At 59.9% G+C, this 46079-nt stretch carries 38 protein-coding genes, 1 tRNA gene and 1 other RNA gene; 7 read left to right on the top strand and 33 right to left on the bottom strand.

Annotated features, from left to right (window positions below; translation table 11 throughout):
* On the top strand, nt 1-427 hold a 427-nt coding region (locus B9A12_RS15405), incomplete at its 5' end, for an REP-associated tyrosine transposase (protein WP_170920660.1).
* A 435-nt stretch (nt 428-862) separates the two neighbouring features.
* Here B9A12_RS15405 and B9A12_RS15400 read toward each other — a convergent pair.
* The 5 genes from B9A12_RS15400 to B9A12_RS15380 form a co-directional block, all read right to left on the bottom strand.
* Complete coding sequence (locus B9A12_RS15400; RefSeq protein ID WP_084058989.1) at nt 863-2197, bottom strand: acetamidase/formamidase family protein; 1335 nt, start codon at nt 2195-2197, stop codon at nt 863-865.
* 481 nt (nt 2198-2678) lie between these two features.
* Nucleotides 2679-3035: a transfer-messenger RNA gene (ssrA, locus tag B9A12_RS15395) on the bottom strand.
* A 122-nt stretch (nt 3036-3157) separates the two neighbouring features.
* Entirely contained in the window at nt 3158-3643 is a 486-nt protein-coding gene (gene smpB / locus B9A12_RS15390; RefSeq protein ID WP_084058988.1) for an SsrA-binding protein SmpB, read from the bottom strand.
* A gap of 9 nt (nt 3644-3652) precedes the next feature.
* Complete coding sequence (gene ptsP / locus B9A12_RS15385) at nt 3653-5479, bottom strand: phosphoenolpyruvate--protein phosphotransferase (protein WP_170920659.1); 1827 nt, start codon at nt 5477-5479, stop codon at nt 3653-3655.
* A 140-nt stretch (nt 5480-5619) separates the two neighbouring features.
* Nucleotides 5620-5919, bottom strand: coding sequence for an HPr family phosphocarrier protein (locus B9A12_RS15380; protein WP_245802471.1), 300 nt, complete (start codon nt 5917-5919; stop codon nt 5620-5622).
* Between the two features lie 187 nt (nt 5920-6106).
* Here B9A12_RS15380 and B9A12_RS15375 point away from each other — a divergent pair, with 187 nt between their 5' ends.
* Nucleotides 6107-6730: a zinc metalloprotease gene (locus tag B9A12_RS15375; RefSeq protein WP_139796679.1), complete on the top strand. Its 624-nt coding sequence runs from the start codon at nt 6107-6109 to the stop codon at nt 6728-6730.
* On the opposite strand, the gene B9A12_RS15370 is transcribed toward B9A12_RS15375, so the two are convergent.
* From B9A12_RS15370 to B9A12_RS17100, 13 genes are all read right to left on the bottom strand, one after another.
* The gene (locus B9A12_RS15370) at nt 6714-8018 is read right to left on the bottom strand and encodes a 3-deoxy-D-manno-octulosonic acid transferase (RefSeq protein WP_170920658.1); all 1305 of its coding nucleotides are present in this window, start codon (nt 8016-8018) and stop codon (nt 6714-6716) included. The genes B9A12_RS15375 and B9A12_RS15370 overlap by 17 nt on opposite strands.
* Nucleotides 8019-8144: 126 nt before the next feature.
* Complete coding sequence (msbA, locus tag B9A12_RS15365; protein ID WP_084058984.1) at nt 8145-9890, bottom strand: lipid A export permease/ATP-binding protein MsbA; 1746 nt, start codon at nt 9888-9890, stop codon at nt 8145-8147.
* Complete coding sequence (lpxB, locus tag B9A12_RS15360) at nt 9878-11029, bottom strand: lipid-A-disaccharide synthase (protein ID WP_084058983.1); 1152 nt, start codon at nt 11027-11029, stop codon at nt 9878-9880. The genes msbA and lpxB overlap by 13 nt, the downstream gene beginning before the upstream one ends.
* A 60-nt stretch (nt 11030-11089) precedes the next feature.
* On the bottom strand, nt 11090-13015 hold the full coding sequence (lpxI, locus tag B9A12_RS17410) for a UDP-2,3-diacylglucosamine diphosphatase LpxI domain-containing protein (RefSeq protein WP_212636972.1): 1926 nt from the start codon (nt 13013-13015) through the stop codon (nt 11090-11092).
* A 17-nt stretch (nt 13016-13032) separates the two neighbouring features.
* Complete coding sequence (gene lpxA / locus B9A12_RS15345) at nt 13033-13806, bottom strand: acyl-ACP--UDP-N-acetylglucosamine O-acyltransferase (protein ID WP_084058982.1); 774 nt, start codon at nt 13804-13806, stop codon at nt 13033-13035.
* 21 nt (nt 13807-13827) lie between these two features.
* Nucleotides 13828-14256 (bottom strand): 3-hydroxyacyl-ACP dehydratase FabZ, encoded by a 429-nt coding sequence (gene fabZ / locus B9A12_RS15340; RefSeq protein ID WP_084058981.1) that lies wholly within the window; start codon nt 14254-14256, stop codon nt 13828-13830.
* Nucleotides 14240-15298, bottom strand: a complete 1059-nt coding sequence (lpxD, locus tag B9A12_RS15335; protein WP_084058980.1) for a UDP-3-O-(3-hydroxymyristoyl)glucosamine N-acyltransferase — start codon at nt 15296-15298, stop codon at nt 14240-14242. Before lpxD ends, fabZ begins: the two co-directional genes overlap by 17 nt.
* A gap of 44 nt (nt 15299-15342) precedes the next feature.
* Nucleotides 15343-15876 (bottom strand): OmpH/Skp family outer membrane protein, encoded by a 534-nt coding sequence (locus tag B9A12_RS15330; RefSeq protein WP_170920657.1) that lies wholly within the window; start codon nt 15874-15876, stop codon nt 15343-15345.
* Nucleotides 15877-16251: 375 nt separating this feature from the next.
* Complete coding sequence (bamA, locus tag B9A12_RS15325) at nt 16252-18909, bottom strand: outer membrane protein assembly factor BamA (protein WP_084058978.1); 2658 nt, start codon at nt 18907-18909, stop codon at nt 16252-16254.
* A gap of 37 nt (nt 18910-18946) precedes the next feature.
* Nucleotides 18947-19642: an ABC transporter ATP-binding protein gene (locus B9A12_RS15320; RefSeq protein WP_084058977.1), complete on the bottom strand. Its 696-nt coding sequence runs from the start codon at nt 19640-19642 to the stop codon at nt 18947-18949.
* Nucleotides 19635-20867 carry a lipoprotein-releasing ABC transporter permease subunit gene (locus B9A12_RS15315; protein ID WP_084058976.1) on the bottom strand — a complete coding sequence of 411 codons (1233 nt, stop codon included), beginning with the start codon at nt 20865-20867 and terminating at the stop codon, nt 19635-19637. The genes B9A12_RS15320 and B9A12_RS15315 overlap by 8 nt, the downstream gene beginning before the upstream one ends.
* 10 nt (nt 20868-20877) lie before the next feature.
* On the bottom strand, nt 20878-22368 hold the full coding sequence (gene lysS, locus B9A12_RS15310) for a lysine--tRNA ligase (protein ID WP_139796678.1): 1491 nt from the start codon (nt 22366-22368) through the stop codon (nt 20878-20880).
* A 124-nt stretch (nt 22369-22492) separates the two neighbouring features.
* The gene (locus tag B9A12_RS17100) at nt 22493-22657 is read right to left on the bottom strand and encodes a hypothetical protein (protein WP_170920656.1); all 165 of its coding nucleotides are present in this window, start codon (nt 22655-22657) and stop codon (nt 22493-22495) included.
* Nucleotides 22658-23277: 620 nt separating this feature from the next.
* Between B9A12_RS17100 and B9A12_RS15305 the strand changes: the two genes are divergently transcribed.
* Nucleotides 23278-25071 (top strand): APC family permease, encoded by a 1794-nt coding sequence (locus B9A12_RS15305; protein ID WP_170920655.1) that lies wholly within the window; start codon nt 23278-23280, stop codon nt 25069-25071.
* 378 nt (nt 25072-25449) lie between these two features.
* Nucleotides 25450-25526, top strand: a tRNA-Arg gene (locus B9A12_RS15300).
* 301 nt (nt 25527-25827) lie between these two features.
* On the opposite strand, the gene B9A12_RS15295 is transcribed toward B9A12_RS15300, so the two are convergent.
* The 4 genes from B9A12_RS15295 to grpE are packed head-to-tail and all read right to left on the bottom strand — an operon-like array spanning nt 25828 to nt 30719.
* Complete coding sequence (locus B9A12_RS15295; RefSeq protein WP_084058973.1) at nt 25828-26145, bottom strand: DnaJ domain-containing protein; 318 nt, start codon at nt 26143-26145, stop codon at nt 25828-25830.
* Nucleotides 26142-28208, bottom strand: coding sequence for a hypothetical protein (locus B9A12_RS15290; protein ID WP_084058972.1), 2067 nt, complete (start codon nt 28206-28208; stop codon nt 26142-26144). Before B9A12_RS15290 ends, B9A12_RS15295 begins: the two co-directional genes overlap by 4 nt.
* On the bottom strand, nt 28201-29928 hold the full coding sequence (locus B9A12_RS15285; RefSeq protein WP_170920654.1) for an Hsp70 family protein: 1728 nt from the start codon (nt 29926-29928) through the stop codon (nt 28201-28203). The genes B9A12_RS15290 and B9A12_RS15285 overlap by 8 nt, the downstream gene beginning before the upstream one ends.
* A complete protein-coding gene (gene grpE, locus B9A12_RS15280; protein WP_139796676.1) occupies nt 29925-30719 on the bottom strand; it encodes a nucleotide exchange factor GrpE in 795 nt (264 codons plus the stop codon). The genes B9A12_RS15285 and grpE overlap by 4 nt, the downstream gene beginning before the upstream one ends.
* A gap of 350 nt (nt 30720-31069) precedes the next feature.
* Here grpE and B9A12_RS17830 point away from each other — a divergent pair, with 350 nt between their 5' ends.
* Nucleotides 31070-31201 carry a hypothetical protein gene (locus tag B9A12_RS17830; RefSeq protein WP_281247920.1) on the top strand — a complete coding sequence of 44 codons (132 nt, stop codon included), beginning with the start codon at nt 31070-31072 and terminating at the stop codon, nt 31199-31201.
* A gap of 61 nt (nt 31202-31262) precedes the next feature.
* Here the strand turns inward: B9A12_RS17830 and pyk are convergent, their stop codons facing one another.
* Nucleotides 31263-32681: a pyruvate kinase gene (pyk, locus tag B9A12_RS15275; protein WP_084058969.1), complete on the bottom strand. Its 1419-nt coding sequence runs from the start codon at nt 32679-32681 to the stop codon at nt 31263-31265.
* Nucleotides 32678-34003, bottom strand: coding sequence for a glycerate kinase type-2 family protein (locus B9A12_RS15270; RefSeq protein WP_084058968.1), 1326 nt, complete (start codon nt 34001-34003; stop codon nt 32678-32680). The genes pyk and B9A12_RS15270 overlap by 4 nt, the downstream gene beginning before the upstream one ends.
* Nucleotides 34004-34233: 230 nt before the next feature.
* Here B9A12_RS15270 and B9A12_RS15265 point away from each other — a divergent pair, with 230 nt between their 5' ends.
* The gene (locus tag B9A12_RS15265) at nt 34234-35127 is read left to right on the top strand and encodes an HDOD domain-containing protein (protein ID WP_170920653.1); all 894 of its coding nucleotides are present in this window, start codon (nt 34234-34236) and stop codon (nt 35125-35127) included.
* A 160-nt stretch (nt 35128-35287) separates the two neighbouring features.
* Here B9A12_RS15265 and B9A12_RS15260 read toward each other — a convergent pair whose 3' ends face one another.
* Entirely contained in the window at nt 35288-36658 is a 1371-nt protein-coding gene (locus tag B9A12_RS15260) for an HDOD domain-containing protein (RefSeq protein ID WP_084058966.1), read from the bottom strand.
* Nucleotides 36659-36854: 196 nt separating this feature from the next.
* On the opposite strand from B9A12_RS15260, the gene leuB reads away from it, so the two are divergent.
* Nucleotides 36855-37949, top strand: coding sequence for a 3-isopropylmalate dehydrogenase (gene leuB / locus B9A12_RS15255; RefSeq protein ID WP_084058965.1), 1095 nt, complete (start codon nt 36855-36857; stop codon nt 37947-37949).
* Nucleotides 37950-37980: 31 nt separating this feature from the next.
* On the opposite strand, the gene B9A12_RS15250 is transcribed toward leuB, so the two are convergent.
* From B9A12_RS15250 to B9A12_RS15215, 8 genes are all read right to left on the bottom strand, one after another.
* Nucleotides 37981-38934 (bottom strand): YbgA family protein, encoded by a 954-nt coding sequence (locus B9A12_RS15250; RefSeq protein ID WP_084058964.1) that lies wholly within the window; start codon nt 38932-38934, stop codon nt 37981-37983.
* Entirely contained in the window at nt 38935-41223 is a 2289-nt protein-coding gene (locus B9A12_RS15245; protein ID WP_084058963.1) for an LPS-assembly protein LptD, read from the bottom strand.
* Nucleotides 41183-42484: a bifunctional folylpolyglutamate synthase/dihydrofolate synthase gene (locus B9A12_RS15240; RefSeq protein ID WP_170920652.1), complete on the bottom strand. Its 1302-nt coding sequence runs from the start codon at nt 42482-42484 to the stop codon at nt 41183-41185. Before B9A12_RS15240 ends, B9A12_RS15245 begins: the two co-directional genes overlap by 41 nt.
* Before the next feature lie 306 nt (nt 42485-42790).
* A complete protein-coding gene (locus tag B9A12_RS15235) occupies nt 42791-43396 on the bottom strand; it encodes a helix-turn-helix domain-containing protein (protein ID WP_084058990.1) in 606 nt (201 codons plus the stop codon).
* Nucleotides 43397-43592: 196 nt separating this feature from the next.
* The gene (locus B9A12_RS15230; RefSeq protein ID WP_084058961.1) at nt 43593-43910 is read right to left on the bottom strand and encodes a cupin domain-containing protein; all 318 of its coding nucleotides are present in this window, start codon (nt 43908-43910) and stop codon (nt 43593-43595) included.
* Nucleotides 43911-44117: 207 nt separating this feature from the next.
* A complete protein-coding gene (locus tag B9A12_RS15225) occupies nt 44118-44879 on the bottom strand; it encodes an ATP-binding protein (RefSeq protein ID WP_245802470.1) in 762 nt (253 codons plus the stop codon).
* A 35-nt stretch (nt 44880-44914) separates the two neighbouring features.
* On the bottom strand, nt 44915-45631 hold the full coding sequence (locus tag B9A12_RS15220) for an HD domain-containing protein (RefSeq protein ID WP_084058959.1): 717 nt from the start codon (nt 45629-45631) through the stop codon (nt 44915-44917).
* Nucleotides 45632-45878: 247 nt separating this feature from the next.
* Nucleotides 45879-46043: a transposase gene (locus B9A12_RS15215; RefSeq protein WP_425430184.1), complete on the bottom strand. Its 165-nt coding sequence runs from the start codon at nt 46041-46043 to the stop codon at nt 45879-45881.
* Nucleotides 46044-46079 lie beyond the last annotated feature (36 nt).

Raw genomic sequence — 46079 nt, 5'->3', positions numbered from 1 at the left:
TCAGCGAATCGAAGCGTGGCTGGATGCGGGCATGGGCTGCTGCGCCTTGCGCCATCCACGTCTTGCCGCCTTGATGCAGAATACCCTTTGGTATTTCGACGGCTCACGCTACCGGCTTCTGGCCTGGTGCGTGATGCCCAACCATGTGCATGTGCTGATCGAACAGCAGGCTCTCTTGTCCAAGATTGTGCAGTCGTGGAAATCCTACACCGGCCGGTGGGCGCTGGCGCATGCCGCCGAGCTGGGGATCAGCGTGCCCGGCAAGCGTTTTTGGATGCGAGACTATTGGGATCGATACATTCGCGACCAGCACCATCTGAATGCGGTGATCGCCTACATACACAAGAACCCCGTGAAGGCAGGGTTGTGTAAAAATCAGCACGAGTGGATGTGGTCCAGTGCGCGGTATAGACAGGAGATGGCGTGAAGGCATGGATCACTATAAATTGCGGCAACCTCCACCTTTTGCCTGCGTAGGTTCGGAGGGTGCGAACGTTTCCTCAAGCATTCCGCTCAGTGCTTCCACCGAGGGCAACTACCTTTCCAAAAGCCCCTGTTTTTCCGACTACCTCCGATAGTGGCCACCGTCTTTCGGTTCACCCTCGATTGCCGTGCGGTCCCACGGTCGTTTTCCTGCGCTTGCGCATAGGCTGCTCCTCTCACGTGTAGGCGAGAGGAGACCATGCGCTATTCGGAGGAACCGCACTGGCACCTCACTGGACCACTTGGGCCGACAACGACTGGACCATCTCGGGTGAAACTCAGTGGACCACCTCGGCCGAAAATCCTTGGACCAGTTTGGCTGACAACTACTGGACCATTATCGGCCGGAAGATGACACTTGCTGTCCTGCTACGCAGATTCAGAGAGGGCTGCCGTACTGTTCCATGGCCAACGGCAGTAGCCCCAATTTTTCGAGGCGATCCACAGGAGAGCGCAGGATGACCTGCACGATCCCGGGATGTCGACCGATCTGAATAGCTCCGGCTATGGTGGCCCGATTCTTGACCTCGGGCACGCTCATCTCCAGGAGTCTTGCAGCGCGCTCCAACCCGTTCTCAGTTGCTTCATTGAGATTGGGGCCGGATCCGATCACCGAGATGGGCAGAGACTCTTCCAACGTGGCCAAGCCGTAGTGACGAGCGAGCTTTTCCGCTCGCGCTTTTTCTTCCAAAGAAAGCGGGCGGGCCAGGAACGGAAGATCTTCCAACACAGGAAAAAGAATGGGGCCGTCCAGCTCCAGACCTTTGAGCAGGTTAACTTGCAACGTAACGGTTCCGGAAACGTCGCAGGTATGCCCGGCAATCTCGCCATCACCCTGGAGGGCGTGCATGTCACCCAAGTACACCCCGCCCCCCGGTACCTTTACCGGACAGACGAGGATGGCTCCGGTGCGCACGGCGCTGATATCCAGATGTCCGTCGGTGCGCTTTTCAAGCTGTTCGGCGGTCAGGGCATATTCATGGGGAGCTCCGATCAAAAACGAACCGAAATCGCCGGCATTGTGGGAGTCGGGCATGGGCACCGCAGGAGCTGTGCCCAGTTGTCCAAGGAAAGGGCGCAGGCGGGTGATGAGGCCAACCAGATCGTGCGGAGCAAATGTTAGAATGGAGTTCTGGATGGATTTGTCCGGGAGTGCGGCATAGCGCTTGGCGTCCCGGGCGATTTGCTCCGCGGCGGCCTGGTCCAAAGTGATCCCCACCTGATAATCAGGGTCAAAAGCGATGGTATAGCCATGCGTGAAGTTAAACGGCGTGGCATCCGCTCCACACTCGATGCAGCGTACGGCTGTTTGGCCGATCCCCTCAATTTTTGTCTTTGGATTGGGGGTCCCACATCCCGGACAGCGGCGCGCGACGTAGGGATCCCCGTTGTAGCGCCCGTCCATGAAAACATCGTTTCCGGAAGCCGTCGCCAGTGAGGTGACGGTAATATCCCGGATGCGGATGGCGATGGCATCCCCTGTTTCCGCGCCCGCGACCGCCACTGGAACCGTGACTTCGTGACCGCCGCGCAGTTCCGGCGTGATCATCGGGCCCCAACAACCAGGTGCCGTATTGGCAACAATGTGCCCGCCATCGGCCACAGGCCCCAGCATCGGTTTCCCGGGATCGAGGATGCCGTTGGTGAATTCGTTGACGAATACCGTCTGATTCCCCCCTGTTCGTTCGTATTTTTCCAAGGGCTGGTTCGCCATTTTTTCTCCTTTGTGTTTGGGAGGACCTTCCGATCACAACACGACTCCATCATCATAACCCTTGAAGGCCCGCCAGACCACATCACCCCGGGTCCTCGCTATTTTGTATGGTGGTCTTCAGAAACGGGACCATAAGATAAGCCGAGGGCGGCTGATTTGAAAAAGGGGGCAAAGTGGTGGGGTGTCTTCCGAGTAAAGGGACACATGATAGGTTTGCGGCCTAGAAAGGCGGTGGAGGTTTCATCTGCATTGGCACAGAGGGTAGAGGCATTTGGACGACTTTTATGTGTATAGCGGCTTCGGGGTGTTACTTGGGTGTGGGGGCATTGTTGAAACAGAGACTTCGGTGTTCTTACCGATACCTCCCCAAATAACCTGGTTATCAATGGATTCTCTAGGGCTATTAAGAAACCAAAAACCCCAGAAGATGCTTTGTCTTCCGGGGTTTATGTAACCACCTGCATTTGCTGGGAGTTTGGACTGGTGGAGGCGGCGGGAATCGAACCCGCGTCCGAAGGCATTCCACTTAAGGCTCTACATGCTTAGTCACGGATCTGGCTTTCGCTCCCTCGGGCTCCCCGTGACCGGATCCCTCGGTGGCTAGCCCACTCAATGTTCGCTTCCTTGGCTGTGGGCAAGGCCGCGGAAGCTATCCCGTGGAGTCGACGCTCCTTACGGCCCTACGGGCTCAGGCCGAAGGAACGGCAGCCGCGCTAAGCGGCTGCGGCATACGCATAGTCGTCTGCGTTTGTCTTTAACCCCAACCGGATAACGGGCGGTCAGGACCCCCGGCATGCTCCTTAAGCTTCACTACCTCCGTCGAACCCTTTTCGCCCCCCTTTTGGCAGGTTGTTGATTGATCTCTGTAAGCCCATTATTTTTAATCACCCCATCCGGTTTCGTCAACCGCTTTGTGGAACATTCCGAAGCCGGCGGTAGCGTTGGGCCCAATCCCTTGGCTCAACTGATATGGTACTTTTTCCGCAGCCGGTCCATTTCCCGGGCTTCCTCTTTTTCCTTGATCCTCTGGCGCTTGTCGTAGGCTTTCTTCCCGCGGGCCAGGGCCAGTTCCACCTTGGCCTTTCCCCTCTTGAAATAGATCTTCAGGGGCACCAGGGTGAGTCCCTTTTCCTGGGTCTTGCCCAAAAGGCGCCGGATTTCCCGCCGGTGCAGCAGGAGCTTGCGGGTCCGTTCCGGTTCGTGGTTGTTGTAGGATGCGTGGGGGTAGGGGCTGATGTGCACGTCGTAGAGCCAGACCTCGCCCCCCCTGATCTTGGCGTAGCTGTCCTTCAGGTTGGCCCGGCCCTCGCGCAGCGACTTCACTTCCGTTCCCTGAAGCACCAGGCCCGCTTCCACCGTTTCCACGATTTCGAAGTCGTGACGTGCCTTCTTGTTCTGGCAGACGATCTTGATGCCGTCCGGATTCCGGTTCTTTTTTTGTGCCATGCCAACGCCTCAAACGTATGGTTCGCTCGACCGGTATTTGGGCTGCAGCGCCTCCGGGTCGAAGAACTTGAACTCCTCGGGAAAGACCCGCAGCACCATGTCCTGGAGGGCCTCGCGAATCTCCGCCGCGGTTCGCATGGTGAGGGCTTCCGCAACAAAACGGCGGCAGTCGGAAAGCTGGGCCCGGCGGAGAAGGTTTTTCACGCGGGGGATCGCCTGGGGATTCATGCTGAGGCTGTCCAGTTCCAGCCCCAGCAGCATGGGAACATAGAGCGGCTCCCCGGCCATCTCACCGCATACCGTCACGGGAATGCCCGCCTTGTGCGCCGTGGAGACCACCTGTCTTATAAGTCGTAAAACCGCCGGGTGCAAAGGGTCAAAGAGATGGGCCACGTGCTCGTTCACCCGGTCGATGGCCAGCGTGTACTGGATCAGGTCGTTGGTGCCGATGCTGAAAAAATCCGCCTCTTCCGCCAGCATGTCGGCCACCGCCACGGCCGAAGGCACCTCGATCATCACCCCCACGGACATCTTGTCGTCGAAGTCGCGGCCTTCCCGGCGCAGCTCCGACTTCACTTCCTCCAGAATGGCCTTGCTTCGTTGCAGTTCCCCCACCCCGGAGATGAGGGGGAACATGAGCCGGATGTTGCGAGTGGCGGCGCTGGCCCTGAGGATCGCTCGCAACTGGACCTTGAAAAGATCCACGTGATGGAGGCACAGCCGAATGGCCCGAAGCCCCAGGGCCGGGTTCTGCTGCTCGATGCCGGGATGCCACCGACCCATCTTTTCCGCACCCAGGTCCAGGGTGCGCATGGTGACGGGAAGGGGCGCCATGAGTTCCGCCAGTTCCCGGTATTCGTTGTAGAGATCTTCTTCGGTGGGCGGCAGCCTCCGGTTCATGTAGGAAAATTCGGTTCGGTAAAGGCCGACGGCTTCCGCCCCGTGGTCCTTGGCGGCCACCACCTCCTCCAGCAACTCGATGTTGGCCTCCACGTTGATCTTGTGGCCGTCCAGGGTACAGGCGGGCAGGTGGGCCTTGCGGGAGATCTCCTTGAGGTAGGTTTCCAGGGCGTCCTGAAGCTCATAATAGTCGCCGATCTGCTCCTCGGTGGGGTTGACCACCACCGTGCCGCTGGATCCGTCCAGGATCAGTAGGTCGCCTGTCCGGATGGTGCGCGTCGCCTGCTCCGCCCCCACGATGGCCGGAATGCCAAGGGCTCCCGCCATGATGGAGGTGTGGGACGTGCGTCCGCCCATGTCGGTGATGAAGCCCAGGGTCTTTTCCAGCTGGATCTGGGCTGCGTCGGCCGGAGAGATGTCCTGGGCCACGATGATCACTCGCTCCCGGATCTCGTCGAAGGCGTTGGCCTTTCGGCCCGCCAGGCGATTCATGATCCGCTCGCCCACACTGCTCACGTCGGTGACCCGGTTGCGCACGTATTCGTCTTCCATGGACTGGAAGATCTCCGTGATCTTGTTGAGGGATCGCTTGAGCGCCCACAGGGCGTTCAGCCGTTCCCGGCGAATGAGATCCAGGGTCTGGTCGTAGAGCAAACGGTCTCGAAGGATCAGCTGGTGGGCTTCCAGGATGTGCACCTGTTCCTTCAGGTCCGGATGGATGGACTGTTTGATCGTTTCCAGATCCCGCTCCACTTCCGTCACGGCTTCCTCGAACCGGGCGCATTCCCGGGCCACCTGTTCATCGGTGCTCAAGGTGTAGAACGGAATGGGGATGTGCCTTGCATCCACCAGGAAGGCCTTGCCGATGGCAATGCCCGGCGAAACGCCGAAACCCTTCAGTGTGCGCGACCTGGGGTCCATGGATGTGCCTCGCAAAAGTCGCCTCCTGTGAGCGTCCAATAAAAAACCGAGCGGGCTCAGTGGAATCGGGGCGCCTGTGCCCCGGCAATAGCGCCGTCTCGGTGTCTGGATTGGGGTGCCCGGAAAGAGGCTCTACAGGAACAGGCCGGTGGCCTCTAGGATTCTCCGAACTTGTTCTGAAACAGCTCCGCCACCGCCTTCAGGGCGTCCTCCGCGTCCTCGCCACGGGTGAGCACCTTCACGGTGGCTCCTTTCGGGCATTGGAGGCTCAAAACGTCCAGGATGCTTTTGCCGTTGACGGTTGTCTCATCCTTGATGAGCCAGATATCGGAACGGAACCGGGATGCCGTCTTAACGATCTGGGCGGCCACCCGTGCGTGAAAACCCAGTTGGTTGGTAACGATGAATTCCTGCTCGATTTCCGCCACCTGATCCGCCAATGCCATCCAACCCATTGCCTTTCTTCCTTCCAAAAGTGGTCGCTAATTAACACAGGGGGTGTTGCAAGTCAACCTGGGGGGCACGGAGGCCTTGCCTATTGCATCGGCGGATCCGGGCAATTCCTTGAGCGCTTTTCGGCCCGTGTGATAAGGAGGAAAACAGCACCCCGAACCCCACTATGGGACAACGAAGGAGGATTCCATGACCGTCGTACCATACACGATGCGGAGCCTGGACGAAATCTTGGGGGTGGTGGTGGGGCTGCTTCTGGCCGTCACCATCCACGGGGAAGCCCGGGCCTTTTTCGGCCTATTGATCCAAAAGCCGTCCCCAGCCCAGGCCAAGATTCCCTTTCGGTTCAATCCCATAGCTTATCTGGATGTGCGCGCCTTGCCGGTCATGGTTCTGGCCGGCTGGGGCTGGACGCGACCGCCGCGCCTGTCCACCCAAGACCTGAAGGGGCACTGGAGTTACCCGCTGGTGGCCCACCTGGCGGGATCCCTGGGAAATCTGGTCCTGGCCGGGGTGGTGAGCACCCTCCACGACCTGCTCTTTTCTTCCGCCATGTTCAAGATCTGCATTGCGGTGAACCTGCAATTCGCCGTGGCCAATTTTCTGATCCCACTGCCGCCCCTGGCGGTGGGACGGGCTCTGGCGTTGCTGCTCCCGGGGGGAGATGTCACGGCCAAGGGAATCGACTGGGCGGGAGCGCTGGTGCTGACGGGGCTGGTGGTCTGGGAGGTTGCCGCCTGTCACAACGGGCTGGCCGCCTGGACAGGGCACCTGAGCGCGGGCATTTATGGGTTGCTCATGGGCGGTTCATGACGGAAAGGGCCAGGAGACGGGCGATTCGCTGAGCGGCGCCGGCGTTATTGCGCACCGCTTCCCGGCACGGATGACGGGCGGTCGGGGTGTCCGCACGGGCGAAGGATTCCAGTACGAAAGCGGCCACATCGGCGGCCTGGCGGACCACGCGGCCGCATCCCACCTGGAGCAGAAAGTCTTCCATTTCCCGAAAATTGAAAAGATGGGGGCCCCAGCAGCAGGGAACCCCGTGAACGGAGGCTTCCAGTGGGTTGTGACCGCCGGACGGGATGAGGCTTCCGCCGATGAAGGCGGCGTCCGCCTGGGCATAGCAGCGGGCCAGCTCGCCCAGGGTGTCCAGGATGAGGATGGGAGCGGACTGCACCGGGTCACGGTGGCTGCGCCGGGCGGCTCGCAAGCCCGACCGGGCGCACAAGGCCGAGATGTGGGTCGCCCGTTCGATATGGCGGGGCGCCAGGACCAGCAGAGCGTCCGGGTGTCGGGCCAGCACGGCGCGGTGGGCCTCCACCAGAAGGGGTTCTTCTCCCGGATGGGTGCTTCCGGCGATCCACACGGGTCGGCGCCTTCCGTTTGGCCGTGTGGCAAGGATCGTCTTCTGGGCCTCGTCTTGCATCCCTTCCGCCTGCAGCAGCGCATGGTCGAATTTCAGGTTGCCCGTGGCATGAAGCCGGCGCGCCGAGACGCCCAGGGAGCGGAACCTTTCCGCGTCCAGGGAAGACTGGACGAAGACTGCGGAAAAGGTTTCAAAAAGGGGCGAGACGATGGGAGCGATGCGGCGGAATCGGGCGTAGGAGGGGGGGGAAAGGCGGGCATTGACGAGTACCGCCGGTGTGCGGTTCTTTTGGAGCTCTCTTAGCAGGTTGGGCCACAGATCCGTTTCCACCAGGACGAACAGGCGGGGCTGAAGATTTCGGACCAGGCGCCGCATGGTCCAGAGGTGATCGTGGGGAAGGACGAAAAGCCCTTCCACCAGAGGTTCCACGCGGCTTCGGGCCATGAGCAGGCCCTTTTCGGTGGCCGTCGAAAAGACGAAGGGTATGGAAGGAAACTGGTGGCGGAGAGCCCGAAGGAGCGGAACCGCCGAAAGCGTCTCACCCACGGACAGGGCGTGGATCCAGATGGGGCGCCGGCGAGAGTCCTGCCGTTCGGGGAGGTCCAATCCCAGGCGCTGGCGGTAGGTTGTTGCATACTTTCCCGAAGTGGCGGCGGAAAGCCGATAGTAGGTCCACAAAGCGGGCCAGGCCGCCGTCATCACCGCATTGTAGGTAAGGTGGAAAAGGGTTTCCATGGGCTGGGCCGTCATCCGTGCGTGGTGGGTCTCGGCTCCTGGGGGATGCCTTCTTCGCAGGTCATGCGGCTGTGCTTTTGCGCCGATGGGCGAAGGAACGTCTCGCTCCGTCACCCGGCCATCCATTCAGCCGCGCTGGATCTGGATGTCGTAGAGTCGGCGGTATTCTCCCCTTTGGGCCAGTAGGGCCTGATGGGGGCCTTCCTCCACAATCCGGCCGTTGCTGATCACCAGGATGCGATCGGCGATCTGCACGGTGGACAGACGGTGGGCGATCACGAAGGTAGTGCGCCCGCGCATGAGGTTTTCCAGGGCCCGTTGCACCGCCTGTTCCGATTCGCTGTCCAGGGCCGAGGTGGCTTCATCCAGGATGAGGATGGGAGCGTCTTTGAGCAGAGCCCGAGCGATGCAAATCCGTTGCCTCTGTCCACCCGAAAGCATGACCCCCTGTTCGCCCACCACGGTATCGAAGCCGTTGGGAAGTTCCATGATGAAGTCATAGGCGTAGGCGGCCTTGGCGGCTTCGACAATGGCCTCTTCGTCCTTCCAGGGGGCCCCGTAGGCGATGTTGTTTCGCACCGTGTCGTTGAAGAGAAAACTCTGCTGGGTCACCATGGCGATCTGGTTGCGGAGGGATCGCAGGTTCAGGTCCCGCACATCGATCCCGTCCACTAGGATCGCTCCCCGGCTCACGTCGTAGAAGCGCGGGATGAGATTGACCAGGGTGGTCTTGCCGCCGCCGCTGCTTCCCACCAGGGCGACGATTTCGCCGGGACGCACCCGGAGGTTGATCTCTTTCAGGACGGGCTCGGTATCGTAGGCAAAAGACACGTCCCGGAATTCCACGGCGCCCTGGGCCCGTTCCAACACCGCGGCGCCCGGCTTTTCCACAATGTCGGTCTTTCGGTCCAGGATTTCGTAGACGCGGATCATGGAGGCGATGCCCATCTGCAGGGTGCTGTTCAGCTTATTGAGGCTTTTGACGGGCTTGTACAGCATGAGCAGAGCGCCCAGAAAGGAAAAGAAGGTGCCGGGCGTGGACGCGCCGGTGACCACCTGGTACCCGCCGTAGCCGATGATGGCGGAGATGCCGATGGCACCAATGAACTCCATGAGCGGGCTGGACAGCGCGTTGATGCGCAGCGTCTTCAGCTGATAGCGGAGGACGCCGCGATTTTGCTCGGCAAAGCGGCGCTTTTCGTGGTCCTCCATGGTGAAGGCCTTGACAACCCGAGCGCCCGAAAAGCTTTCGTGGAGGACCGTGTTGAGGCTTCCCACCGTTTGCTGGCGTTTCTTGGCCAGCTTTCGAAGCCGCCTTCCGAAGCGCACCAGGGGATAGAAGGCCAGGGGCAGAACGGCCACAGCGATGATGGCCAGCTTCCAGTTCTGGTAAAAGACCACGAAGATCAGCCCCACCACCGTGAGGGAGTCCTTGACCATGCCCGTGACCGCTCGGGTCACCGCCATCTGGATTTCCTTCACGTCGTTGGTGATGCGGCTCATGAGCACGCCCGTCTTGGCCTTGTCGAAGAAGCCCAGGGGCAGGTCGTGGATGTGGTTGAAGAGCTGCTGGCGAAGATCGGCCACGGCTCGAAGCCCCACGGACTGCAAAAAGTAGGTGCTGCCCCATTCGGAGATGGCTTTCAGCAGGGACACCAGCAGGAAGGCGGCCGGAAGGAGCTTGAGCATGGCCACCTCCTTGTTGATGAAGATCTCGTCCATGGCCGGCTTGATCAGGTAGGCCGTCACGGCGCTGGTGGCCGATGCCGCCAGCATGCAGCCTCCCGCCAGAGTCAGGCGGCGCAGGTGGGGGCGGATCAGTTGGATGAGACGCCGGAGGGCGATCTGTCCGGCAGGATCTAAGAAACGCATAGGCTCAAGGCAATCCGCGCCGCGCGGCGGGCGGCCCCGGGACCGCCCACGCGCCGCGCAATCTCCCGCAATCCCGATCGCTGCTCTTCCAGGGCGCGGGGTTGGGTCAGCAGTCGTTCCACCTCACCGGCGATCCGCTCAGGCGAGGCGTCTTCCTGAAGGAGTTCCGGGTATATCCGCCGTTCCGCCACCAGGTTCGGAAGCCCGATGAACGGCACCCGGATGAGAAAACGCCCGGCATGGTACTCAATGGGACTCACTTTGTAAACGATCACCAGGGGCGTTCCCAGAAGCGCCGCTTCCAGGGTGACGGTTCCGGAAACGGCCACCGCCAGATCGCAGGCGCGCAGTGCCCGGTGTGTGTCTCCGTGGACGATCCGGAGGGGAAGGTCGTCAAAGGAGCCAAGGCCAGGCAGGGAAGACGGGTCCAGTTCGGCCGCCGCGGCCAGTAGGAACTGGAGATCCCCGTGGCGGCGATAGAGCCTTCGGGCGGCATCCAAAAGCAGGGGCAGAAAGGTGCGCACCTCTCCACGGCGGCTTCCGGGAAGAAGACACACCGTGCGAGCGCTCCGGGACCCGGTATGGGTCTCGCCGTCCAATCCCAGGGCCTTTCGGCAGGCTGCCTTGTCCGGCACGTGGGCCAGCGTGTCCGCCAAAGGATGGCCCACGTAGTGGACCCGCATGCCGTGGCGGCGATAGAAGGCCTCTTCGAAGGGCAGGATCACCGCCATGGTGTCCACGAAGCGCTTGAGCGAGCGGATCCGACCGCGGCGCCAGGCCCAGACCTGCGGGCTGATGTAATAGAAGACCTTGAGGCCCAGTCGATGAGCCAGACGGCCCAGTAGGAAGTTGAAGTCGGGAAAGTCCACCAGAACCACCAGGTCGGGGCGTTTCGACACCAGATGGTTCCTGAGGGTCCTCCAAGCGCCATAGAGGGTGCGAGCCTTGGGCAAAACCTGGAGGACACCGATCAACGAAAGATCCCGGTTGTCCACCAGAATGCGGGCGCCTGCCTCCTCCAATCGGGGACCTCCCAGGCAGCTCACCTGCAGGTGGGGGTGTTCCCGGCGCATAGCGCGCACCAGGGAAGAGGCATGGAGGTCTCCCGACGCCTCCCCCGCGCTTACGAAAATCTTCATCGGTTTTCGTGGCCTGTGGTCCGAAACCCGCGACCGCTGATCCGTGGAACCTTTCACCTCTTACCCCTCACCCGGGATCGGGCGCTTCACCGCCGGAAGCGTCTCCCCAGCCATCTGGACGCGTTCGTTGATCTGGCGGGAGATCTCCAAGGCCACCTTGAGCGCCATCATGGCCTGGCGGCCGTCCACAACGGGCCGGGAGTGGGATCGGACCGCGCGGAGAAAGGCGGCGATCTCTTCTTCCAGGGCGTCGAAGTCCACCACGTCCAGTTCCTCGGTGCTAATCTCGGGATAACCGGTGTGATCGGGCGGGTCTTCCGTTCTGAAAGAAAAGGCCCGGCGGTTGGCGTAATCGCAGACCAGGTAGCGATTTTCCTGAAATATGCGAAGGCGCCGAAGGTTCTTGAGTGAGATGCGGCTGGCGGTGAGGTTGGCCACGGCGCCGTTTTGGAATTCGATCCGCACGTTGGCGATGTCGGGAAGCGACGTGAGAACCGGAACCCCGGAAGCGGAGACGGTGGCGATGGGCGCCTGGACCAGGTGCAGGGCGATGTCGATGTCGTGGATCATGAGATCGAGTATCACGTCCACCTCCAGGCCCCGTTCATTGAAAAGCGCCAGCCGGTGAGTTTCCAGAAAGAGCGGATGGCGCACGTGGGGCTCCACGGCACGAAAAGCCGGGTTGAACCGCTCCAGATGCCCCACTTGGAAGACCAGCCCTTTTTCGTCGGCCAGGCGCACCAGCTCCTGGGCCTCCTCCAGGGAGCGGGTCACGGGCTTTTCCACCAGCACATGCACGCCCGCCTGCAGGCAGTCTTTGGCGATGGCAAAGTGGGACGGTGTGGGGGTAGCGATGCTCACCGCATCCACCTGGCCCAGGATGTCACGGAAGTCCGCCGCCGCCCGGCACCCCAATCGCTCCGCCACGGACCGAGCCCGCTGGGATTCGATGTCCACGACGGCGACCAGCTGGGCCTCGGGAAGGCGCGCGTACTTTTCCGCATGAAACTTGCCCAGATAGCCCACGCCGACCACGCCCACTTTGAGGGCGTCGGGGCGCGGGGGCGGAAAGGTGAGGACGGGGGGCGAGACGGGGATCTGGGCGGAGGGGCGGACGGGAGGATCGGTCGGTTTCGATTCCTGCGTCATTTCCACCGTTGGCTCGGGACTGGCAAGGGCCACCACGGTGATGCCCGCCCTGTCGGCTTCCTCGATGACCCGCTCTCGATCGAAAAGCAGGGTCTTGCCCGCTTCGATCACCAACACGCGCGCCTTGGCCTCCTTCATGATTTCAATGGTCTGGAGTCCCACGGAGGGGACATCGAAGCGAAGGTCCTGGACGGGTTTGCTCACCTTGACCACCACCGCTCCTTGCCGGCACAGCTTGCCGCCCCGCAGGATGGTGGCATCGGTTCCGTCGATCCCTTCCACGGCCAGCACCGCCTGGTCTTTAACCACCAGGCACTGTCCGATATCCAGATGGCCCACGGCCTTGGCCATGTCCCAGCCGAAGGCCACGTCGCGCTTTTCCTTGGCGTTCAGACGCCGACGGGTGAGAACGCCTTCGGGAGCCAACAAGTTGGGCAGAAAGAGGGTGGAAGGTTCGACATGGATTCCTTCACTGGCCAATTCCTGGGCCAGGGCGCGCAACAGAAAGTCGTCCTTTTTGTTGTGAAGCCTTCCGAGCAGCTTGAAGGCGCGCCAGTCCGGCCGGATGCGGGCATAGAGATTGGTCTTGTTGATGGCGCCGGCCATGGCGACCCGAGTGACGCCGGCGTTCTTGAAGGCCTTGATGAGCTTGTTCAGCTGGCCCAGCTTGATGAGGTGGAAGCGGTCCACGTGGTCCCCCAACTGGGGGTCCGTTTCCCCCTCGAAGCCCACGGCCACCACGCCATAGCCGGCCTGGCGGGCCCCTTCAGCAAAAAGGAGCGGAAACTGCCCGCCCCCTGCGATCAACCCGATGCGTCGTGTCGTGTCCTGGTTCATGGATCGTGTCCGTCTGCTCAGCGGGTGAGTCCCCTTTGGGATCCCGCCACGAAATCCAGCAGGCACTTCACCTCGGCGATGTGGCCCAGCTCTTCCTGGATCTGCCGCACGGCCTCGGCCGTCGTGAGTCCGCTTCGGAACAGAACCTTATAGGCCTGCTTCAGGCCCTGGATGGTCTCCCGGGAAAACCCCTTGCGCCTCAGCCCCACCGTGTTGGGCCCGTAGAGCTTGGCCGGGTAGCCCGTGGCCAGCATGTAGGGTGGGATGTCCTTCTTGATGCCCGCCTTGGCACCGATGTAAGCGTGGGTGCCGATCCGGGCGAACTGGTGCACGGCGGCCAGGCCTCCCACCACGGCGTGGTCCTCGATGGTCACATGTCCGGCCAGCATGGCCGCGTTGGCCATGATGACGTGATGGTGCAGGATGCAGTCGTGGGCCACATGCACGTAGGCCATGATGAGATTGCCGTTCCCAATGCGGGTCACACCGCCCCCGCCTTCCGTGCCCCGATGGATGGTGGCGTATTCGCGGATGATGTTGTGGTCGCCGATTTCCACGCGGGTGGGCCCACCCTGGTACTTCAGGTCCTGGGGTGGGAAGCCGATGGCGGCGAAGGAGCTGATCTGGTTGTTGCGGCCGATCTTGGTCCAACCCTCGATGACGGTGTGCGAGCCCACCACGGTGCCCGAATCGATCTGCACATGGGGGCCGATCACAGCGTAGGGGCCGATGGTGACGTCCTCGGCCAACTCGGCTTGCGGATCCACGACTGCTGTGGGATGAATGGTCATCTAAGCGCGTTTCCTCTTTTGCTACGGTTCAATGGTTGCCATGAGTTCCCCTTCGGCCGCCAGGTGGTCGCCCACGTAGGCTTCGCCCTTCATCTTGAAGACCGGTCCCTTGCGGCGAAGGACCTTGAGTTTCAAAAGGAGTTGATCGCCCGGTCGCACGGGGCGGCGGAAGCGCACCTTGTCCAATCCCATGAAATAGACGGGTTTTCCGGCGTCGTTTCCCAGCATGGAGAAGGCCAAGATGCCGCCGGCCTGGGCCAGCGCTTCCATAATGAGCACCCCCGGCATGATGGGGTGACCGGGAAAATGCCCCTGGAAGAACGGCTCGTTAATGGTCACGTTCTTGAGCCCGACGATCTCGTCGTCGCCCATTTCCAGAATGCGATCCACGAGCAGGAAAGGATACCGGTGGGGCAGGGCAGCGATGATTTCTTCAATGGTCTTTTCCATGGCGCTCCCATTCCTTTTCCAAGGCTTCCACCCGTTCCCGGAGGCGGGCCAGCTCCTCGCGCATACGAGGCAGCCTCTTCCAGTTGGCCCAATTTCGAAACCATTCCTTGTGCGCCACGGCGGGGATGCCCAGAAGATCCTGCCCCGGTGGGACGGAATGGGCGATGGCCGATTTGGCGCCGATCCGAACGCCGTCGCCCACCGTGAGGTGTCCCGCAATGCCCACCTGGCCTCCCAGAACCACGTGCTTTCCCAAGGTGACGCTTCCGGCGATGCCCACCTGGGCCACGATGATCGAATGCTCCCCGATATCCACGTTGTGGGCGATCTGCACCAGGTTGTCGATCTTAGTACCGCGCCCGACGCGGGTGACCCCGAAGGTGGCCCGATCCACGGCGCAGTTGGCCCCGATCTCCACGTCGTCTTCAATCACCACGATACCCGTCTGGGGGATCTTGGTGGAGCGGCCCTGGTCGTCTTGAGCGAACCCGAAGCCGTCGCTTCCAATGACCGTTCCCGAATGGATCACCACCCGGTTGCCGATGCGGCAGCCGTCCAGGATGGTCACGTTGGGATGGATCAGGCACTGATCGCCCACGGTGACGTTCCCGGCGATGTGCACGTGGCCGTAAAGGCGCGTGCCGGCTCCGATGGAGGATCCGGGGCCCACGTAAACGAGCGCTCCGATGGCCGCATCCGGGGCGATAACGGCGTCCGGAGCCACCACGGCCGTGGGGTGGACGCCCACGGGAAGATTGGGCGGTTCATGGAAAAGCTGGGCCGCCTGAGCCATGGTCCAGTAGGGGTTGGAGGACAGCAGGCGGGGCCGTGTCACTCCCTGGACGGACGGATGCACGATGACCGCTGCGGCTCGGCTGGACTCCAGCTGAGCCTTGTATTTGGGGTTGGCCAGAAAGCTCAGCTGGTCCGGTCCGGCCGCCTGAAGGGGGCCCACCCCCCGGATCACCAGATCCGGCGGGCCCTGGAACTCCACGTCCAGAAGCTCCGCCATCCGCTGTAGCGTGTACTCTTTGCTCGCCATGTTCCCGCCGTCCGTTTCCGAGTCCCGTTTGCGAGCCGGGACCGTTACTTTTTCGGTTTGGCCTTGTCAAGCTCTTTGATGATCTTCTTGGTCAGGTCCGTCTTGTCCGTGGCATAGACCAGACCGCCCTTTTGGACCTCGAAGATGTAGTCGTACTTTTCCTTTTTCCCGATGGACTGAACGATTTTGATGATCTTGTCGATGATGGGCTTGGTCAGTTGCTGACTGAGCTTGTTGAGCTGGGTGTTGGTCTGCATGAGCAATTTTTCGCCTTCCACCTGCATTTGCCGAAGTTCCAGGAGCTTTTCTTTCTTGGCCTTGTCGTCCAGCATCATCTGCTGTTTTTGGAAGGCTTGCTTGGACTCTTCGAATTCCTTGGCCTTTTGTTTCACCTTGCTCTGCAAGGCCGCCTTTTTGGCCGCAAACTCCGCCTTGGCCTCCTTGCCCCACTGGGACTGATCCAGGACGGCCTGCAGGTCGAAATAGCCGATCTTGGGCGATGCGGCATGGGTTGAACCTGCGGAGAGCACCACAGCGAAGATTGCGATCAGTACCACCCAGATGCGTTGTGTCCTCATGAAAACGTCCTCCTTACCTTGGGTCCAAGTGCCGTGGATTCCATCTCTTTGCTTTTCAAGTGGCCGTATTGTAGCTCCCCAAGCGCTCCCCACAAAGGAGTTCCTGGGAAGTGCCCGCATGGCGTGACGGGCATGAGCCAGGTCGACCGCACGGGCCCGGCTGCCGGTCCCCAACCGCCCGTCCTTCCAGGGTCCTTCCCATGTGGACGGGAGGTTGGGGTACCAGAGGCACCCGCGCTACGGGCCTTGCCTTGCGGAAGTAGGGCGGGCTCCGAACCCGCCCCTACGAGGCTCCCAAAGAGCCACAGGGGACAGCGGAATTTCAACCAGTTAAAAACCTCCCGAAAGGCTGAAAGGCCCTTTTCGGACGGGTTCCTAAAAGGAGACCCCCATGGAAAACTGCCACTTGCTCGTGCTTTCCCCCGGCTCGGGATCCAGATTGTAGCCCCATTCGATGCGCAGCGGTCCCATGGGCGACTTCCATCGAATGCCGGCGCCGGCCGCCGTGCGGAAATCGCTCACGCTGAAATTTTCGTCCCGGTCGAAGGCGTTTCCGGCATCGAAAAAGACCACGCCGCGCATGCCGATCTTTTCGACGAGCGGAAAGAGCAGTTCCAGGTTCACCAGTCCGAACTTCAACCCGCCGATCTCATCACCGGTGTCGGGATCCTTGGGGCCCACTTCCCCCCAGTCGAAGGCGCGGATGGAGTTGATGCCGCCCAGGAAGAACCGTTCGTAGATGGGAACAGGCTTCTTTTCCTTATCCAACTCGAAGATATAGCCCGCCTTGCCGTGGACGAAGCCGATGAACTTCCACCACAGCGGGATGTACCAGCCGGTGTTGGCCACCACGCTCACAAAGTCCGAATCGCTTCCCAGGTAGGGGATGGAGTATTCCACCGTAAGCGAATGGGTGGAGCCGCGGGTGGGCAAGAAGCGGTCATCCGTACTGTCGCGTTCCACCGACGCAATGAGACTGCTCTTGATCTGGCGGCCTTCCTGGTCCTTGATGATGAGCGAGGCGTCCTCGTCCACATCGCTCACCTTGGCGTTTTCAAAGACGTAGGAAAGATACCAGCGGCTCCAGTTGCCGAAGGGGTGGCTGAAACGGATCTTGCCGCCGATGGCGTCCTTGTTGAAATCGGTGTACTCTCGGTACCAATTGTAGATATCGAAGCCGGCGGAAAGGGGGGTGTCGAAAAGCCACGGCTCCGTGAAGCTGATGGAATACCGGGAAGTCTCCCCACCCAGGTAGGCCTTGATGGCCGCATACTGGCCTCGTCCGAAAAGATTCCGCTGCACAATGTCGCCGCCCACAAAAAGGCCGTCGTCGGAGGAAAAGCCACCGCCCACGCTGATGGCCCCCGTGGGCTTTTCCTTCACCTTGATGTGCAGGTTCATGGCATCGGATGTGGATCCTTCGGAGGGCTGAATCTCCACGTCCTCGAAATAGTCGATCTTTTTGAGATTCAGGTTGCTCCGCTCCAGGGCGGACGAACTGAACCGGTCCCCCTCGGCCAGCCGCAGCTGGCGGCGGATGACCTTGTCACGCGTCTTGGTGTTGCCCGCGATGGTGATCCGCTCGATGTGCACAAGCGGGCCCTTCCGCACGTTGTAAACGATGTCCGCCCTGTGGGTGGCCGGATCGCGCTTGATGCCCGGGTTCACTTCCACGTAGGCGTATCCCTGGTCCATGTAGTGCTTGGTGAGACGATCCAAATCCTTTCGCAGCTTCTCCCGGCTGAAGTGATCGCCCTTTTTGAGCTCAAACTCTTCTTTGACCTTGGGGGTGGTTTCCAGCAGATCCCCCTGTACATCCACGGAAGCAATGGTGTAGCGCTCCCCCTCCACCACCGGAATGGTCACATAGAAGCCGTCTTCCCGCTTTTCGATCTGAGGCGTGCCCACCCGGGCGTCCATGTAGCCGTGATCGTGGTAGAAGGCCGTCACGCGGTCCAGGTCTGTTTCCAGAACCTCCCGGTCCAGAACGCCCTTGTCACTGAACCAGGAGAAAAATCCCCGCTGCTTGGTCTCCATCACGCCGCGCAACTTGCGGTCGGAAAAGTGTTTGTTGCCGGTGAATTGGATCTTCTTGGTATAGAGCTTGCGCCCTTCCTGGATCCGGAAGGTGACCACGGCTTTGCGGGGATCCCGGGGAAACTGAATGTCCGGGGTGACCTTGGCGTTGAAGTAGGCTTTCTGATGGTAGAGCTTGATGATGCGGTTGACATCCTCGGTCACCACGCTCTTTTGCAAAACGGTGAACGGCTTGGTGGCGATGGCCGCCAGGATGTTCTTTTCGTCGATGTCATCGTTTCCTTCCACCTTCACATCCACCACCGTGGGCTTTTCCCGGACCACGAAGGTGATGATCTTGCCCTTGTCCGAATCGGTCACGTCCGCGGCCACCGTCTCAAAATACCCCATCTTGAAGATGGACCGAATGTCCTTTTGGATCGTATGCTCTCGGAGCAGGTCGCCCTTGCGGCTTTCCACGTTGACCAGGATGGCGTCGGCTTCAATGCGTTCGTTTCCCCGGACCCTCACGTCGGCGATGACTGCCTTGGCCAGAAGGCGCACCGCCACTTGTTGGGCCAGGTCTTGGGCCGCCCCGGTGAGATCCTCCAGGACTCCCTCGGCAAAAAGGACTTGGGGCTTTCGTTGCCCGCTCACATCCAGCAGTTTGGCATCCAGGCTGGCCTTCTGACCCAATTGACTCAAACTCCCGAAAAGCACGAAATCGGCTTGGAGCCGGCGGGCGGCCTGCAGCGCCTTTGCCTCGTCGCCCATGCCCGTCTGGCCGCTCACCTTTCGGGTTTCCGGAAGGGGCACCACGTCCATGCCCTCAGCAACGAGCTGCTGGGCCAGCAGTTCCTGCACGTTCAGACCCAGTTGAGGTCGCGGGGTTGCCGTATGAGCCGCGAAGGGCAGAACGGCTACTCGTGGGACCTGCTGGGGATCCGGGCTTTGAGCCTTCGCCAAGCCGGCGCACAGGAGGCAGATCAGTGCGGCAATGCCAACCCTTTTCACCATCGCGATGCTCCTTGTCCAAGTCCTGGATGCGGGTTTGTCATACGGGTCGCAACCGTCCGTCCGAAAGGTGTAGGGTGCGGTGCATGATGGAAGCCAGCTCTTGGTTGTGGGTCACCACGACCATGGTCACCTGCAGGTCTTCGTTGAGCGAGACCAGCAGGTCATGAAAGGCCCGGGCCGTCTTGGTGTCCAGGTTCCCGGTGGGCTCATCGGCCAAGAGCACCGGGGGTTCCAGGATCAGGGCCCGTGCGATGGCCACACGCTGCTGTTCACCGCCGGAAAGCTCGGCAGGGCGGTGATCGCGGCGGTGAATCATCTCGAGCCGCTCCAAGAGCTCCAAGGCCTTCTCCCGGATCGTCTTGCGGGGAAGTCCGGCGATGAGGCCCGGCATCATCACGTTTTCCAGGGCGGTGAATTCGGGCAGGAGGTAATGGAACTGGAAGACAAAGCCGATGTGCTTGTTCCGAAAGTCCGCCAGCCGTCCATCCTCCCACTGGTACACGTCGGTCCCACCGAAGAGGACTTTGCCCGCCGTGGGCCGATCCAGGGTTCCCAGGATGTGGAGGAGCGTGGATTTCCCCACTCCGCTGGCCCCCACGATGGCCAGCCGTTGCCCTCTAGGCACCACCAGCTCCAGGTCGTGAAAGAGCTCCACCCGTTGCGGGCCCTTGTTGAAGACCTTGGCAATGCCCATGGCATGAATTTCCGGGGCGCCCTGGTGGTTGTCATTCATAGCGCAGTGCCTCCGCCGGCTGGAGCTTGGCCGCCTGCCGGGACGGGTAGAAGGTCGCCAGCAAACAGATGGCGATGGCGGCGCAGGCGATGAGAATGACATCCAAGGTCTCCAGGCGCACCGGCAGGGTGGAGATGTAATACACATCCCGGGGAAGCTCGATGAATTGGTATCTCTTGAGAAGCCCGCACAGTGCAAACCCGCCGAGGAGACCCAGGGTCGTTCCCACCACGCCGATGAGAAGCCCTTCGTAGACGAAGATGCGCCGGATGTGGGTCGTGGTGGCGCCCATGGCCTTCAAGATGGCGATGTCCTTGGTCTTTTCCATGACCATCATGATGAGGGAGCTGACGATGTTGAAGGCCGCCACCAGGATGATGAGGGTCAGGATGATGAACATGACCGTCTTTTCCAGCTTCAAGGCCGAAAAGAGGTTGTGGTTCATCTGCATCCAGTCCCGAACCCAGAAGGGATAACCCAGCCGCTTTTGAAGCCTTTCAGCGATGGCTCCCGCTTGGTAGATGTCCCGAACCCGCAGTTCCACCCCCGTGGCCGTCTCCCCGATGCCCAAGAGCTTCTGCGCTTCGCGCAGGTGCACGTAGGCCAGGCTATTGTCGTATTCGTACATACCCGACTTGAAAAAGCCCGTTACTTGGAACAGGCGGCTCTTGGGAACGCGACCCACGGGGGTGAGGCGTCCCGCAGGGGAAATGAGCGTCACGTAATCCCCCTTCTGCACTCCCAACCGGGCGGCCAACTCCACCCCCAAGACGATGCCCGGGGTGTCGTGGCCCTGGGCGGGGGCCAGTGCCGAGGCCAGGGGGCCGTTTTGGAGATTTTCTTCGATCCGCGTAACGCGGCCGGCGCTGGCGGGGTCCACCCCCCGGAGGATCGCACCCGCCACGGACCGACCCGAGCTCATCATCACCTGGGTGAGCACAAAAGGGGTGGCCGCTACCACCCCGTCTTCCTCTTCCACCTGTTCCACCACCTTGCGGTAGTCGGAAAAGTTTCCCTGGAAGTGCCCGATCACCGCGTGGGAGGTGACCCCGAGAATGCGATCGCGCAGATCCTGCTGGAATCCGTTCATGACCGCCAGCACCACGATGAGAGCCATCACCCCTACGGCCACCCCGGCAACCGAAATGACGGTGATCAGGGAGATGAAGGCCTGGCGGCGCTTGGCCAGCAGGTAGCGGAGGCTGACGAAGAGCTCAAAGTTCATGGGTCCCGCGCTAGGCTTTCCTTTCCGGTCTCAGGTGTGGAAAGAGGATCACGTCTCGAATGCTGGGCGCGTCGGTAAAGAGCATGACCAGTCGGTCGATGCCGATGCCTTCCCCGGCCGCCGGGGGCATACCGTATTCCAGGGCCCGGATGTAATCTTCGTCCATGAGATGCGCTTCCTCGTCGCCGGCGGCTCGCGCCTCCACCTGCTTGACAAAGCGCTCCTTCTGATCCCTGGGATCGTTCAGTTCCGAAAAAGCGTTGGCCATCTCGCGGCCAGCAATGAACAGTTCGAAGCGATCCGTCAGATCCGGTTCGTCCTCGTTGCGGCGCGACAAGGGCGATACCTCCAGGGGATAGTGAGTGATGAACGTGGGCTGGATAAGCTTGGGCTCCACCACCAGGTCGAAGATCTTGGTGAGGAGCTTGCCATGGCCTTCGTACTTTTCCGCCTCCAGACCCATGGCGCGGGCCGTCTCCAGGGCCACGTCCGGATCGGTGACGGCCGCGGGCGGTACCCCGCCCAGCTCCACCAGGGCCTCCGAGAGGCGGTAGCGTCGCCAGGGCGGCGTAAGATCGATGGTCCGGCCCTGGTAGGTCAGCTGGAGATGGCCGTCGTTCACCGTCCGGGCCACCTCCACGAAAAGCTCTTCCGTGAGACGGATGAAATCTTCGTAGGTGGCGTAGGCCTGGTAAAACTCCAGCATGGTGAATTCGGGGTTGTGTTGAGTGGAGATGCCCTCGTTTCGGAAATTTCTGTTCAGCTCGAAGACCCGCTCGAAACCGCCCACCAAAAGTCGCTTCAGGTAGAGTTCCGGGGCGATCCGAAGGTAGAGGTCGATTCCCAGGGCGTTGTGGTGGGTCTTAAAGGGCTTGGCGGTGGCTCCACCCGGAATGACCTGCATCATGGGGGTTTCCACTTCCAGGAACCCGCGATCCGCCAGAAAGCGCCGGACGGTCTGCACGATTCGGGTGCGTCTGATAAAGATTTCGCGCACCTGGGGATTCACCATGAGATCCACGTAGCGCTGCCGATAGCGGGTCTCCACATCCTTGAGGCCGTGGTACTTTTCCGGCAGAGGCCGCAGGCTCTTGGTGAGAAGAACCAGGTCATGGGCCTGGACGGTGAGTTCATCGGTCCTGGTGCGAAAAAGGGGGCCCTCGACGCGGATGATGTCACCCATATCCAGGCGCTTTACCAGCGCGTAGCGCTCCTTTCCCAGTCGATTCTGCTGGCAATAGATCTGAAGGCGGCCCGTTCCGTCTTGGATGTGCATGAAGGTGGATTTGCCGAAGGAACGTATGGCCATGATGCGCCCGGCCAGGGTGAAGCGGCTCTGGTCTTGTTCCAGCTCCTCGGAGGTTTTCGTGCCGTGACTTTCCAGAACACGGGCCACGGTGTCTTCCACGGAGTAGCCGTTGGGGTAGAGAGGGATGCCGTCCTTTTCCAGTTCTTCAGCTTTTTCCAGTCGTTCGCGCAGCACGCGGCTGAGATCTTCCATAGACTCCGTGTCCTTTCTGATGGCGTCGGTAGCCGGCCGGAATCCGGCCCAAAAGCGCTTGAACGTTAGTTGATTTGGCCCATCCCGTCAAGCGCCGACCCCGAAGGCGGGTCGGCGGCGGGGATCATTGGGAGTTTCGGTTCTTGAGAAGGCTGGACGTGCTGAAGGCCATGATCAGAGCGCTCAGGATGATGAGGACCCAATCCCCTTGTTTCCAAAGCCGCACGGCTCCCAGGATGAACAGAAACACACCGCCTGCCAGGCACATGATGGCTGTGTTTTTCGTCATCGTTTCTCCCTTTGCTCTGTGGGGTGATCACGATGTGTACACATTGATGAAAGCCATTTTTCCAACCAATACAAGCAATCCGCAACGGGACCCAGGCTACAGGTAACCCGGTACAAGAGAAGGTGGAGTCATGATGTGAGGTGGTTTTTTCTTTTTCCTTGGTCCATTTCACATTGCTCCTTGAGCCTGCGCCCACACATATGACAACCGAAAAGCCGGCTTTCCTGTTCCCTTGTCCAAGCCGTCCATCATGGACGATTTACCGGTTTTTGGCGAACATGGCAAAAGGAAAAGGCGCGGATCTTGTGGTTGCAGAAAAGGCTTGGAAAAAGTAGAAGGGCCCAAAAGGGCGGTCGGCAACGCACGCGTGGTGCGTGGTCCGTTTTTTTTGAGTCGAGTGCGGCGACGCTTGCCACATGGGCCATCGGGTATTGCCTGCCACTTCATGGGGTCACGATGGTCCTTTGCCGCGGGGTCCAATCCCGCGGCCACGCGAGCATGGAAAGTGCCCGGCCTCATCAGCCGGAAAGTCATTCTCGGGCAAGCTCCCACAGGCAAGGGTGGCACCAGCGTTTGGGCAAAACGCTGGCCATTGGGAATGATCAGCTTGGATGGAACAGATGGGGAACAACGACCAGCAAGCAAACGCCGCCGTTTTGACGCCGCGGGAACTGTTGGAAGGTTCGGGGGAACAACCCCGTAAGCTCAATCAATGGCTGGCCACCGCGATTTGCGGCAACGACATCACCTCGTCATGCCTCTATGTGGCGGCCATTGCCACGGTCTATTCGGGCGCGCTGGCTCCCATTGTCTTGCTGTTGGTCGGGGGTGTCCTCTATTTGTACCGGAAGATTTACACGGAAGTGGTGGAGGCCCTTCCCCTCAACGGGGGCGCCTACAACTGCCTGCTCAATTGCACCTCCAAATTGAGCGCTTCCCTGGCGGCCTGCATGACCATCCTTTCTTATATCGCCACGGCGGTGATCTCCTCAAAAACGGCGGTGGAGTACCTGCACGGTATTGTGCCCAGTATGCACGTTATGGAAGGTACGATCATGGTCCTGGCAATCTTCGCCGTTCTCACGATCATTGGAATCACCGAATCGGCCGTGGTGGCTTTGATTATTTTTACCTGTCACATGACCACATTGATCGCCTTTTGCGTGCTCGGTGCCATGCACATTCCGGACGGATTCCAAATCTTTCGCACCAACTGGGGGCATGTGCCCGGCGGCAAGCAGCTGGCAACATCCTTGTTTCTCGGATTTTCCTCCGCCTTGTTGGGGGTGAGCGGGTTCGAAAGTTCGGCCAACTTCGTGGAGGAACAGCAGCCGGGGGTCTTTCGAAAGACGTTGCGCAACATGTGGATCGCAGTCATTGTCTTCAATCCCCTGACGGCCGTCATTGCTCTCAATCTCTTGCCTGTGGACGCCATCGTTTCCCACAAGGATAACCTGCTTTCCCATGTGGCATTCCTGACGGGTGGCGAGCTGTTTCAGCGTATTGTGGTCGTGGACGCCGTCCTGGTTCTTTCAGGTGCCGTGCTCACCAGCTACGTGGGGGTGTGTGGCCTGGTGCGCCGCATGGCCCTGGACCAGTGTTTTCCTGGTCTGCTGCTGAAACAGAATCGCCGGGGCACGAGTCATCGCATCATCCTTGCCTTTTTCCTTTTGTGTTCTTCCATCTTGCTGCTCACCAGGGGCAATCTGTTGGCTCTGGCGGGGGTGTACACGATCTCTTTCCTAGGGGTCATGACGCTTTTCGGCTGGGGCAACATTCTACTGAAACTTCGACGCAGCCAGCTGAAACGCACCTACCGCGCCGGTTGGTCCACCATCTTCTTGGGGGTTGCGGCAACCAGCCTGGGTATTGTGGGGAATCTATTCATTGACGTACGCAACTTCCTTTATTTTCTCTATTATTTCATTCCAAGCGTCCTGCTCGTAGTGGCCATGTATTTGCGGGTTCCCATTTTGAGGTCCTTCTATCTCTTGGCAGACAAAGCGTTGAATCAGGTCGTGGCATGGCGAAGCTCTCTGCTCAAGCGCATGGAGGCCATCATCCATCAGCGGGTCATGTTGTTTGCGCGCGGTGGGGAACTTTCGCGGCTGCACCAGGCCTTTTCCTACATCATGAAAAACGAGAGCAGTCGCCACGTGATTCTGGTGCATCTCTACGGCAACCCGGCACACAACGAAGAGGCGGCTATCCGTGAAACCTTGACCATCCTCAAAAGGATCTTTCCCGATATCGAGGTGGAGTTGATCGTTCGCGAAGGGACATACGGGCCGGCAATGATCGATCAGTTGTCCCAGGAATTTCAGGTGCCCAAGAACAACATCTTCGTGGGGGCTCCAGAGCAAAAGCATTCGTTTTCGGTGCAAGATCTCGGGGGAGTGCGGGTCATCTTTTAGCCACACATCTCGGTGCCTTTGGCCGGACTCTGCCCGCATGGCGTTGTCGGATCCGCTGAAACCTATGCACCACATGGCCACAGCCCCTTCCGTGATCCGCACAGGCATCAAAAAAGGCCGCGCTGAGGTTTGGGATGTTCCCGGATTTTGGAGAAGGCGGCCTTTTGGTTTCCGCCCATGTGACGCGGGGCCGGTTTACTTTGGCGAAGCGGGGGAGCCCAGGGGATCTTGGGCCATGAGATGGGGCGGTGCTCAGGAGGCCATGTTGGTGCCTTTTATTCGTGCGGATTGACCCGTTGGGCGAACGCACTTGACAAGGCTTCCGGTTCACGTAAAGTAAACGCGCTCGGCCCGGCGAGGCGGGTCCGAGCGCTCCGGGCGCCTGTAGCTCAGGTGGATAGAGCAGTGGACTTCTAATCCACGGGTCGGGGGTTCGAATCCTCCCAGGCGCGCCAGTCCAATGGGGGAGGCTGGCTCATGCGGCCGTCGCCCCTTTCTTGTTGGACCAACCTTTATGGGTCTTCTGGGGCGTGAAAGGATGTCCGGACGGCGGCGATCCGCCCATTCGATGGTCGAGCGTGGGTGGGCGCAAGTTCCGGGACCTTCCGTCGTTGCCCCGGCAGTCACCGATTCATCTGCCGGGGTAAGCTGCCGTGGGCCAAAGAAGACCAAGAGGATTGGTCTAGACCATTTACTTTGTTCCACCTGCTGATGGTTGCATGAGGTTTGTACCGGATCACGCTCGCGATCCGGGCCTTAATCTTGCCAGACAGCGCGTCTCACATGCTGAAGCCACAACTCCCGGAGTGCTTCCTCCAAGTCCGATTCCGAGGCGTGGGGGGGCGGGGGCAACGCAGGGGGCTTCGCCAGTGATCCGCCCTCGCTGCTGAACGCCTTTTCAATCAAGTACGACACAGAAGTCAGCACCCGGTAGCTCTCGTCAATCTCCCGGAAGCGCTCCGGATGAAATTCTGGCGGATAACGGCGCAAGAGCCTTCGATAGGCGGCCTCAATTTCTTCTAAGGTCGCCGATTCTTTCAGGTTCAAATTGGCCAAAGCTTCTTCCCGGGTCATTGGCGTCTTCCTCGAGAACGGGATCCTCGTTTGCGGCGCTGGGGAGTCTTCGCGGCTTTCATCAATTTCAAAAGCGCTGCACTCGCTTTGCCGGCGTACTGCTCTCCGGCGCTCTTCTTTTCTTGCAACACATTATGGATCTTCACCAAAAAGCTGACATCGCGTTTCCCATCGAAGTATTGCGTCAGCTTTTCAATCATCAAAATCAAGACTTCCCACGGAATCGTATCTATGGCTCGGGGATCTTCCCCCATGAATCGTAGCAGATTTTCGATACGCAGTGGGATCGTGGGGTCGAGCGACCGGGAGGCCTCGTCTGCGGTCTTCATAGCGTCCAATTGTGGAAGCAAGTTCTGATGCACATAGGTTCCGAACTGGTCTTTTTCGAGCAGGTATCGGTACCATCGTTGCATCCCCCGAGAGCTCAGGCGGCCGTCGGGGAAACATTTTAAGTACGTCACGATCGGTTCCATCTCGGGCAAATGCTCCACAGAGCGCACGGCGCTTTGGAGCACTTCCACTATTTTTAGAGGTAATTCCGGGAGAGAAAATGGATGGTCCCGGAATCCTGGTTCACAAATGTTGGTGTACAGCGAGAACTGCTTATCGACGTCATCCAAAACGTGCCACACCAGAGTGTGCAGCAGCTCGCCGGGAACAATACGGCGTTCTATCAAAATCCGCAGGCTGTTCACCTCGGGGACATAGAGATGTTCATATTCCTCAATGAGCCATCGAATATCCTCTTGGTCCACCGGTTCACTGTGCTCTATAACCTGTTGGGCTGTCTTGGCAAGAAGACTTCCTTGTCTTGCGGATTGGGGCAGAAGCAAGCAAAGCAGGGCCAGTCTTTTTCCGGCAGCTCCGGCACGAAAAGCCTTGTCCAACAGCCGACTGATGGGCCGGTCGCTGTCAAGACACATGGACACCCGTTCTATGTCTTCGCACAGTTCGGGTTCCATTATACGTTGCACCTGACGGGATTCCCGCTCATTGGTGTTCCGACAACGGACGATCATTTCGTCCAGCACCGCTTCATAGGTTCGAACAAGGCTACTCTCAATAGTCGGATCGTCCAAGCCTTCCAACAGATCCTCACGCATTGGTCCTAGAAATAGAGACTCAAGATGCGAGTCGATCGCATTGTGTCGTTCGTGCAGGCGCCGGCGCAGCCGGTGGAGTAAAAGCAGCTTCTCCTCGAAAGATGTCTCCTCCCTTTCCAGCGTTCGATCCACAAGGGTTTCGAGATCGTCCGTGCCTTCTCCGCCCAGCCATAGGCGAAACTCATGCTCATGATCTCCTGCCACCACAGGGAACGAATAACCCAAGACCGCCACCAGTTCTGTAAAAAGGTCTGGGCGATCCGTGGTGACCAGGCGTTGCAGAAGCTGGTGTATCTGAACGAAAAAGGGAGCGTAGAATACACGCTGGCAGGAAGGGGGAAAAAGGTCGGAATAGTGCTCGAGGTAATAATCCATTTCGGCCAGATGATCCAAATGGACCTTGCTCCAACCCTGTTTGACGGCGCGCTTGCTGTTTTGCGCCCGCAGCCTGTGGATCTGATGTCCCAATTGCGTAAGGGCGTTGGCCATGGAAGGATCCGCAATCCGCCGTGCCAGGTCAAAATAGTCGCCCCGGGTCACCTTTTCCGGTTTGTCCACGAATTTTTTGATCCCAGTGCGCAAGCGGGCCATCGGAAAATGGGTGACTTTCCGTTGTCGTAAGGTTTCCAGGAAAGTCTGGCCCAGGGGGCTCAGCCCTTCCGTTTCCATGATCTCTTGCTCCCACTTTGTTCGGGTGGGTGCTTGGTGGATCAAGGTCAAAAGGCGATACTCAGGGCTTTGTTCCGGGGGCTGCAGCCTGGGGAAGGAACGCATGAAAAGGCTGAATCCTTGAGGAGTTCGCAAGGCTTTCTTGATGACGTAGTCCCAAGCGACCCGTTTTTCCTCGGCGAATTGCCCGCTCAGGCCCAAGGCTTCGACCTTTTCCAGCCATTCCCAGTAGCGACCTCTACGATAAAGCTTATCCAGAGCCCGCCGTTGCTTTTTGCTCTTCTTACCCACTTGCTTCCAGCCTTTCTTCGGCTATTTCTATCCACTCCAGTAATTCGTCTTCCAGTCTGTCGATAAGATCATCGGAGGTTTCGTTACCCAGCGCCGCCTCATACTCATGCGTCAGGTCCCGCAACCGGCGTTCCACATCGGAAGGCAGCCCTTTGCTTTGCAGCAACTGGCGCGCTTTCGCAGACACGTAATTGACCGGCCCTGCGTCCGCGAACCGTTCCGGATCGGCGTTTTCCTCAAGGGTGTCTCTCCTGCGTACATCCAGAGTCACCGTCTTGGGTGGCTGGTATCCCTTCTGTTCGACCGTGACATGCACGATGCCTTCCCGATCGTAGGCAAAGGTTATGCTGATGGGCGAATGGGCAGGTGCCGGCTTGAGGTCGTAGATAAAGCTTCCGATCAACGTGTTTTCTTTACACGACTGACTTTCGCCTTGGTAGACGCTGACTTCCACCGCCTTTTGATTCTTGTGGATCGTGCGGTACATTTCGGAGCGTTTCACCGGGATCCGGCTGTTTCTTCGTATGATGGTGGAAAAATAGTCGGCTTCGCCGGTCACGGGGTCGATTGCGTCGATGGTCTGAACTCCCAAAGAATGGGCCGTCACATCCAGGAGGATGTGGCCCAAGGGCTCCCCGACGATGAGGCCCGCTTGAATGGCGGCACCGAGAGCCACGCACAGATCGGGATCCACGGAATGTTGAATCTTGTGACCGAAAAGCTCCGCAAGTTCATGTTGGACGGCGGGCATTCGGGTGGCACCGCCCACCAGGATCACCTTTGCAATCTCTTCCGGCTGCAGATCCGCTTCCCTCAAGGTTTCCAGTACTTTTTCGGTGGTCTTCTGAACCAGATCCGCGGTTAGTTCCTCAAATTGTGCGCGGCTGACTTCCATGCGCAAATGGATCGGTTCACCGTCGACCATGGTGAGGGCGGCTTCTTCCACTTGAACGTAGTTTTGTTCGCTGAGAGCGATTTTGGTCTTTTCGGCAATCTCGCGCAGACGCACCTGGAGGCCGAAATCGGATTCGAGGTTTTGGCCATACTCCTTGCGCAAATGCCGGAGAAAAAGCTCTCTCAGGCGTTCGTCGAAATCATCTCCTCCCAGCGCTGTGTCCCCTCCCGAAGCGAGCACTTCTTTGATTTCGCCTTTGATTTCCAACACGGAGACATCGAAGGTTCCCCCGCCCAAATCATAGACCAGAACATATGGATTCGGATCATCCGCCTCTTGCTGGAGATGATCGTAAATCAAAGCGGCTGCGGTGGGTTCATTGATAATGCGCAAGACTTCGAGCCCGGCCAGTTCGCCGGCCCGAACCGTGGCGCGCCGTTGCGCATCATCGAAATAGGCTGGAACGGTGATAACAGCCTGGGTGATGGGCGCGCCGAGCACTTTCGATCCTGTGGTGATCAAGTGGCGGAGAATCTCGGCGGAAATCTCTTCCGGGCGGAAATGCCTCTTGCCCAAGAGAATCGGTTGGGCCTTGCCCATGAGACGCTTGACGGAGCGCACTGTGGCTTCCGGAAATGCAGCCATTCGATGCCAAGCCTCGTGCCCGACCAGGAATTGATCCCGGGCTTCATCCAGGCTGACAACCGAAGGCAGGATGGGACTTCCCGACGTCATGGGTACCGCTTCCGGGCGGCCGTCGCGAAGGACGGCCAGAACGGAATTGGTGGTTCCCAAATCGATGCCGCAGATGATGCGCTCTTTCAAAGGCTTTTTCCTCCATTGTTGGCGCAAGGTTGCTTCGGGACGTCCAGGACGACCTTGGCGGGCCTCATCAGTCGACCATCTTGCAACACGCCCGGCACCAGTACCTGGATCACCTGCAAATCCCGCGATCCCGGCGCTCTGTTTTCCACCGCCTGATGGTATTTCGGATCAAACGGCACATGCCGTTGGCGCAAAAGCGCAAGGCCGGTCAAGGAAAGCACCGTTTCCAGCTTGTGCCAAACGATCTCGAAACCTTCTTCCACTCGCTCACTGTAACCAGGCAATTCGCGCAGGGAATTGTGCAAGTAATGCAGGCCATCGGCACATTCCAGCAGGTCTCGAACAGAAGGAGCCGGGGCCGGTGAAGATGCCTCGATCTTTCGATTCTTTTCGAGGTTTTCCAGCAAGATGAGTTGCTTTCGAAGGAGCTTTTGAATCCGTTTCAGTTCCTCACGGGTAGGGTCTGAAACAACATGCGAAGGGAGAATCCCATAGCGTGAAAAGCGGTAGATCTTTTCTCTTGCCGCTCGTAGAGCCTCCAGGCACTCAGGCGCGGCAGCCCGGATCACCTGCCATTGAAGAAAAAGCCAACGCAAGATGTGGTAGCAAAGGTAAGTGAAAAACGCGGCGGCCGCCACTGCCATGAGGGAACCAAAAAGGGAGTGCATCTTTCCGTAATCCGTCGTCCGTGGTGATGAATACGCTTGCTTCCATGGATGCCCCCTCGGGGTCGCTTCCATGAACAACCCTTGCCGGTACGGCATCTCGAGGCCGACTTTTGTGATCGGCACTTACTCCAACGCAATCGTGCCATCTTGAACGCAGCCCCAAAAAATTTCTAGTTGGTTTCCTCGCCAAGATCAATGCTGAAATCAAGAGGTGCCAGAGGCGGGCGCAAGGTCCGCTACCAATGTGATGAGCTGAACGACAGCCTTCTGGGCCACTGATGCCAGGAGGCGCGACCGCCCAAACCAGATGGGGCTCTCTAAAGTGCCATAAAAACCGGACCGTTCGTTTGCTGCCGTGCACGAACTTTTCCGTGACATGGGCGTTGGAAATTGCTATAGGAGGCGCTTGCGCGGCCTGCCCAGGGGCCGCCCGAAAGGACCCACAAGACGGATTGAACAAAGGAGGATTACCCATGCCGTCCAATACGCACCAGACCCGGCTGATTCGAAAGAAGAAGGATCGTCCCAACAAGGAGAACCTGAAGACTCTTGAGAAACGCATGAAGAAGAATCTGGAAGTGTTGGCCAAGGCCGCCGAGAAGTAGCCTCCGGCCGCGGTCCCCCGACGAGCTTGGGGAGGGACAGACCCCCGGCCGGTGCCTCCCCCTACAGCTCGATCACCTTCACCATGTTGGTGGTGCCTGGAACCCCGATGGGCACTCCCGCGGTCAGAACGATCCGATTTCCCTTCCTTGCCACGGCCTGTTCCAACACCCACCGGCGGGCCATGTCGAACATGGCGTCCGTATCTTCGTAGGTGGGTACCAGCACCGGCGTCACCCCCCAGGACAAAGACAACTGACGAAAGGTCTCCAAGCTGTGCGTGAACCCCAAGATGGGGCTCCGGGGCCGAAGCCGGCTCACCAGCCTTGCCGTGCTTCCCGAAGAGGTGGAGGCCACCACGGCCGCCGCCTCCAGTGCGTCGGCCAGACCCACCACCGCGTGGCTGATGGCGGCCGCGGCGCCCGGCAAATGGTCCGGCAGGGCTTCCATGTGCCGATCATTTTCGAAGAGGTAGCTCTCCGTGGCCACGGCGATCCGGTCCAGAACCCGCACGGACTCCACGGGATAGGCCCCCATGGCGGTTTCGTCGGAGAGCATCACCGCATCGGTGCCGTCCAGGATGGCGTTGGCCACGTCCGTGGTTTCGGCCCGGGTGGGGCGAGGGCTGGAGATCATGGAGCGAAGCATCTGGGTGGCGGTGATGACCGGCTTGGCCGCCTGCCGGGTGCTTCGGATGATGCGCTTTTGGATGATGGGCACTTGGTGAAGCGGGGTCTCCACGCCCAGATCGCCTCGAGCCACCATGACGCTGTCCACGGCCTGGAGGATGGCGTCGAAGCGCTGCAGGGCCTGGGGCTTTTCGATTTTGGCGATGACCAGCGGCCGCCGGGAGCCATGGCCGACCATGTCGAACACCGGGGCCACGTCCCGTTCGTGACGCACGAAGGAAAGCGCCACGAAATCCACTCCCTTTTCCAGCCCAAACGCCAGGTCCCGCTTGTCCTTTTCCGTGAAGGCGGGGATGCGGAGGGTGCTGGAAGGAAGGTTGACCCCCTTGTGGGAATGGATCTTGCCCCCCAGCAGGACCTTGCAGACCAGCTCCCGGGAGCTCTTGGAGATCACACTCAGTTCCACCAGGCCGTCGGCCAGGAGAATGCGGTCCCCTTCCTTCACGTCTTCCGTGAGATGGGGGTAGTTGACGGGAAGGTGTTCATCGCTCGTCTCGTCTCCGGCGAAGAGGCGCACCGTCTCGCCGGTGGCCAGGGTCCGTTCCCGATTGATCAGGGTCCCCAGGCGGATCTTGGGGCCCCCCAGATCCTGCAGGATCCCGATCTCCCGGCCTTCTTCCGCCGCCACGCGGCGAACGATGTCGATGATGCGACCGTGCGCGGCGTGGTCGCCGTGGGAAAAATTGAGCCGGGCCACGTCCATGCCGGCTCGAATCATTTCCCGGATCCGGTCTTCTGAATCGCAGGACGGGCCGATGGTGCAGACAATCTTGGTGCGTCTTTCTCGTATCATCGAATCACCACACAGATGAGGTCCATCACGTTGGTTCGGGTGGGTCCGGTTATAAGGAGCCCGCCCGTCTTCTGGAAAAACCGATAGGCGTCGTTTCGATCCAGGAAGAGGTGGGGGCTGAGACCCATCCTGCGGGCTTCGGCCGCGGTGGTTCCGTCGGCGAAGGCTCCTGCGGCGTCCGTGGGACCGTCCGTTCCGTCTGTTCCGGCGCTCAAAACAAAGATGCCCTCCCAGCCCTCCAGGGCCAGGGCGCACGCCAGGGCCACTTCCTGGTTGCGGCCGCCCTTTCCGTCGCCTCGAAGAGTCACGGTGGTCTCTCCCCCAAAAAGAAGACACGCCGGAGGTCCCACCGGTGTGCCGGTGGCGGCGCATTCCTTGGCGATGGCAGCGATGGCCTTGGCCGCTTCCCGGGCTTCCCCTTCCAGCCGGGACGTGAGGACAAGGCACCGGTAGCCGCGCCGTTCCGCTTCCTGACGAGCTGCCAGAAGGGCCGTCAGGTTGCTTCCCACAATGAGGTTTTCCACCCGCTGAAAGACAGCATCGCCCGGCTTGGGGGTTTCCGGACGACGCCCGTCCCGGCCTTCCCGAAGGACGGACACGACCCGGGGCGGGGCCTGGTGAACAAGGCCGTAGCGATCCAAAATATCCAGGCAGTCTTGGAAGGTGCTGGGGTCCGGCGCCGTGGGGCCCGAGGCGATCACGTCCAGGGGATCTCCAATCACGTCGGAAAGGATGAGCGAGAAGGTGCGGGCGGGATGGGCGGCCCGTGCCAGGCCTCCCCCCTTGATGCGCGACAGGTGCTTTCGGATCGCGTTGATTTCCTGGATGGTGGCCCCGCAGGCCAACAGAAGGCGGGTGGTTTCCTGCTTTTCCCCCAAGGTGAGGGGCGTGACGGGGGCGGGCGTCAGGGCGCTTCCTCCCCCGGAGAAAGCCGTCAGAACCAGGTCTTCCTCCCCGGCCTTTTGCACCACCTTGAGAAGTGTTTCAGTGGCTTCCACCCCGGCCTCGTCTGGGACGGGATGGGCGGCTTCCATGACCTGCACCTTCCCAAGCGGCAGCCCGTGACCGTATTTGACCGTAATCGCCCCTTCCTGGATGCGATCTCCCAAAAGATCCTCCAAGGCCTTGGCCATGGGTGCCGTGCCCTTGCCCGCTCCCACCACGAACACATGGCGGATGGTGTTCAGATCCACGGTCCGGTTCCCCAGTCCCAGCTGGGAGCCTTCACACGTCACATGGCGGCGCACGGCAGCTTCCGGGTCCACGGCCGCCAGGCCCGCTCGGAAGATGGCTTCCAGGTCTGTGCGGGGGTTGCCTTCCATCGAGCCTCCATCTGTCGCTTCCAGGGGAACGGGTGATGCCTTCCGGTGAGTCCTCGATTCAGCCTTTGTGCGCGGTGCTGATATGTTCCATACAGTATTCTTCCCAGCCGAGCAACCCATGGGAAAGGATTGGCGGTGTCGTGATATGGGGTTCTCGACTTCTGTGCACAGCACAGGGCGAGGTAGTTGCCAGGGCGGCGGTCGAAAGCTATGGTGGGAAGAGGCCATCCATGTTTATCCACGGATCCATGATCATGATCATGAGGATGAGAGGGGGGACGGTGTTCCAAGAACAAGCGATCCAGGGGTTGATCGACGCGGTCCCCACGCTGCCTGACACGGTGTACCGCGTGATGGACATGATGCAGGATCCCCAGGTGGAGCCGAAGGTCCTGGCACGTGTGGTCCAGGAAGATCCCGGTTTGGCCTTGCAGACCCTTTACCTGTGCAATTCCCCCTACTACTTCCTGCCCGTGGAGGTGAGATCCATCGAACATGCGGTCCGCCTAGTCGGGATCTCCACCGTGTGCGGTTTGGTCATGGCCGCCCACTTTCACGGCCTGGTGAAGCGTTACTCGGGAAAGGCGGCCGATGTCTGGCTCAAAGGAGCGCGCCGGCATTTTCTGCAAGCGGCGGAATGCTGCCGCTTTCTCGTCCGGTCCGCCGGCTGCGACGTGGGACAGGCGGAAGCCTTCACGGTGGGGCTCATGCACGATATTGGCAAACTGGTTCTGGCACAGCTCGGGGCCGCGGAGGCCGAGGCCGTTGAGGAGGCGGTGATCCACTCAGGTCTTGATCTTGTGGATGCGGAATTGCAAGTCCTGGGAGTGGATCATGCCGAGGCGGGCGCCTTGTTGGCCCAAAAATGGAATCTTCCCCAAGCGATCGTGGAGGTGGTGCGCCATCATCACGTTCCCGAGAAGAGCGATCTCAGTCTGACCTACTTCACGTTTTTGGCTGACGCCTTTTCCCGTTTGGAAAAGGGGGAAGAGGGGTTGGGCCGGGTGTTGGATCTCAGCCGCGTGGAAAAGTGGGTGCAAGATCGGTGTGGACTGGATCGACGCCGGCTGGAAGAGTTGGCGGTGCGCTGGACGGAGTCTTTATCGTCGGAAACGGGCGACTGATCGCTTTGGCCAATCCATGTCCAATCGAGCAAGAAAACAGAGGGCCCCGCCTTCCGACTCCTGCGCGATAACAAACGGGGACCGGAAAGCCAATCGTTTCACACTTCGTCCGCTCTTGCCCTGGGACAGCCTCCGGAAAATCCTTTCCACGAGACGGACCTTATCTTGCCGCCGTCCGCTCCGATCCCAGGTCCTCGTTTTTGCCCTGAAGAAAGGCCCTCACGTGCTCCGGCAGGGCGGCCGCCTTCTTTTCCAGGGCCGGACGCACCTGATTGGTCGTGAGGGTTTCCACGCTCTTCTGGGGAACCCGAAGGATTCTCAGGTAATCGTCGCTGAAGGGAGACCGGCCGCCTGCCTTGGAACCCCCTCCGATGAGCTCAGCGCACTGGTGGGCCACATGGAGCAGGGCGATACCGTGCTGGAGATCATCGGGAAGTGCCTCCGGCGGGCTGAATTCCGCGTAATCTTGCATCTCCACCGTACGGCACACATTTTCCGGAATGTTCCATTCGGCCAACAACAGGGCCCCGATCTTCGATGAATCCAGGATGTCGATGAGGACGCTGAGCTTGGGATTTTGTCGTTTGAGCAGTAGGATCACGCTCTTACCGATGTCGTGTAAAAGAGCGAGGGTGCTCATGGCCGAAGCCTGGCGGCGGTCGCTCAGCAGGGCAATCTCGTGGGCAATATGGGAAATGACCACCGAATGGTTGTGCAGTTTGCGGAAGGGCGGGGTGTTGGGCATGGTGCGCCGCAAACCTTCCGAAACCACCAGCTGATAGACCTGGTTGAATCCCAGCAGGGTCACGGCATGCTGAAAATCGGAGATCTTTTTCTGCCAGTTGTAGTAGGGAGAGTTCACCCGCTTGAGCACGGCGCTCACCAGGGACGGATCGTCTTTTGCCAGTGCGGCCACCTGCTTGGCGGACGCGTTTTCGTCCAGTAGCATCTGCGTGAGCTTGCTGGCATACATGGGAAGCTGCGGGACCTTTTTGAGCATGCCCACGATGAGCTCGGACCGGCTGTAATCCTGAGTGCGCTCAACCAGGCTGCCACGCACATAACGGCTCAAGTAATCGCAACGGGCCGCCAACACGGCTTCCGTCTCCTCGGAGTGAAGGAGCCGATGCACATGGGTGTCGTTCAGCTTCTTGACCAGGTAGAGCTGGGTAGGGGGAGGCAAAGCGCGGAACATGGATTCACTGAAAAGGAGCACCAGGGTGGGCTGGGCCGCCACGGCCGAGGTCAACCGGTGGCCGGGTGTGAGCATGGGGGCGTCGCAGACGGCATCGCCGGGGTTCAAGGACGCCACCTCATGCAGGCTCCCCCCGGCCCGCCGCACCAGCCGCAGCCGGCCCTTGAGAAGCACTGCCACGGAGTGGCCTGGCTCCCCTTCCCTGAAGAGGACTTCACCCGTGTTCAAGGGGCGCATCTGCCCGAAGTTGTAGAGATTGATGAATTCCTTCTCGTCCAAGCCTTTGAAGGCCGCTCGAACATCCGCGGTGGTCAGCAAGTTCGCCTGTGCATCCATGCGCTCAACGCCTTTCTATGCGGACGGGGGTAAGAGTGGTTCCTGTCTCGGTAGAAGATTCGGCAGATTGTGGGAAAAGGATGAATGAAAATTGACAGGATCCGGGGATCGCACTACTTTTCGTGGCTTCGGATCCCGGCTGCGGCCGGTGGGTTGAACATGGAGGTCCGCGCAGACAAGGAGAGGTGGTTCGCAAATGGACAGGGAAAAAAGGGTTGCGGTTTTGGCAGGGGATGGAATTGGACCGGAAGTCATGGCCGAGGCGCTCAAGGTGCTGCAAGCGGCGGAAGCGGTCTTTGGCTTTCGCCTGCAATGCGAGCAGGGCGACGTGGGGGGCTGCGCCATCGATCGCCATGGCCATGCGCTGCCGGCGGGGACACTCTCTTTGTGCGAGGCAAGCGACGCCATCCTCTTCGGATCAGTGGGCGGCCCCAAATGGGAGTCGTTGCCGCCTGAGCAGCAGCCGGAGCGAGCGGCGCTTCTACCGCTTCGAAAGCGCTTCGATCTTTTCTGCAATCTTCGCCCGTCTCGGGTTTTTCCTCCCCTGGCAGGTGCCAGCCCGCTTCGCTCCGACATCGTGGGCGACGGGTTTGACATCCTTTGTGTGCGGGAACTCACCAGCGGGATCTACTTCGGCCGTCCCAAGGGACGGGAAGGAGAGGGCGCTGACGAACGGGCCTTCGACACCATGTGCTACAGGCGAAAAGAGATCGAGCGTATCGCTCGGAAGGCCTTCGAGATCGCCCGGCTTCGGAAAAAGAGGGTGACGTCCATCGACAAGGCCAACGTGCTCACCACCATGGTGTTCTGGCGGCAGGTGGTGAACGAGGTGAGCCGGGACTATCCCGATGTTCAGCTGAACCACATGTATATCGACAATGCCTCCATGCAGCTCCTGCGGGATCCTCACCAATTCGATGTGCTGCTGTGCGGCAACATGTTCGGAGATATCCTTTCCGACCAATGCGCCATGATGACCGGTTCCATGGGCCTGCTGGCTTCGGCCAGTCTCAACGAAACCAACTTCGGGCTCTACGAACCGGCGGGCGGGTCCGCTCCGGACATCGCCGGGAAGGGCATCGCCAATCCCATCGCCCAGATCCTGTCGGCGGCCATGATGCTGCGCCACAGCTTCGGCCACGAAGCGGCGGCCCGGGCCATCGAAAGGGCCGTGGAAGAGACCATCGCGGCCGGCGTTCTCACCCGAGACATCGCGCGGGACCCCGCCCAGGCGGTGGGAACGGCCCAGATGGGCGATGCCGTGGCTTCTCGGGTGCGGGCCGACGACTGAAGCCTTCTCCAGTCGGCTCACGCAGGGCGGATCAAGCGTGGTGGCGCAGCTTCAGCTCCAGCGGATGGGGATTCAGGTAGACTTGGCGTTTCAAGTAGGGCTGGTCGTATTTTCTCACGAAATGGTTGATGAGGGTGATGGGGACGATGAGGGGATAGTGTCCTTTGCGGTAGGCTTCGATGATCTCTTGTAGTTCCGCCTTTTCGTCCCGGGTCAGTTGCTTTTTGAAGTAGCCCATCAGGTGGTAGAGCACGTTGGAGTTTTTGGCGACGGTGGCCTTCAGTCGCAGGGCCTCCGTCATCAGGGCTTCGTAGGTGTCGTAGATCTCCCGGAGGTCCCACTTCTTGGCTTCGGCCACCAGTTTGCCCAGAGCCCGATAGTGCTTGGGGCTGTGGGCCATGTAGAGGAGCTTGTGGTCCGTGTGGAAATCCACCAGCCGGCCCAGACTTTTCCCCCCTTCCAGGTGCTTTCGCCAGCGTTGGAAATGGAAGATGCGTTCCACAAAATTTTCCCGAAGGGCGTCGTCGTGCAGCCGCCCTTCCTCCTCCACGGGAAGCCGGGGAAAGGCCTTCATGAAAAGACCGGCGAAGATGCCCACGCCGATCTTTCTCGGCATTCCCTTGGGATCGAAAACCTTGACGCGCTCCATGCCGCTGCTGGGTGAGTTGCTCTTGAAGACAAACCCACACAGGTTTTCCTTTTTGAGCTCCTCCAAGCGCTTTTCCGCCCAACGGACCATCTGATCCGTTAGATCGCGCCGGGTGCGGGTGCTGATCAGCCTCGGGTTGGCCGGGTCGCCTTCCAGGTGCATGGATTCCCGAGGGATCCCCATGCCGCACTCCACTTCCGGGCAGACGGGCACGTATTCCACGTAGTTGCCCAGAATGTCCGTGAGGTATCGGTCTCGCTTGTGGCTTCCGTCGTAGCGGACCTCTTGACCCAAGAGACAGGTGCTCACACCCAATCGGATCTTGTCGGTCGGCATCTAAAAATCTCCTTCCACAGACAGGCTCCCTTCCTGGGACAAGGTGCTTCCCACTTCTCCCAGGCCCACCAGAGTCAGGGCGAAGGTGAATTCCCTATCTTCCCCTTCTTCGCGGTACCCGAATCGAAGGCCCCAACACCCATGGCGGTAGGCCAGGCTGTAGGACTGTTCGAACACCTCCTCCTTTTGGAAAGAATAGTCGTAATAGGTGGACAGGCTCAGGTTGGGAAGGATCTTCACGTGAAAGGACGTGATGAGTTCGTCGATGGTGGTGTCCTGGCGGTATCGGTACGTGAGGTGCAAGGAATCGCGTCTTGTGCTCCGGAGTCCCACGGACAGGTCGTGGAGGGTGGGTTTCTGATCGTGCGGTGAGTAGAGGAGGTCGTAGGAGACGTTGACGAACGGGCTGGGAGTGACGTCCAACTCCATGTCGATATCGGAAAAGCGCTCGCCCGCCTTCGTTTCGATCAGCGGCTCCTCCACGTCATCGTCCAGAAGGTAGGCCTGCCTCACCCGGAAACGGGCCCATTCCCTGTACGTGGTGTAGGGTTCGCCCTGCTCGGGTTGCACTTCCTTTTTCACCACCCAAAAAGAGGAAAATCCATAACGAAGGGTGTTTTGCTTGCCGATCCGGTCCACCCCGTCGAAACTGGGAAGATCGTCCTGGTCCACCTCGGGTACCCAGGTGAAGAGCAACTCGGGGCGTATCACGTGTTGCACGGCGGCCGAATCGAGACGGTAGATCCGCTCCAGGCGGCTCGAAGCCTCCATTTGGAAGTCCGGCACCCATCGGGTCTGAAAGGCTTGCTCCTGATCGTCCTTCCAGTCCACTTGGTAGAAAGTGGCGCGCAGCCCAGCGGAGGGCTCCAGGGCCAGGTGGGACCACGGGTGGAGCGGTGCGTAGATTCGGGGCAGCAAGTCGGCGCGCAGTCCCTTGTCACCTTCGGGGCGCCAGTAGTGGACCGCCGACGTGTCCACGGTGTAGTAGAGGGGCCATGGGCCCAAGGGCGACGGAACGACGGAGGCACGGAACTGGGGCAGTTGCTGTAGCGTGGTTTCGTCCCGAGTGCGATCGAGTTGGTCCCAGTAATGAACGTCCATGCTGGCCACGGCGGATTCAGTGCGCTTGAGTAGATACAGGCTGGATTCTCGCACCGTCACCGTCTCGTCGTTCAATAGTTCCCTGCGGCTCACCCTTCGAAACGTTCGATTGGTGGACTCCAGGGCCACGGAGCCGGACTGGAATTCGTTAAGGAAATTCTTGTCACTCACAAAATCCAGGTCCAGGAAGGCTTGGATCTCGTGGGGAAGGTTCACGCTGTGACGGGCCCGAAGCCAGTAGCGCTCGTTGCCCTCGTAGGAATAGCCCTGATCCGCCAGGTCCTGTTCGTCCGCTTGGTCGTCCAGGTAGTGAAGGAGCCACGCCCCGCGGCCCAGCGAGGCGTGGTTGATCTCGTACTCCAGCCCCCCCATGAGACCCCTTTTTCCCATGTAGTTGGCGTAAAAGGTCAGATCCATATCGGGACGGAAGGCCCAGAAAAAAGGCTGTTCATAATAGGTCCCGTGGAGATTGCTGGAACCGAAGACGGGCATGAGGAACCCCGATTGCCGTTCCCGGTTCATCGGGAAGTAGGCAAACGGTGTGTAAAAGATGGGGACTTTCCCCAGGCGAAGCGTGCTGTGTTTGGCCCAACCCATGCCGTTGACCTTGACGTCCAGATCCCGGCAGGAGATGGACCAGTCGGGCGAGGCCGGGTCGCACGTGGTGATGATCCCTTGCGCCACGTGGTATTGGGAGGGACCCCTTTTGGTTATGTTTTTGCCGGTGAGATAAAAGCCGTTGTCCGAAAAATAGACGGTGCCCCCGTCCACCCAGCCGGTTTCCGTGTCCAGGTTCCAGATCACCCGCTGCCCGGTGAGCCAGTCGTCGCCGTAACGGATGCGCACCCCACCGCTGAGCGTGGCCTGCCGTTCGGTGAGATTCACTTGGGCCCAGTCGGCCGTGATGATGCGATCGCCCGAGGTGATCCGAACGTTGCCTTCGGCCTCGTAGGTTCGCGTTTTGGCTTCATAGGTGAGCTTGTCCGCCCGGATCGTCCAAGGCGTCTTGCCGTCTCCCATGAATCCCGCCCCCGAGCCAGCGGAGTCCAACAGCGACTGGGCGTGGATCGGCGCCGCCGGGCCCCAGAGGAGCAGCACGGCGAGCCACAGTCCAGCTGTGCGGGCAAGGGAGCTCTTCAGGGGGCCGTCAAGCCAGCAGCTGATCGTGCGGGTGAAAGGGTTCTCCATAGAGTTCCTTGACTTCGCCGATAAAGTAGAGTGAGCCGGTGATGCAGATGAGATCTTCTTCGGTGGCCATGTCCTTGGCCTGAGCGATGGCGTCGGCAGGATGGTCCACCACGTAGTGACGTTGAATATAAGGTTTGGCAAGCCGGCGCAACAACTCCGGATCAGCGGCACGTCCATAACGTGGCCGGGTGAAGATGGCCGTCTCGGCATGGGGCAGAAGTCTGCGGAAGATGCCGCGGATGTCCTTGTCGGCCATGATTCCCATGACCAGGTGGAGTTTCCTGTACCGGAAAAAGTGTGTCAAGGAGTTCCTCAGCGATTCGGCTCCGCTGGGGTTGTGGGCTCCGTCCACCATCACGACGGGGTTGTGCTCCAAAATCTCCAGCCGGCCCGGCCAGTGTACATGGGCCAGCCCTTCCCTCACTCGATCCAGATCCAGGCGCAGTACGTCTTGCTCTTCCAGAAGTTCCAGTGCCGCCAGGGCCAAGGCCGCGTTGTGGCATTGGTGTTCGCCCAGGAGCCCAAGGGGCAAATGGGGCCAACGACGGTGGAGGCCGTCGTAGGTGAAGTGGCGAGAACCGTTGCGGCGCACTCGAAAATGGGTGCCCAAACGCAACAGCGGAGCGCGCATCTTGAGGCACCGGGTCTTGAAAGCGCTGAGGACCACCGGTTGACGGGCGGCTGTCAGTACAGGCGTTTCTTTCTTGATGATCCCTGCCTTTTCGCGTGCGACAGCCGACAGGGTGGAACCGAGAAATTCCTGGTGATCCAAGGCCACATTGGTGATGATGGACACCCTCGGCTCAAGAAGATTGGTGGCATCCAGGCGGCCGCCCATTCCCGTTTCCACGACCGCCCATTCCACCCCTTCAGCGGCGAAGAGCTGGAAGGCCATGGCCGTTACGGCTTCAAAAAAGGTGGGCAGCTCGTCTCCTTCCACCACCTCCATCACGTGCTCGAAGGCGCGAAAGACCTTGTGGGGAGAGACTTCCTTGTCGTCGATCCGAAAGCGTTCCGTGAAGCGAACCAGGTGGGGGGATGTGTAGAGTCCCACCCGAAAGCCGTGACGGTGCAGGATCGCCGCAATCATGGCGGCCGTGGAACCCTTGCCGTTGGTGCCGGCAATGTGGAGGGCGGAAAAGCGGTGGTGGGGATTGCCCAATCGCGACAACAGGCTTTCCGTGCGGTTCAACCCGAACTTGATCCCGGCCTTTTGCAAATTGAACAGGAATTGAACCGCTTTCTCGTATTCGTGGATCAACGCTCCCCTCCTGACAAGAAGTGGCAGGTGTGAAAACACCTTTCGGGAAGCCTTCTATCACAGACGGGAGAGGAAAAGAAAGTGGGTCGCACCCATTTGGCGGATGGGCCTGGAGAGGGCGTGGGGGGCTTTTACGTTCGCTTCTCTGATACGGGAACCGGCCGGACGGGGCGGATCCCCGCTCTGCGGGGATTGCCAAAAGACGCGGAGGGCCAGGGGGCTTCGTCGGTGTGCACCTTTTGGAGCGCCCGTCGGTACCGGTTGGATCGGATTGGCCAAGATCGCTTCGTATGGTCTTGCGCGGTGTCAGTTACTGGGGTTGTAGAGTACGGCCACAGCCCTGGCGGGCCTTTCGCTCAGGCACCGAAAGCTGTGGCTCACATCGGAATCGAAGTAAATGCTATCGCCCGGGCGCAGCACTTCCACCCGATCCACGGTCCGGAATTCCAGCTCGCCTTCCAAGATATACAGAAACTCCTCGCCCGAATGGCTCTGGAAGACCATCTGGTCAGCATCCTGAATGTGGAATTCCACCAGGAAAGGCTCCATGTGCTTGGATCTTTTTCTGAATTCCAGGGATTCGTAGATATAATTGACGTCCCTCTTGCTCTGGTGGGGACGCCGCTCGATCTTGGTGCGCTCCTCCGGGCGGGTGATGGAGACCTTTTCATCCGATGCCTCATCTTGGAAAAAATGGGCCAAGCCCACATTGAGGGCCCGTGCCAGTTTCATGAGGGTGGCGATGGGGGGCACCACGTGGTCATTTTCGATCTGAGAAAGAAAGGGTTTGGAAAGGCCCGTCTTCTGCGCCAGGTCTTGCAGCGTGTATTTGTATTGCTGTCGAAGATCTCGAACCTTTTGACCGATCTTGAGCGCCTTGACCGCCAACTGGATGTCGTCTTGGCCTGCCATCATGCCTCCTTGTCTTTGGGGTTCCTACAGGCTGCGCGTCCGGCCCCGACATGGAGATGGAAAACGGGCTTTGGGAATGCGGGAGAGAGAGCCTGGTGGAAAGGGCCATCATCTGTTCGACGGCCCATCTTACCCAAGAAGGCATTTGATGTGAACAAATATATTGTTCAGCCGCTGTCTTGCTGAGACGCTCCTGTCAAATGGGAGGGGCGATGGTCACCACGATCCGCATGGCCGTCTCGGCTCGGACCCCGTGCGGCTCAGCGATCTCACACACCACCATGTCTCCGGCCCGGGCGGGTAGGGTCTGGTTGTCGGCCAGCAGAAATTCTCCCTGTCCCTCCAGAACCAGGATGCTCACCTCACCCTCGATGTCGTGGGCGTGGAGGGGTAGTTCCTGGCCCGCTTGGAAGTTGAAGTTCAATATCTTGAAATAGGGGGAGTCGTGGATCAGGAGCCTCTTGAAGGCCTTGTCTGAAAAATCGTTGGACTCGATGATGTTGAGATGTTTCATGGGGCGCTCCTTTGGAACGTCTTAAGATCCGTGCAAAGCTCCCACGCCACCCTTTCCCCATCTTCCGCCGGCCCAGGTATCGATTTGAGCCCTGAGCGGGGATTCCTTCCGCTGTGGGGCGCTCCCCGTGGGGACGGTTCTTGAATCGTCGCCACGGGGAGGACGGGCACAAGATCGTGCCAGGGGAACGGTCTTCTGGATGGCCCTTTAAGCGGCCACCGTGCGCCTTTCCAGGATGTCCCCGCGGGTGCTCACGACCACCTCCTCCAGTGGAATCCGGGCCTGGGCCTTTTCCATGGCTTTGACCACGATGTTAAGAAGAGCGGAGCAGCAGGGAACTTCCATGGAGACCACGGTGACGGATTGGAGCCGGTTGCGTTCAAAGATCTCAGCGAACTTGTCCACGTATTCCTTGGGGTTGTCGAATTTGGGGCAACCGATCATGGCGGTCCGCCCTTGGAGAAACTCCTGGTGAAAACTGGGGTAGGCCACCGGCACACAGTCCCCCGCCACCAGCAGATGGGCGTTGTTCAGAAAGGGCGCATTGGGCGGGACGAGCCTGATCTGTACCGGCCAGTGGCTCAGTGCGGATGCGGCTTTCCCTTGGGGGGCCTGGGCGGCGGGGGCGTCGGGCCTTGAAAAGACGTGCACCTGCGTGGACGGACAGCCGGAGGCTTGTGGGAACGAGACCACCGGCGAGGTGCCGGAATCCTGCTTCCTGGATTCCAAGAAGGCCTCCACGGCCTCCGGGTCGAATTCTTCCGCTTCGCGTTCGATGATGTGCAAAGCGTCCTGGGGACATTCCCCGATACAGGCGCCCAGGCCGTCGCAATAGACCTCGGAGACCAGCTTGGCCTTGCCATCGATGATCTCAATGGCGCCTTCCGCACAAGCCAGTACGCACTGACCGCAGCCGTCGCAGCGTTCTTCGTCGATTTGGATGATCTTTCGGATCGCTTTCATTTTCATGGACTCCTTTTCCCTGGAAGGGGAACGATTCTTCTTTATCGGGCTTTGTCCATCAGGACCTTCCGGGCCAGTGCCTTCCCGGCTTCCGTCAAAAGCCTGTGTTCAATCTCGTCTTCCAGTGGACCGGAAGTTCCCTCAGCGGTTCCCAACGCCTCTTCCAAATTGACCAGCGTATCCGCGTCGAAAACGCACTGGAAGTTCAGAGATGCCTGGGAGGGCGGTTCGTGGTGGGATTGGATGATGGCGCCCACTTCCTGGATCAGTTCCTCCCGGGCGCCCAAATGGGTGAGGATTTGGCGCGCCACGTCGACACCTTTTTCGGCATGATCCTCTGCAGAGGCGTCCCGCAGACCCACGTCGTGCAAATAGGCGGCGCTTAGCACCACCGCGGGATCCGCGCCCATTTCAAGGGCCAGCTGTTCCGCGTAGCGTGCTACCTTGGAGGCATGGGCGATGCGCTTAAAATCCCTGCCGAAGTACTTCTTCATCTCCAGGGCCACGCGGTCCTTCAGTAGGCTATCCCGCTGCGCCAGCAGTTCCGGCGGCAGATCCCCCAGGCACTGTTCGGCGAATTTGCAGTAGGCGGCGCAGCCGAAATCCATCTTGGGATTCACGAACTTATGACCGCAGTGGGGGCACTTCCGGCTGGACTCGTCCTTGAAAAATTCCACCGCGTGTCCACACTGCGGACACTTGGCCTCGAAAATGGCCCCCGGCCTCCAAAAACGGCTGTCTTGTCCCGGACACTTCATGGAAATCGGCTCCTTTGCGGGTTGGCTTTTCGTCCCTAACCGTGTCTTCAATATAGTCATGGAGGGAGCGGCGGGCATTGACCTAGGAGCTTGTCCGAGAATGCGGCTTAAAATTTGAGTCCTGCATCGTTCATGAGCAAACATCGCGGGTGAAAGTGCTGTGACTGCAGAGACGTTGCTCGTCGACGCAAGATATCGGGCATCAGCAGGTATCAAAGAGCCATTCAAAAAGGAGCAAGCTGCCCCTTTAGGCAGCCTGTGCCCTGATCGCTCTTTGATCTATATTGATGATGCCCTCAGCTACGGCCTTTACAATCTTAAGAAGGTTATGGGCAGCGCACATCAGGGCAAATTCGCCCCTGACCTTTTCCAGCCCCCGCAGGCGAAAACCTCGAAACCCAAGATTTTTCATGTGCCCAAAGACGGGCTCCACAATGGCCTTTCGCCT

Source organism: Desulfacinum hydrothermale DSM 13146 (assembly GCF_900176285.1).
Lineage (GTDB): Bacteria > Desulfobacterota > Syntrophobacteria > Syntrophobacterales > DSM-9756 > Desulfacinum > Desulfacinum hydrothermale.
The sequence above is the reverse complement of the archived record's forward strand: the minus strand, read 5'-3'. Positions and strand labels throughout refer to the sequence as shown.

What these genes read in the sequence shown, in the direction of transcription:
- B9A12_RS15330 (WP_170920657.1), bottom strand. Translation starts at nt 15,876, where the DNA reads ATGAGGACACAACGCATCTGGGTGGTACTGATCGCAATCTTCGCTGTG.
- lpxA (WP_084058982.1), bottom strand. Translation starts at nt 13,806, where the DNA reads ATGACCATTCATCCCACAGCAGTCGTGGATCCGCAAGCCGAGTTGGCC.
- B9A12_RS15380 (WP_245802471.1), bottom strand. Translation starts at nt 5,919, where the DNA reads ATGGGTTGGATGGCATTGGCGGATCAGGTGGCGGAAATCGAGCAGGAA.
- B9A12_RS15375 (WP_139796679.1), top strand. Translation starts at nt 6,107, where the DNA reads ATGACCGTCGTACCATACACGATGCGGAGCCTGGACGAAATCTTGGGG.
- bamA (WP_084058978.1), bottom strand. Translation starts at nt 18,909, where the DNA reads ATGGTGAAAAGGGTTGGCATTGCCGCACTGATCTGCCTCCTGTGCGCC.
- B9A12_RS15270 (WP_084058968.1), bottom strand. Translation starts at nt 34,003, where the DNA reads ATGGAAGGCAACCCCCGCACAGACCTGGAAGCCATCTTCCGAGCGGGC.
- B9A12_RS15320 (WP_084058977.1), bottom strand. Translation starts at nt 19,642, where the DNA reads ATGAATGACAACCACCAGGGCGCCCCGGAAATTCATGCCATGGGCATT.
- msbA (WP_084058984.1), bottom strand. Translation starts at nt 9,890, where the DNA reads ATGCGTTTCTTAGATCCTGCCGGACAGATCGCCCTCCGGCGTCTCATC.
- B9A12_RS15400 (WP_084058989.1), bottom strand. Translation starts at nt 2,197, where the DNA reads ATGGCGAACCAGCCCTTGGAAAAATACGAACGAACAGGGGGGAATCAG.
- B9A12_RS15225 (WP_245802470.1), bottom strand. Translation starts at nt 44,879, where the DNA reads ATGAAAATGAAAGCGATCCGAAAGATCATCCAAATCGACGAAGAACGC.
- B9A12_RS15260 (WP_084058966.1), bottom strand. Translation starts at nt 36,658, where the DNA reads ATGGATGCACAGGCGAACTTGCTGACCACCGCGGATGTTCGAGCGGCC.
- B9A12_RS15295 (WP_084058973.1), bottom strand. Translation starts at nt 26,145, where the DNA reads ATGACCCGGGAAGAAGCTTTGGCCAATTTGAACCTGAAAGAATCGGCG.
- B9A12_RS15230 (WP_084058961.1), bottom strand. Translation starts at nt 43,910, where the DNA reads ATGAAACATCTCAACATCATCGAGTCCAACGATTTTTCAGACAAGGCC.
- B9A12_RS15305 (WP_170920655.1), top strand. Translation starts at nt 23,278, where the DNA reads ATGGGGAACAACGACCAGCAAGCAAACGCCGCCGTTTTGACGCCGCGG.
- B9A12_RS17830 (WP_281247920.1), top strand. Translation starts at nt 31,070, where the DNA reads ATGCCGTCCAATACGCACCAGACCCGGCTGATTCGAAAGAAGAAGGAT.
- lysS (WP_139796678.1), bottom strand. Translation starts at nt 22,368, where the DNA reads ATGGAAGATCTCAGCCGCGTGCTGCGCGAACGACTGGAAAAAGCTGAA.
- lpxI (WP_212636972.1), bottom strand. Translation starts at nt 13,015, where the DNA reads ATGAACCAGGACACGACACGACGCATCGGGTTGATCGCAGGGGGCGGG.
- B9A12_RS15245 (WP_084058963.1), bottom strand. Translation starts at nt 41,223, where the DNA reads ATGGAGAACCCTTTCACCCGCACGATCAGCTGCTGGCTTGACGGCCCC.
- B9A12_RS15265 (WP_170920653.1), top strand. Translation starts at nt 34,234, where the DNA reads ATGTTTATCCACGGATCCATGATCATGATCATGAGGATGAGAGGGGGG.
- B9A12_RS15250 (WP_084058964.1), bottom strand. Translation starts at nt 38,934, where the DNA reads ATGCCGACCGACAAGATCCGATTGGGTGTGAGCACCTGTCTCTTGGGT.
- leuB (WP_084058965.1), top strand. Translation starts at nt 36,855, where the DNA reads ATGGACAGGGAAAAAAGGGTTGCGGTTTTGGCAGGGGATGGAATTGGA.
- lpxD (WP_084058980.1), bottom strand. Translation starts at nt 15,298, where the DNA reads ATGGCGAGCAAAGAGTACACGCTACAGCGGATGGCGGAGCTTCTGGAC.
- B9A12_RS17100 (WP_170920656.1), bottom strand. Translation starts at nt 22,657, where the DNA reads ATGACGAAAAACACAGCCATCATGTGCCTGGCAGGCGGTGTGTTTCTG.
- B9A12_RS15220 (WP_084058959.1), bottom strand. Translation starts at nt 45,631, where the DNA reads ATGAAGTGTCCGGGACAAGACAGCCGTTTTTGGAGGCCGGGGGCCATT.
- lpxB (WP_084058983.1), bottom strand. Translation starts at nt 11,029, where the DNA reads ATGAAGATTTTCGTAAGCGCGGGGGAGGCGTCGGGAGACCTCCATGCC.
- B9A12_RS15315 (WP_084058976.1), bottom strand. Translation starts at nt 20,867, where the DNA reads ATGAACTTTGAGCTCTTCGTCAGCCTCCGCTACCTGCTGGCCAAGCGC.
- B9A12_RS15370 (WP_170920658.1), bottom strand. Translation starts at nt 8,018, where the DNA reads ATGGAAACCCTTTTCCACCTTACCTACAATGCGGTGATGACGGCGGCC.
- smpB (WP_084058988.1), bottom strand. Translation starts at nt 3,643, where the DNA reads ATGGCACAAAAAAAGAACCGGAATCCGGACGGCATCAAGATCGTCTGC.
- fabZ (WP_084058981.1), bottom strand. Translation starts at nt 14,256, where the DNA reads ATGGAAAAGACCATTGAAGAAATCATCGCTGCCCTGCCCCACCGGTAT.
- B9A12_RS15215 (WP_425430184.1), bottom strand. Translation starts at nt 46,043, where the DNA reads ATGAAAAATCTTGGGTTTCGAGGTTTTCGCCTGCGGGGGCTGGAAAAG.
- B9A12_RS15235 (WP_084058990.1), bottom strand. Translation starts at nt 43,396, where the DNA reads ATGGCAGGCCAAGACGACATCCAGTTGGCGGTCAAGGCGCTCAAGATC.
- pyk (WP_084058969.1), bottom strand. Translation starts at nt 32,681, where the DNA reads ATGATACGAGAAAGACGCACCAAGATTGTCTGCACCATCGGCCCGTCC.